The sequence below is a fragment of the Flavobacterium pygoscelis genome (genome assembly GCF_023162025.1).
GTDB lineage: Bacteria > Bacteroidota > Bacteroidia > Flavobacteriales > Flavobacteriaceae > Flavobacterium > Flavobacterium pygoscelis.
In genome coordinates, this window is record NZ_JALNUB010000006.1 from 57,672 (window position 1) to 115,342 (window position 57,671).

55 protein-coding genes (2 of these 55 cut by a window edge) are annotated in these 57,671 nt (G+C 30.9%); 36 read left to right on the forward strand and 19 right to left on the reverse strand.

Annotated features, from left to right (window positions below; genetic code table 11):
• Positions 1-754, reverse strand: the 5' portion of a protein-coding gene (locus tag MW871_RS10905) for a ketopantoate reductase family protein (RefSeq protein WP_248428532.1). It extends 170 nt beyond the left edge of the window; 754 of the gene's 924 nt are visible here — the first part of the coding sequence; its start codon is at positions 752-754; the stop codon falls past the left edge of the window.
• Positions 755-903: 149 nt separating this feature from the next.
• Between MW871_RS10905 and uvrA the strand changes: the two genes are divergently transcribed.
• Entirely contained in the window at positions 904-3,735 is a 2,832-nt protein-coding gene (gene uvrA / locus MW871_RS10910; protein WP_248428533.1) for an excinuclease ABC subunit UvrA, read from the forward strand.
• A 369-nt stretch (positions 3,736-4,104) separates the two neighbouring features.
• Here the strand turns inward: uvrA and MW871_RS10915 are convergent, their stop codons facing one another.
• On the reverse strand, positions 4,105-4,341 hold the full coding sequence (locus tag MW871_RS10915) for a hypothetical protein (RefSeq protein WP_248428534.1): 237 nt from the start codon (positions 4,339-4,341) through the stop codon (positions 4,105-4,107).
• Positions 4,342-4,584: 243 nt separating this feature from the next.
• On the reverse strand, positions 4,585-5,559 hold the full coding sequence (locus tag MW871_RS10920) for an NAD(P)H-quinone oxidoreductase (RefSeq protein WP_248428535.1): 975 nt from the start codon (positions 5,557-5,559) through the stop codon (positions 4,585-4,587).
• 306 nt (positions 5,560-5,865) lie between these two features.
• On the opposite strand from MW871_RS10920, the gene MW871_RS10925 reads away from it, so the two are divergent.
• From MW871_RS10925 to MW871_RS11025, 21 genes are all read left to right on the forward strand, one after another.
• Complete coding sequence (locus MW871_RS10925; protein ID WP_248428536.1) at positions 5,866-6,594, forward strand: LOG family protein; 729 nt, start codon at positions 5,866-5,868, stop codon at positions 6,592-6,594.
• A gap of 107 nt (positions 6,595-6,701) precedes the next feature.
• The gene (locus tag MW871_RS10930; RefSeq protein ID WP_345799457.1) at positions 6,702-9,530 is read left to right on the forward strand and encodes a gluzincin family metallopeptidase; all 2,829 of its coding nucleotides are present in this window, start codon (positions 6,702-6,704) and stop codon (positions 9,528-9,530) included.
• 186 nt (positions 9,531-9,716) lie between these two features.
• Positions 9,717-12,125, forward strand: coding sequence for an alpha-ketoacid dehydrogenase subunit alpha/beta (locus MW871_RS10935; RefSeq protein WP_248428537.1), 2,409 nt, complete (start codon positions 9,717-9,719; stop codon positions 12,123-12,125).
• Between the two features lie 192 nt (positions 12,126-12,317).
• Positions 12,318-12,995, forward strand: a complete 678-nt coding sequence (locus MW871_RS10940; protein ID WP_210646134.1) for a peptidoglycan DD-metalloendopeptidase family protein — start codon at positions 12,318-12,320, stop codon at positions 12,993-12,995.
• 3 nt (positions 12,996-12,998) lie between these two features.
• The gene (locus tag MW871_RS10945) at positions 12,999-13,475 is read left to right on the forward strand and encodes a hypothetical protein (protein WP_210646133.1); all 477 of its coding nucleotides are present in this window, start codon (positions 12,999-13,001) and stop codon (positions 13,473-13,475) included.
• A 585-nt stretch (positions 13,476-14,060) separates the two neighbouring features.
• On the forward strand, positions 14,061-14,255 hold the full coding sequence (locus MW871_RS10950) for a hypothetical protein (RefSeq protein ID WP_210646132.1): 195 nt from the start codon (positions 14,061-14,063) through the stop codon (positions 14,253-14,255).
• A gap of 77 nt (positions 14,256-14,332) precedes the next feature.
• Positions 14,333-14,806 carry a Dps family protein gene (locus MW871_RS10955; protein WP_188050648.1) on the forward strand — a complete coding sequence of 158 codons (474 nt, stop codon included), beginning with the start codon at positions 14,333-14,335 and terminating at the stop codon, positions 14,804-14,806.
• 248 nt (positions 14,807-15,054) lie between these two features.
• Complete coding sequence (locus MW871_RS10960; protein ID WP_248428538.1) at positions 15,055-15,276, forward strand: hypothetical protein; 222 nt, start codon at positions 15,055-15,057, stop codon at positions 15,274-15,276.
• A 219-nt stretch (positions 15,277-15,495) separates the two neighbouring features.
• Entirely contained in the window at positions 15,496-15,981 is a 486-nt protein-coding gene (locus MW871_RS10965; RefSeq protein ID WP_248428539.1) for a DUF2383 domain-containing protein, read from the forward strand.
• Positions 15,982-16,272: 291 nt separating this feature from the next.
• Entirely contained in the window at positions 16,273-17,064 is a 792-nt protein-coding gene (locus MW871_RS10970; protein WP_223151095.1) for an MlaE family ABC transporter permease, read from the forward strand.
• Position 17,065: 1 nt separating this feature from the next.
• Entirely contained in the window at positions 17,066-17,842 is a 777-nt protein-coding gene (locus MW871_RS10975) for an ABC transporter ATP-binding protein (RefSeq protein WP_188050651.1), read from the forward strand.
• Positions 17,843-17,859: 17 nt separating this feature from the next.
• Positions 17,860-18,744: an MlaD family protein gene (locus tag MW871_RS10980; RefSeq protein WP_210646129.1), complete on the forward strand. Its 885-nt coding sequence runs from the start codon at positions 17,860-17,862 to the stop codon at positions 18,742-18,744.
• A 137-nt stretch (positions 18,745-18,881) separates the two neighbouring features.
• Positions 18,882-19,094: a hypothetical protein gene (locus MW871_RS10985; protein WP_188050653.1), complete on the forward strand. Its 213-nt coding sequence runs from the start codon at positions 18,882-18,884 to the stop codon at positions 19,092-19,094.
• Between the two features lie 332 nt (positions 19,095-19,426).
• A complete protein-coding gene (locus tag MW871_RS10990) occupies positions 19,427-19,891 on the forward strand; it encodes a sll1863 family stress response protein (RefSeq protein ID WP_248428540.1) in 465 nt (154 codons plus the stop codon).
• Positions 19,892-20,083: 192 nt separating this feature from the next.
• Positions 20,084-20,722: a porin family protein gene (locus MW871_RS10995; RefSeq protein ID WP_236023930.1), complete on the forward strand. Its 639-nt coding sequence runs from the start codon at positions 20,084-20,086 to the stop codon at positions 20,720-20,722.
• Between the two features lie 40 nt (positions 20,723-20,762).
• Complete coding sequence (locus MW871_RS11000; protein ID WP_121926380.1) at positions 20,763-20,915, forward strand: lmo0937 family membrane protein; 153 nt, start codon at positions 20,763-20,765, stop codon at positions 20,913-20,915.
• A 38-nt stretch (positions 20,916-20,953) separates the two neighbouring features.
• The gene (locus MW871_RS11005) at positions 20,954-21,106 is read left to right on the forward strand and encodes a lmo0937 family membrane protein (protein WP_188050655.1); all 153 of its coding nucleotides are present in this window, start codon (positions 20,954-20,956) and stop codon (positions 21,104-21,106) included.
• Between the two features lie 47 nt (positions 21,107-21,153).
• The gene (locus tag MW871_RS11010; RefSeq protein ID WP_188050656.1) at positions 21,154-21,480 is read left to right on the forward strand and encodes a YtxH domain-containing protein; all 327 of its coding nucleotides are present in this window, start codon (positions 21,154-21,156) and stop codon (positions 21,478-21,480) included.
• A gap of 44 nt (positions 21,481-21,524) precedes the next feature.
• Complete coding sequence (locus tag MW871_RS11015; protein ID WP_248428541.1) at positions 21,525-21,872, forward strand: zinc ribbon domain-containing protein; 348 nt, start codon at positions 21,525-21,527, stop codon at positions 21,870-21,872.
• Position 21,873: 1 nt separating this feature from the next.
• Positions 21,874-22,227 (forward strand): hypothetical protein, encoded by a 354-nt coding sequence (locus MW871_RS11020; RefSeq protein WP_248428542.1) that lies wholly within the window; start codon positions 21,874-21,876, stop codon positions 22,225-22,227.
• Positions 22,228-22,517: 290 nt separating this feature from the next.
• The gene (locus MW871_RS11025; RefSeq protein ID WP_248428543.1) at positions 22,518-22,988 is read left to right on the forward strand and encodes a nuclear transport factor 2 family protein; all 471 of its coding nucleotides are present in this window, start codon (positions 22,518-22,520) and stop codon (positions 22,986-22,988) included.
• Positions 22,989-23,170: 182 nt separating this feature from the next.
• Here the strand turns inward: MW871_RS11025 and MW871_RS11030 are convergent, their stop codons facing one another.
• The 8 genes from MW871_RS11030 to MW871_RS11065 form a co-directional block, all read right to left on the reverse strand.
• Entirely contained in the window at positions 23,171-24,211 is a 1,041-nt protein-coding gene (locus MW871_RS11030; protein WP_248428544.1) for an o-succinylbenzoate synthase, read from the reverse strand.
• Positions 24,212-24,313: 102 nt separating this feature from the next.
• Positions 24,314-25,510: a tetratricopeptide repeat protein gene (locus tag MW871_RS11035; RefSeq protein ID WP_248428545.1), complete on the reverse strand. Its 1,197-nt coding sequence runs from the start codon at positions 25,508-25,510 to the stop codon at positions 24,314-24,316.
• A 76-nt stretch (positions 25,511-25,586) separates the two neighbouring features.
• On the reverse strand, positions 25,587-26,264 hold the full coding sequence (locus MW871_RS11040) for a metal-dependent hydrolase (protein WP_248428546.1): 678 nt from the start codon (positions 26,262-26,264) through the stop codon (positions 25,587-25,589).
• A 95-nt stretch (positions 26,265-26,359) separates the two neighbouring features.
• Positions 26,360-27,319, reverse strand: coding sequence for a 1,4-dihydroxy-2-naphthoate octaprenyltransferase (menA, locus tag MW871_RS11045; RefSeq protein WP_248428547.1), 960 nt, complete (start codon positions 27,317-27,319; stop codon positions 26,360-26,362).
• Positions 27,320-27,428: 109 nt separating this feature from the next.
• Positions 27,429-28,931, reverse strand: coding sequence for a PH domain-containing protein (locus tag MW871_RS11050; RefSeq protein WP_248428548.1), 1,503 nt, complete (start codon positions 28,929-28,931; stop codon positions 27,429-27,431).
• Positions 28,931-29,452, reverse strand: coding sequence for a PH domain-containing protein (locus tag MW871_RS11055; RefSeq protein ID WP_248428549.1), 522 nt, complete (start codon positions 29,450-29,452; stop codon positions 28,931-28,933). Before MW871_RS11055 ends, MW871_RS11050 begins: the two co-directional genes overlap by 1 nt.
• A 181-nt stretch (positions 29,453-29,633) precedes the next feature.
• The gene (locus tag MW871_RS11060) at positions 29,634-30,464 is read right to left on the reverse strand and encodes a 1,4-dihydroxy-2-naphthoyl-CoA synthase (RefSeq protein ID WP_210646120.1); all 831 of its coding nucleotides are present in this window, start codon (positions 30,462-30,464) and stop codon (positions 29,634-29,636) included.
• 730 nt (positions 30,465-31,194) lie between these two features.
• Positions 31,195-32,049, reverse strand: a complete 855-nt coding sequence (locus tag MW871_RS11065) for a CvfB family protein (protein ID WP_188050669.1) — start codon at positions 32,047-32,049, stop codon at positions 31,195-31,197.
• A 175-nt stretch (positions 32,050-32,224) separates the two neighbouring features.
• On the opposite strand from MW871_RS11065, the gene MW871_RS11070 reads away from it, so the two are divergent.
• The 3 genes from MW871_RS11070 (at position 32,225) to MW871_RS11080 (ending at position 34,608) form a co-directional block, all read left to right on the forward strand.
• On the forward strand, positions 32,225-32,695 hold the full coding sequence (locus tag MW871_RS11070; protein ID WP_248428550.1) for a hypothetical protein: 471 nt from the start codon (positions 32,225-32,227) through the stop codon (positions 32,693-32,695).
• Positions 32,695-33,033: a cupin domain-containing protein gene (locus tag MW871_RS11075; protein ID WP_248428551.1), complete on the forward strand. Its 339-nt coding sequence runs from the start codon at positions 32,695-32,697 to the stop codon at positions 33,031-33,033. Before MW871_RS11070 ends, MW871_RS11075 begins: the two co-directional genes overlap by 1 nt.
• A gap of 222 nt (positions 33,034-33,255) precedes the next feature.
• Complete coding sequence (locus tag MW871_RS11080) at positions 33,256-34,608, forward strand: M28 family metallopeptidase (protein ID WP_248428552.1); 1,353 nt, start codon at positions 33,256-33,258, stop codon at positions 34,606-34,608.
• A 121-nt stretch (positions 34,609-34,729) separates the two neighbouring features.
• Here MW871_RS11080 and MW871_RS11085 read toward each other — a convergent pair whose 3' ends face one another.
• Both MW871_RS11085 and menD read right to left on the reverse strand, forming a co-directional pair.
• The gene (locus tag MW871_RS11085) at positions 34,730-35,071 is read right to left on the reverse strand and encodes a DUF2853 family protein (protein ID WP_188050672.1); all 342 of its coding nucleotides are present in this window, start codon (positions 35,069-35,071) and stop codon (positions 34,730-34,732) included.
• 88 nt (positions 35,072-35,159) lie between these two features.
• Positions 35,160-36,821, reverse strand: a complete 1,662-nt coding sequence (gene menD / locus MW871_RS11090; RefSeq protein ID WP_248428553.1) for a 2-succinyl-5-enolpyruvyl-6-hydroxy-3-cyclohexene-1-carboxylic-acid synthase — start codon at positions 36,819-36,821, stop codon at positions 35,160-35,162.
• 112 nt (positions 36,822-36,933) lie between these two features.
• Between menD and MW871_RS11095 the strand changes: the two genes are divergently transcribed.
• The 3 genes from MW871_RS11095 to MW871_RS11105 all read left to right on the forward strand — a co-directional run bounded on the left by MW871_RS11095 (position 36,934) and on the right by MW871_RS11105 (position 39,631).
• Positions 36,934-38,109: a thioredoxin family protein gene (locus MW871_RS11095; RefSeq protein ID WP_248428554.1), complete on the forward strand. Its 1,176-nt coding sequence runs from the start codon at positions 36,934-36,936 to the stop codon at positions 38,107-38,109.
• 6 nt (positions 38,110-38,115) lie between these two features.
• Positions 38,116-38,613 (forward strand): GNAT family N-acetyltransferase, encoded by a 498-nt coding sequence (locus MW871_RS11100; protein WP_248428555.1) that lies wholly within the window; start codon positions 38,116-38,118, stop codon positions 38,611-38,613.
• Between the two features lie 67 nt (positions 38,614-38,680).
• The gene (locus tag MW871_RS11105; RefSeq protein ID WP_248428556.1) at positions 38,681-39,631 is read left to right on the forward strand and encodes a tRNA dihydrouridine synthase; all 951 of its coding nucleotides are present in this window, start codon (positions 38,681-38,683) and stop codon (positions 39,629-39,631) included.
• A gap of 81 nt (positions 39,632-39,712) precedes the next feature.
• Here the strand turns inward: MW871_RS11105 and MW871_RS11110 are convergent, their stop codons facing one another.
• Entirely contained in the window at positions 39,713-40,303 is a 591-nt protein-coding gene (locus tag MW871_RS11110; protein WP_188050677.1) for a glutathione peroxidase, read from the reverse strand.
• Between the two features lie 606 nt (positions 40,304-40,909).
• Between MW871_RS11110 and MW871_RS11115 the strand changes: the two genes are divergently transcribed.
• Together MW871_RS11115 and MW871_RS11120 are read left to right on the forward strand one after the other, a co-directional pair.
• A complete protein-coding gene (locus MW871_RS11115) occupies positions 40,910-41,440 on the forward strand; it encodes an RNA polymerase sigma factor (protein ID WP_188050678.1) in 531 nt (176 codons plus the stop codon).
• Positions 41,440-42,225: an anti-sigma factor gene (locus tag MW871_RS11120; protein ID WP_248428557.1), complete on the forward strand. Its 786-nt coding sequence runs from the start codon at positions 41,440-41,442 to the stop codon at positions 42,223-42,225. The genes MW871_RS11115 and MW871_RS11120 overlap by 1 nt, the downstream gene beginning before the upstream one ends.
• A gap of 136 nt (positions 42,226-42,361) precedes the next feature.
• Here MW871_RS11120 and MW871_RS11125 read toward each other — a convergent pair whose 3' ends face one another.
• From MW871_RS11125 to MW871_RS11140, 4 genes are read right to left on the reverse strand one after another with little or no spacing between them, the layout of a single operon-like run.
• On the reverse strand, positions 42,362-45,067 hold the full coding sequence (locus tag MW871_RS11125; RefSeq protein WP_248428558.1) for an NHL repeat-containing protein: 2,706 nt from the start codon (positions 45,065-45,067) through the stop codon (positions 42,362-42,364).
• Between the two features lie 37 nt (positions 45,068-45,104).
• A complete protein-coding gene (locus MW871_RS11130) occupies positions 45,105-48,584 on the reverse strand; it encodes a beta strand repeat-containing protein (RefSeq protein ID WP_248428559.1) in 3,480 nt (1,159 codons plus the stop codon).
• Between the two features lie 10 nt (positions 48,585-48,594).
• Positions 48,595-49,206 (reverse strand): outer membrane beta-barrel protein, encoded by a 612-nt coding sequence (locus tag MW871_RS11135; protein ID WP_248428560.1) that lies wholly within the window; start codon positions 49,204-49,206, stop codon positions 48,595-48,597.
• Positions 49,203-49,679 carry a T9SS type A sorting domain-containing protein gene (locus MW871_RS11140; protein WP_248428561.1) on the reverse strand — a complete coding sequence of 159 codons (477 nt, stop codon included), beginning with the start codon at positions 49,677-49,679 and terminating at the stop codon, positions 49,203-49,205. The genes MW871_RS11135 and MW871_RS11140 overlap by 4 nt, the downstream gene beginning before the upstream one ends.
• Before the next feature lie 267 nt (positions 49,680-49,946).
• Between MW871_RS11140 and MW871_RS11145 the strand changes: the two genes are divergently transcribed.
• On the forward strand, positions 49,947-51,119 hold the full coding sequence (locus tag MW871_RS11145) for a helix-turn-helix domain-containing protein (RefSeq protein WP_248428562.1): 1,173 nt from the start codon (positions 49,947-49,949) through the stop codon (positions 51,117-51,119).
• A 55-nt stretch (positions 51,120-51,174) separates the two neighbouring features.
• Here the strand turns inward: MW871_RS11145 and MW871_RS11150 are convergent, their stop codons facing one another.
• Complete coding sequence (locus MW871_RS11150) at positions 51,175-54,381, reverse strand: cytochrome c biogenesis protein CcsA (protein ID WP_248428563.1); 3,207 nt, start codon at positions 54,379-54,381, stop codon at positions 51,175-51,177.
• A gap of 199 nt (positions 54,382-54,580) precedes the next feature.
• Here MW871_RS11150 and MW871_RS11155 point away from each other — a divergent pair, with 199 nt between their 5' ends.
• The 5 genes from MW871_RS11155 to MW871_RS11175 form a co-directional block, all read left to right on the forward strand.
• Positions 54,581-55,345 carry a Rossmann-like and DUF2520 domain-containing protein gene (locus tag MW871_RS11155; RefSeq protein ID WP_210646105.1) on the forward strand — a complete coding sequence of 255 codons (765 nt, stop codon included), beginning with the start codon at positions 54,581-54,583 and terminating at the stop codon, positions 55,343-55,345.
• Positions 55,338-55,865, forward strand: a complete 528-nt coding sequence (locus tag MW871_RS11160; protein ID WP_248428564.1) for a KdsC family phosphatase — start codon at positions 55,338-55,340, stop codon at positions 55,863-55,865. The genes MW871_RS11155 and MW871_RS11160 overlap by 8 nt, the downstream gene beginning before the upstream one ends.
• Before the next feature lie 128 nt (positions 55,866-55,993).
• Complete coding sequence (locus MW871_RS11165) at positions 55,994-56,875, forward strand: geranylgeranylglycerol-phosphate geranylgeranyltransferase (protein WP_248428565.1); 882 nt, start codon at positions 55,994-55,996, stop codon at positions 56,873-56,875.
• The gene (locus tag MW871_RS11170) at positions 56,868-57,452 is read left to right on the forward strand and encodes a Maf-like protein (protein ID WP_248428566.1); all 585 of its coding nucleotides are present in this window, start codon (positions 56,868-56,870) and stop codon (positions 57,450-57,452) included. The genes MW871_RS11165 and MW871_RS11170 overlap by 8 nt, the downstream gene beginning before the upstream one ends.
• A 14-nt stretch (positions 57,453-57,466) precedes the next feature.
• On the forward strand, positions 57,467-57,671 hold the 5' portion of the coding sequence (locus MW871_RS11175; protein ID WP_188050690.1) for a mechanosensitive ion channel domain-containing protein. The gene runs 326 nt beyond the window's last position; the window shows 205 of its 531 coding nt (coding positions 1-205); it begins with the start codon at positions 57,467-57,469; its stop codon lies off the right edge, out of view.

Genomic DNA, 57,671 nt, shown 5'->3' on the forward strand with positions numbered 1-57,671 from the left:
TAAGAATACTTTGCATTACACTATCTTCAGGCAAATTCAACCCTTTTACAGCAGCAAGCATCGTAATTTCATTTAATAGAGAAACATAAAGTGCTCTACTAGTTTGATTTGCTAAAATTTCTCCAATATTCTGATTTAGATAAGAGGTTGCTGAAGCTAAAGCGGAAATGAAAATAAATTTTTCCCACACTGTTTCCTCGATATTATCTACTAGATAACTCTCGATACCCGCACTTTTAAAAATAGTTTGTAATTTATTTAAGGTTGCTATTGAGGCCATAGTAGAACCAAAAAACAACTTTTCATAAGTTCCTATTTTCTTTATAATTCCAGGCGAAACAATCATCGAAACGATGTAAACACAGCCTTGCAACACTTCATTATCAGGAAATAAAGTACTAATGCGTTCTGGAGCATCAACTCCATTATACAAAGGAAGAATAACCGTTTTTTTAGTAATACATTTACTGATAGATACAAGACTTTCCTCTATATCATAGGTTTTTGTAGCACAAATAAGAAAATCAAGTTTCCCTATAAACTGAGGGTCATTTGATACTAAAAATGGAAAAACAATAAATTCATCCGTATCCGTTATAATTTTTAATCCATTATTAGCGATTTCTTTTTGAGTTTCTCCCCTTGCGATAAACACTATTTCAACAGAATCTGACTGATAAAATTCTTTGGCTAACAATCCTCCAAAATAACCGCCTACTCCACCCATTCCTAAAATTCCGATTCTTGTTTTCATAATTGTATACTGCTTCTCTTTCTAAAAAATGATTATTAATCTGTTTTTCAAAAGTACACAATCTTTAACATAAACTTCTAAAGTGTTCTATTGAAAGAATAAATCAAAATGGTAACTTTGCTACCGACCATTCGGAATTTACAAAAAATATGTTAGACAAAGACAATACCATTGAAGTTCAAGGCGCTCGCGTTCACAATCTCAAAAATATAGATGTTTCCATTCCCCGTGAAAAACTAGTAGTTATCACTGGACTTTCAGGCTCTGGAAAATCCTCACTTGCTTTCGACACCATATATGCCGAAGGGCAGCGTCGTTATGTAGAAACTTTTTCTGCTTATGCAAGGCAATTTCTAGGCGGGTTAGAACGTCCTGATGTGGATAAAATTGACGGACTTTCCCCAGTAATTGCTATTGAGCAAAAAACGACTAGTAAAAGTCCTCGATCTACTGTGGGAACCATTACTGAAATATATGATTTCTTGCGTTTGCTTTATGCTCGTGGAGCTGATGCTTATAGTTATAACACTGGAGAAAAAATGGTTTCCTATTCTGATGAACAAATTAAAGATTTGATTATTCAGGACTTTGCTGGAAAACGAATCAATATTTTGGCGCCTGTTATTCGTGCTAGAAAAGGACATTACGCAGAACTTTTTCAACAAATAGCCAAACAAGGTTTCCTTAAAGTACGTGTCAATAATGATATTCTTGATATTACTTTAGGAATGAAATTAGACCGTTACAAAACACATGATATCGAAATTGTAGTAGATAGAATGGTTATTGATGAAAGCCCTGAGAATGAAAAAAGATTATCAGAAAGTATTAATACTGCCATGCATCATGGTGAAAATGTATTAATGGTTCTTGACCAAGATTCTAATGAAGTGCGCTATTTTAGTAGAAATTTAATGTGTCCTACTACTGGAATATCTTATCAAAACCCAGAACCTAATTTATTTTCTTTCAACTCACCTAAAGGCGCTTGCGATCATTGCAACGGATTGGGAACAGTGAATGAAATTAATAGTAAAAAGATTGTTCCAAATCCAAAATTGACTATTAAAGCCGGTGGATTTGCTCCTTTGGGAGAATATAAAAGTTCTTGGATTTTTAAGCAATTAGAAATCATTGGAGAAAAATATGGTTTTAAATTAACGGATGCCATCGAAAAAATTCCAGCGGAAGCAATGGAAATGATTTTGAATGGTGGAAAAGAAAAATTCACAGTTAATTCTAAAGATTTAGGAGTGGCTCGTGACTATAAAATTGATTTTGAAGGAATATCTAATTTCATTAAAAATCAATACGAAGAAAGTGGATCCACTACTATTAAAAGATGGGCTAAGGAATTTATGGACGAAGTTAACTGTCCTGTTTGTGATGGTTCTCGTTTGAAAAAAGAGGCATTATTCTTTAAAATAAACGAAAAAAACATAGCCGAATTGTGCGATATGGACATTTCGGATTTAACGGCTTGGTTTCATGATTTAAATACTCATTTATCTGATAAACAAAAGCGTATCGCTACTGAGGTAATTAAAGAGATTAAGGACCGATTGAACTTCTTGATGAATGTAGGCTTGGATTATTTGGCTTTAAGCCGAAGTTCAAAATCTCTTTCGGGTGGGGAAGCGCAACGTATTAGATTAGCAACTCAAATTGGTTCGCAGTTGGTTGGTGTTTTGTATATTCTTGACGAGCCTAGTATTGGTTTGCACCAGAGAGATAACGAAAAACTAATTCATTCTCTAGAACAATTGAGAGATATTGGTAACTCAGTTATTGTGGTAGAACACGATAAAGACATGATTGAACGTGCTGATTATGTCATAGATATTGGACCAAAAGCAGGAAAATATGGTGGTGAAATCATCAGCAAAGGAACACCTGCAGAAATCTTGAAACACCATACTATTACAGCAATGTACATGAATGGCGAAATGAAAATTGAGGTTCCTAAAAAGCGTCGGGAAGGAAACGGAAAGTTCCTAAAATTAACTGGTGCAACAGGAAATAACTTAAAAAATGTTTCGATAGAGTTGCCTTTAGGGAAAATGATTTGTGTTACTGGAGTTTCTGGAAGTGGAAAATCTACTCTGATTAATGAGACGCTTTATCCTATTTTGAACGCCTATTATTTTAATGGTGTCAAAAAACCAAAACCGTATAAAAAGATTGATGGATTAGAACATATCGATAAAGTAATTGATATTGATCAAAGCCCAATTGGTAGAACTCCACGCTCGAATCCTGCGACGTATACCGAAGTTTTTACAGAAATTAGAAATCTGTTTACTATGACTTCAGAAAGTATGATTCGGGGTTATAAAGCAGGTCGTTTTAGTTTTAATGTAAAAGGAGGACGTTGCGAAACCTGTGAAGGTTCTGGAGTTCGAACAATAGAAATGAACTTTTTACCAGATGTGTATGTTGAATGTGAAACTTGCCAAGGAAAACGTTTTAATAGAGAAACATTGGAGATTCGATACAAAGGAAAATCCATTTCTGATGTGTTGAATATGACGGTAGATGAAGCGGTTCCGTTTTTTGAATTGATTCCGAAGATTTACAGAAAAGTAAAAACGATTCAGGATGTTGGTTTAGGCTACATTACATTGGGACAACAAAGCACAACACTTTCTGGTGGAGAAGCGCAACGCATCAAACTAGCGGGAGAATTATCTAAAAAAGATACTGGAAATACATTTTATATTCTCGATGAACCCACAACAGGTTTGCATTTTGAAGATATCAGAGTATTAATGGAGGTGATTAATAAACTAGTCGATAAAGGAAATACCATTTTGATTATCGAACATAATATGGATGTGATAAAACTAGCAGATTACATCATCGACATTGGTCCTGAAGGTGGGAAAGGCGGAGGCCAACTTATCGCCAAAGGAACTCCAGAAGAAGTCGCAAAAAATAAAAAGAGTTATACAGCACAATTCTTAAAAAAGGAATTGGCTTAAATTTCCTCAACAATTTTGTTTAATAAGTAAACTATCAAGTAAATTAAACAAAATAAAAGTAATCCATAAGTACCAAATCGGTTTTAATTCCCCTCCATTGGAGGGGTGCCCGTAGGGCGGGGTGGTTTTTTATTGATTGCAATATCACTAATAACATTCTATCCTCAAACTTTTAATCAATACCAGAGATAAAAAAAACTACTGCATCATACAGTAGTTTTCATTTTTATAATGTTATAAATCAAAAAAAAGCCCTTATACTTTTTTGCAACAATCATCTAATTGTTCATAAGCTACAACGTCTGCTTTTACATCATCAGCATCATAACCCATTTTTGAAATACCTGATTTTATAGTTTCTAGATTTGTTTATTGACTATTGTAAAAAACGGTAATTGTGCTGTTTTTTTCATCTAGTTCGTACATTTTCACTCCTTTTATTTTCAACATATTGGATTGGAAATTTCCTCCACAAGTTTCACACTGTTTACAATGATCGCAAAAAAGAGTTGTTTTTATTACTGCTTTCTGGTTTTTCTTACCGTCTTGAGCGGAAATGGTAGCCGTAAAAAGCGTAAAGAAGAGAATCAAAAAAGTGTTTTTCATACTATTATTTTTATTCAAATATATCAATTATTAAGTAACATTGAGTAGTGTTTTATGAAACGGATCAATTGAAGCTTAAAGCAATTCTATTTTAAAAACATCAAATTTTAAATAGTACTTTTAAAATCTCAATATTCGAAATTATTTTTTTTTATTGTTCCAAAAGGTCATTTAAAAAAATAATAGGAAGTTAGTTTCAATACTATATTATCAAATTTGAGTTTGATTATTTTTTTAATAATATCAATCCATTGTCAATAGAATTTTACCAATGTGATCACTACTTTCCATAAGTTTATGCGCTTCTGCAGCTTGTTCTAGAGGAAAAGTTTTATAAATTATAGGATGAATTTGTTTAGAATGAAATAGTGGCCAAATGTTGGTTTCTACCTCTTTTGCAATCTGAGTTTTTACTTCATCAGATTGAGGTTTAAGAAAGCTCCCGGTCAAGGTTAGATTCTTACTCATAATAGTGCGCAAATTAATATTTACCTCCGAACTTTTCATTCCGTTGATATAAATTAAGCGGCCTTTCTCGTTTAATATTTCAAGATTCTTTTGCGTATAATCTCCTCCAACCATATCTAGAATAACATCAATTTTTTCCTCTTTTAGTACTTCTTCAAAGGCGTTTTTTTTATAATTGATTGCCATTCCTAAGTTCATTTTATTTAAAAAATCAATCTTTTTGTCACTTCCTGCAGTGGTGTAAACTTTACAACCATAAGCTTTTGCCATTTGTAGACCCATAGTGCCAATACCACTTGTTCCGCCGTGAATTAATAACTTTTCGTTAGGTTGCAGTTTTCCTAAATGAAAAACGTTAAACCAAACCGTAAAAACAGTCTCTGGAATGGCTGCTGCATCTATTAGACTGATTCCATTTGGAATGAAAAGACAATGCGAAGTGTTTACCACAACATATTCGGCATATCCTCCGCTTGCGATAAGTGCACATACTTTATCTCCAATTTTTTTGTCGGTTACATTTTCGCCAATTGCTGTTATTTCTCCTGAAACTTCTAAACCAGGAATTAAAGTCCCTGTAAATCCTTTGCCGTAGGCATCCCTATTTTGACGCGTAATTACATCACTGCGATTCACACCAGCTGCTTTGACTTTGATTAATACTTGATTTTTATCTGGTTTGGGTTTTGGAGTTTCTTGTAACTGCAATACTTCTGGTCCGCCAGATTTTGTAATATGAATAGCTTTCATGGTCTCATTATTTTGATATCCTTAAAGATAAGTTTTTTTGACCTTAACCACTTATTTCTTTTTTCTTTTAAATCAGTAAATAAATTTAATTTTAGAAGCTTTGTAAGGTAGAAAACAACAATATAATCTTAAAATTAAAGATTGATTTCACTTTATTGATAAAAAAGAATTACTTTAGTAAATTGGAGTCCTAGCCCAGATAGAAGTGGAAATCCTTTTTATTTTTTTTGAAAAAAAATAAAAAGATTGGAACAAATAGCTGGAAAAAGCTCCTAAAGAAATGAGTAATAAATTAGATATTAAAAAATGAGATTAGAAGATTTTGACAATGATGAGGATAAAGTAATCCAAGATCGATTAAAGCAAAAAAGTTGGAACGAAATTAGAACAAATGATAGTTGGGCCATTTTTAAAATCATGGCAGAGTTTGTAAACGGTTATGAAACAATGGGTCGCATAGGACCTTGTGTTACTATTTTTGGATCGGCGCGAACGAAAGCAGATTCACCAAATTATATACTAGCAGAAAAAATAGCATACAAAATTAGTAAAGCTGGTTATGGTGTAATTACGGGCGGTGGTCCAGGTATTATGGAAGCTGGTAATAAAGGCGCACATCTTGGTGGCGGAACTTCTGTGGGACTGAATATTGAATTGCCTTTTGAGCAACATTTTAATCCCTATATCGACGGTGATAAAAACTTGAATTTCGATTATTTCTTTGTTCGTAAAGTGATGTTCGTAAAGTATTCTCAAGGTTTTGTTGTGATGCCTGGAGGTTTTGGAACGATGGATGAATTGTTTGAAGCTATCACCTTGATTCAGACTAAAAAAGTGGCTAAGTTTCCTATAATATTAGTGGGAACAAGCTTCTGGTCTGGATTGCTCGATTGGATTAAAACAGTTTTAGTAGAAAAAGAACTTACTGTAAGTCCAGAGGATTTAAATTTATTTAAAATCGTTGATACTGCAGAGGAGGTCGTTGAAATACTTGATAAATTTTATAAAAAATATGATTTATCACCCAATTTTTAATTAAAAAGCTGTCTTAACCGACAGCTTTTTTTATTTTAAAGGAGAATTATACAATTTGTGTCTAATATTAATTATATTTATTTTTTACAAATCTTAATTCTCATTGCTTGAAATCAAATTATAAAATTGGCTTTTTAATTCTTATCGTATTAGTTTCTGCCAAATTATCTGCGCAACATCAGTCGAAGATGGTTGTAGCGTTGAATGTTGAGAAAAAGATTTTAGACATACAGCAACAAATTACTTTTTTTAATCAAACCAATGATACGCTAACTACTATCGTTCTGAATGATTGGAACAATGCCTTTTCTAATAAAAATACGCCTTTAGCAAAACGATTTTCAGATGAATTTTATAGAGGTTTTCATCTGGCTAAAGAAGAAGAGCGCGGAAGCACCAACAATCTATTAATCACCACTAATACTGAAGAGCCAATAATCTGGGAGCGAACAAAAAAAAATCCTGATTATATCGTATTACAATTAAATAAAAAATTATTACCCAACGAGAAAATTACGTTAATGCTTTCCTATGCTAGTAAAATACCTAATGATAAGTTTACAAAATTTGGTTACAATGACAATGGAATTTTAAATCTTAAAAATTGGTATCTAACTCCAGCTCGATACGAAAATCATAATTTTGTAAAAAATAGCAATAACAACTTAGACGATATTGCAAATGCAATTTCAGATTTTGAGATTGATTTTGTATTGCCTAATACATTAGAAATCACATCGGATTTAAACAGTCAAAAAACAGTCGCAAAAGATGGTTTTGTAAACTTTACATTATCAGGCGACAATAGAACAGATTTTAATTTAATTGTTGAACCCAAAAAGAGTTTTTTAAGTTATAAAAATAATGCAATAGAGGTAATTACCAATCTAAAAGACAGCAAACTGAATGAAATACAGAAAGCTATCTTAATTGATCGTATTACAGACTTTACAACCAACTTAATTGGAAATTATCCTCATCAAAAAATTATAGTTTCGCAAACCGCTTATGAGAGAAATCCGTTCTACGGTCTTAATCAGTTGCCATCGTTTTTAAGTCCTTTTCCGGATGAATTTATTTATGAAATTAAGTTTTTAAAAACCTATCTAAACGAATTTTTAAAAACAAGTCTGCATTTAGATCCAAGAAAAGACAGCTGGATTTATGATGGTATTCAGGTTTATGTAATGATGAAATATATTGACGAACATTATCCTGAGGCAAAAATGATGGGTAGTATCTCTAAAATTAAATTGCTGAAAAGTTTTAATCTTACCAAAATTGACTTTAACGGACAATACAGTTATTTCTATATGCTGATGGCTCGTAGAAACCTAGATCAACCATTAGGAAGTCCAAAAAATACCTTAATAAAATTTAATGAGCAAATAGCTAGTAAATACCGCGCGGGATTAAGCATTCGGTTCTTAGATGATTATTTGCAAAATAATAGTGTTGCCAATAGCATTGCTACATTTTACAAACAAAATAATTCGAAACAAGTAAGTAGAATTGATTTTGAAACAATACTAAAAGGAAATACAAACAAAAATATTAATTGGTTCTTTAATACCATTATCGATTCAAGAGCTATTATAGATTATAAATTTACGGACGTTTTAAAAACCAAAGATAGCATCACCTTTTCCGTTAGAAATAGAACAGGAACTCCTATTCCGATTCCCGTGTATGGTACAAAAAACGGTGAAATTGTATTTAAACAATGGCTAGATATCGAAGCTTGTGATAGCACTTTTACCATTCCTAGATCAAATATTGATAAAATCGTTTTAAACTTAAAAAATGAAGTTCCCGAATATAATTTGAGAAACAATTGGTACAAACTCGATGGATTTTTCCCTAACAATAGACCCATTAAATTTGCATTTATGAAGGATTTAGAAGATCCGTATTACAATCAAATTTTATATGTTCCCTCTATTAGCTACAATTTATATGATGGTTTGATTCCTGGATTGCGTTTGCATAACAAAACCATTTTAGAAAAACCATTTGTTTTTGATGTAAATCCCTCCTACTCTACTAAATCGAACAATTTATCGGGTTCTGCGTCATTTGCTATCAATCATAATTATAGAAATAGTACCCTTTATAATGCAAGATATTCTATGAGTAGTTCTTATTTTCATTATGCTGAAGATGCTACTTATTTAAGATTGAATCCAACAATTCAGTTGCGTATTCGCGAACCTAATTTTAGAGACAATAGAAAACAACTCTTTATGTTTAGACAAGTTCTTGTAAATAAAGAAAAAAGTGCAATTTTGATGGATAATTCACCTGAAAATTATTCCGTTTTTGAAGCCAGATATATTAATACGAAAACAGAAGTTACCAATCATTTTGGTCTATCTAGTAATGTGCAAATAGCCGGTAATTTTGGTAAATTGACTAGTGAGATTGGATATGGAAAATTATTTGAAAACAACCGTCAAATAAATATGCGCTTTTATGCTGGAGTCTTTCTTTACAATAAAACTCAATCTGATTTCTTTAGTTTTGCCTTAGACCGACCAACGGATTATATGTTTGATTACAACTATTTAGGCCGCTCTGAAAGTACCGGAATTTATAGCCAACAATACATCATTGCAGAGGGTGGTTTTAAATCAAAAATAGCCACACCTTATGCCAATCGTTGGATTACTAGTTTTAATGCGAGTTACAGTATTTGGAACTGGATTGAAATTTATGGAGATGTAGGATTAATAAAAAATAATTCTACTCCAGCTCAATTTGTTTATGATAGTGGCATACGTTTAAACTTGGTTACAGATTACTTTGAACTCTACTTTCCAGTCTATTCTAACAATGGATGGGAGATTGCTGAAAATAATTATAATGAAAAAGTACGATTTATTGTTACTTTTTCGCCTAAAACATTACTCAATCTTTTTAATCGAAAATGGTTTTAATCGAATATATTTATCACTATTACTTACATTATTGTTACAAAAACTAAATTTAAATTACATATAGTGAAAAAATACACTTCTTTTTACTAGAATAAAACAGAATAATTAAATTCAATTTTATGCAGTGTACTATGAAAATAGATAGTTTTTAGTTAAATTTGCATCATAAAGTTATACTTTCTAATTATGATAAAAGAAAAAACCAATTCTACATTGACATTTGCTGATTTCAAAATCGAAGTTTTGAAAGACTATACAACTGCTATTATAAGCCGAGAATGTAGTCTTTTAGGCCGTAAAGAAGTATTAACAGGAAAAGCCAAGTTTGGAATTTTTGGTGACGGAAAAGAAGTACCACAATTGGCAATGGCCAAAGCTTTTAAAAATGGCGATTTCCGCTCTGGATACTATCGTGATCAAACCTTTATGATGGCAATAGGACAATTAACTGTTCAACAATTTTTTGCTGGATTATACGGACATACTGATATAGAACAAGAACCAATGTCGGCAGGAAGACAAATGGGAGGCCATTTTGCCACTCATAGTTTAAACGAAGACGGATCTTGGAAAGACTTAACAAAACAAAAAAACTCAAGTTCCGATATTTCTCCTACTGCAGGACAAATGCCTCGATTATTAGGAATAGCGCAAGCTTCTAAAATCTATAGACAGGTTAAAGGAATGCCTAATGCAGCCAATTTTTCGAATGAAGGAAATGAAGTTGCTTGGGGAACAATAGGAAACGCAAGTACATCCGAAGGATTATTTTTCGAAACCATCAATGCTGCCGGTGTATTACAAGTACCAATGGTGATGAGCGTTTGGGATGATGAATACGGTATTTCAGTACACGCCAGACATCAAACAACCAAGGAAAATATATCTGAAATTTTAAAAGGATATCAGAAAGAAGAAGATACTAATGGTTTCGAAATTCTGAGAGTCAAAGGTTGGGATTATGCAGAACTTGTAGCTACTTATGAAAAAGCAGCGATAATTGCTAGAGAAAGCCATGTGCCTGTTTTAATTCATGTGAATGAGTTGACTCAACCACAAGGACATTCCAGCTCTGGATCTCATGAGCGTTATAAGGACGCCAATAGATTAGCTTGGGAAAGAGATTTTGATTGTATTAGACAAATGAAATTGTGGATGATTGCAATTAATATTGCTTCACCGGAAGAAATTGATGCAATTGATGCTGCAGCAAAAAAAGAAGTTTTAGAAGGTAAAAAAGCAGCCTGGAATGCTTTCTTACAGCCTATTATTGAAGAACAAAAGGAGTTAGTTACTTTACTTGAAAAAATAGCAACAACTAGTAAAAAACAAGAAGAAGTTTTAAAATATGCTTCTGAATTAAGTGCCATTAAATCTCCTATCAAAAAGGAAATTCTGGTTACCGCTCGTAAAGTATTGCGTTTGATTATTACCGAGAACCAGCGAGAAGAACTTTCTCAATGGATCACAAGATATACTGCTAAAACACAAAAGAATTTTAGCAGCAACTTATATTCAGAAACTGATTTAAATGTTTTTTCTGTAGACAAAGTACTTCCTACTTACGCTGATGATGCTGCCGAAGATACTGATGGACGCATGATTTTAAGAGATAATTTTGATGCTATTTTTACTAAATATCCTGAAACTTTAATCTTTGGTGAAGATGCCGGAACGATTGGTGACGTGAATCAAGGTTTAGAAGGAATGCAAGAGAAATACGGAGAATTGCGTGTTGCCGATGTTGGAATTCGTGAGGCTACTATTTTAGGTCAAGGAATAGGAATGGCATTAAGAGGTCTGCGTCCGATTGCTGAGATTCAATATTTAGATTATTTATTATATGCTATTCAAATCATGAGTGATGATTTGGCTACATTAAGATACCGAACCGTAGGAAAACAAAAAGCGCCTCTTATTATTCGTACACGAGGACATCGTTTAGAAGGAATTTGGCATTCAGGATCTCCTATGGGAATGATTATCAATGCTATTAGAGGAATTCATGTTTTAGTACCAAGAAACATGACTCAAGCTGCTGGTTTTTACAACAGTTTGTTAGAATGTGATGAACCTGCATTGGTTATCGAATGTTTAAATGGTTACCGTTTAAAAGAAAAAATGCCAACAAACTATGGAGAATTCAAAACACCAATTGGTGTAGTAGAAACCATGAAAGAAGGATCAGATATTACATTAGTATCGTATGGTTCTACCTTACGCTTGGTACAACAAGCTGCAAAAGAACTGCTAGAAGTTGGTATTGATTGCGAAGTTATCGACTTGCAATCGTTGTTACCTTTTGACATTAAGCATGATTTGGTTAAAAGTATTATGAAAACGAATCGTTTATTAGTTATTGATGAAGATGTTCCAGGAGGTGCTTCTGCTTATATCTTGCAACAAATTATCGAACAGCAAAATGGATATAATTATTTAGACAGTAAACCTCAAACCCTAACTGCTAAAGAACATAGACCTGCTTACGGAACAGATGGTGATTATTTTTCAAAACCTTCTACGGAAGATATTTATGAAAAAGTATATGAAATGATGAATGAAGTAAATCCGTCAAAATATCCAACTATGTTTTAAACTTAAAAATAGTGATTATTATTGTTTTCAATTAAATAGTAAGCGAATATCTAATATTGATACAATTCTTTTTTAATCCTCTTTATTATTTTTTTTGAAATTAAATTCAAAAATAAAAGTTATAATGCCAATGTAAATTTTTTACGTTGGCATTTTTTATTTAAATTTAAGGTTTTATAAAAATCAAACAAAATGAAATCTTTAGAATCAATTTTAAAAGAAATACAAAATGTTAAAGTAATCGATGGACAAATTGGCTACAAAGACTATATTGGTTTGGATTTATCTGTAGAAAATGAAAATTTAAAAAAACTACCAGTTGATAATGCCATACAATTTGAAGAATATATTGAAAACTATTTAAGTATCCATAATGCTAAAGTAGCTTTTGGAGGTTATAATGAAGTTCGAAATTTATATAAAAGAAGTGAAATCTTTAATGATACTGCTATAGAAGAAAGGAACATTCACATTGGTCTAGATTTATGGATTAAAGCAGGAACTCCAGTATTAGCAGCAGTTGACGGTCGAGTACATAGTTTTAATAACAATACCGGAATTGGCGATTATGGTCCCACAATAATCTTAGAACATCAAATAGAAGAACAAAAATTTTATACTTTATACGGACATTTATCGTTAGAAAGCATTGTAAACCTTAAGGAAGATTCCATTTTTAAAAAAGGAGAACAAATAGCAACCTTAGGAGACGCTTCGGTCAATGGAGATTACGCTCCACATTTACACTTTCAAATTATAAAAGATATTTCTAATTATAAAGGGGATTATCCCGGAGTATGTAGCAAAAACAATCAAAAATTTTATTTAGAAAATTGTCCAAATCCTAATATCTTATTAAAAATAGACTAAATCATGAGAAATTTTATTATAGTTCTAAGTATCTTAATACTTACTGGATGTAAATCTAAAAACGCCATTACTGCAGCAGAAGCGGAAGCAAATAAAACTGTAAAAATCAACACCTCTGAAATTTCAGAAAGCCAAAAAAGTAAAGCTTATGAATTAGGAACTAGAGTATTAATGACCTGCAATACCTCTAAATTTAAACCCTTTACAACAAGCGAAGCAACTGCCTCTGTAATAAAAAATACAACTGAAGAAAGATTAACGAAAACCTGCACTCGTTTCCGACAATATTATGGCAGTTTTATTGATCTTGAATTAATTGAAGCTTACAAGAACAACTTTGACCAATCTATCGTTTTTCGTTATAAAGCTTCTTATACAAAAAAGGTTGCCAATAAAGAATTACGATTGATTATGAATTCAGAAAACAAAGTCTCCTCTATAAAATCTATGGATTGGGTTGATGGCTTTTCAATGAATTAATTTGCTCAAATTAATATTCATATGAATTTTTAAAATTAAAAAAAAATAAAATAGCAACAGCTTTTTGACAAATATTAAGGAGTCGCAAAGCTGTTTTTTTTATGCCTTTTGTTTTTTAAATTTAAGAATTCAATACGCTTGAATAATCTTTTTTTTTATTAAAACATAAGTTTTAATAAAATCGACAATAGTCGTGATTAGATTAAAATTAACTTTTCAATTCTAGGTAACATTTATAGTAATCCTATCCGTAGTTTTTTCTTAATAATCTACTCGAAAGTTGCCCCATACTAAGTTAAAGATAAATTCTTCTAAAACAACCCAAAAAAAGAGTTCCAAGCAACATTCTTGCGCTTATCATTGTTTTTTAAAACAAAATATCACTTTAACTATCAACAACTTAAACCTTATAAAACATTACTTTTAATCTTTTGAATATCAATTTTGCTTTAAATATTATAACTTTTACAAACAATTGTGTAACTCATTTTGTTTGAAATGAAAATATCTTTGTGAAGTAATTATAAGAGTTTTAAAAAAGCACATTAATTTCTTAGAAATTATTAATTCTAAAAACAGAAAATCATGAATCTCAAAAGAATATTTGGCGCTTTATTAACAACTTTAGGTATTGCTGGACTTATTTACACAGCAGTTTTATTTGCACAAACGAGTGGCGAAATGAATGATATTAAAGGATTAGTTATTTACGGCATATTAGGAATTGTTTTCTTCTTGTCTGGAATAAGTTTGATCCGCACAACAAAAGACGAATCATAATTTTCAAACATTATTGTTACAATTAAGAAATCAAATTAGTTCGAATTTCACATAATAATCAAATTAAATATAATAATATGAAACTTAAAATCGGAATTACAGAAGCACACTTAAAAAACAGTATTTCATTACTAACTTCAATTTTAGCAAATGAGATGACATTTTATATTAAATTAAGAAAATTTCATTGGAACGTATCGGGACCAAGTTTTATGGAACTTCATAAATTATTTGAAGCTCAGTATTCAGAGGTTGAAGTATCTATCGATGAAACTGCAGAACGTATTAGCAAATTAGGCGGAAAAGCAATTGGAACTATGAAAGAATTTGCTGAATTGACTATAATCAAAGAATCTCCAAATAAATATCCAGAGCAAAAAGAAATGCTAAAAGAGTTGTTGGAAGATCATGAAACATTAATTGTACAATTACGTAAAGATGTTGATGCAAGTGAAGATGAGAATAAAGATTCAGGTACAGCAGACTTTTTAAATGGCTTAATGCAAGGTCACGAAACGATGGCTTGGATGTTAAGAAGATATTTAGAATAATATATTCTTTGGTAAAAAGCTGATAAAGCAATTGTACAAAGGAAATAGTAAGGTTAGGTTTTTATTTAGTTAAGAAGGGACTGTTGGCAACAGCAGTCCTTTTTTTTATACTTTTTAAAAAATATATAAACAGTATCAATCTGACTCATTTTATTATTTCTATCAATTAATACTAAATTTTATTCTTTAAATAATGAAGAATATTAAAATCAATTATACTTTAAAATAACAAACTTAAAACCAAAAATATGAACAATAAAACAGCCGGAATCGTATTAATTATCATCGGAATCTTAATGGTAGCCTACAACAGCTTCAATTTTAAAACAACCGAAAAAGTAATTGACTTAGGTCCTATTGAAGTCAATAAAGAAGTGAATCATCCTATGGCTTGGTCACCAATCATTGGAGTTGCACTTGTTGTTGGTGGTGTTATATTATTAGTAGTTGGTTCAAAAAAAAATAGCTAATTAATAAAGCTCTCCTTTTGTGAGTATATGAATTTTGTAACTATTCTCTGTATTCATGTAACATAACTTATCGTTTATTAAATGAAATTTGCTACAATAAATAATAAGTTAAAACAATGAAAAAAGTTTTTTTGTAAAATAACTAATTCATTGCAAATCAAATAAATCATTTTATAATTCTCTACAAAATAAACGAAGTTAGTTTAAATAATTAAAACGATGAGTACAGAAAAATCAGTTGCAGTATTAAATACTCTTATCAAAATAAATAATGATAGAATTAGAGTTTATGATTTAGCCCAAAAGGCGACACATGATATTGATTTACACCAATTATTTGACCATTTTCAATCTGATATTAATATGTTTATAACGGAGCTTGAAAGTGATTTGCAAAAGTTGAATAGTAACCCAGTGTCCTTTAAAAAGAAAAATATTTTTTTAGAAAAAATGTGGCTTAGTTTTAAATTATTTTTTGATGAAAGCAACAGAGAAGATTTGCTAAATACTTTAGAATACGATGAATTTGTTGCACTAAACAATTACAAAAGCACATTAGTAAATAACTTAATTGATTTAGATACTAGCACCAAAATGAGATTAAAATCACATTATAAAATGCTTGAAACACGTCACGATAAGTTAAAAGAATTAGGTGATTTAATGTTAATAGAACACAAATATGATAAAAGTTTTACTTTCTAAAAATAACTCTATTTTAAATATGAAACGAAAATTTTAGATTTATTTTCGCTAAAATTTACTACTCATACCAACATGAATTTATTGAAAAATTATAGAGATTAAGTCTTATAAAGGGTAATTAATTTTCTTACTTATTCTTTTATACTTGTATTTATTGGTTGAATATATAATATTTATTCAACCAATAAATCAAATCTATACAAATTAAAAAATTCAATATTCCTTTTTCAAAATTATATTTACCCATCACTTTGTCTAAATAAAGGTGTATAAAATCAAAAATATATCGAAATGAATACTACGCTAATTGCCAAAAAGGAAAGTATCACAACCTACTTAAAAGAAACCTTTAATGACATAGGGAAAGTGACTTTGTTTGCTTCTCGCTTTTTTAGAGAAGTGATTAAACCTCCTTATGAAATAAAAGAATTGATCAAACAGTGCTACATAATAGGCTATAAATCATTGCCTCTTGTCACCGTTACAGGATTCATTATGGGTTTAGTATTGACGTTACAATCAAGACCAACTTTAGCAAAATTTGGTGCAGAATCATGGCTTCCCAGTATGGTTGCTTTATCACTAATTAGAGAAATAGCACCCGTTATAACTGCTTTAATTTGTGCTGGTAAAGTTTCCTCTGGTATTGGTGCGGAACTTGGTTCGATGAAAGTTACAGAACAAATTGACGCCATGGAAGTTTCAGCAATTAATCCTTTTAAATACTTAGTCGTTACGCGCATTTTAGCAACTACTTTCATGATTCCTTTACTAGTAATCTTTGCAGACGGAATTGGTGTTATTGGCGGATATATAGGAATAAATATTCATGGCGACGTAAACTTATACCGTTATTTATCTCAGGTGCTAGAATCAATAACATTCTCTGATATTTTCCCTGCAACAATGAAAACATTTTTCTTTGGTTTCTTTATAGGAATGATAGGATGTTACAAGGGATTTAATGCTGCAAATGGAACTGAAAGTGTTGGTAAAGCAGCTAATTCAGCTGTTGTAACCGCATCACTAAGCATTTTTATTATTGACATGATTGCAGTACAATTAACCGATTTATTTTTATAAGATGGAAGATGAGATAAAAAAAAGGAATATTATCCAGAAATCAGAAGCTGATGTTCCAGTAATAGAAATAAAAAATCTTCATAAATCATTTGGTACAAATGAGGTCTTAAAAGGAGTAAACTTAACAGTAAATAAAGGTGAAAATCTAGTTATTTTAGGAAAGTCTGGATCAGGAAAATCAATCACTATAAAGTGTATTGTTGGTTTAATGCGGATAGATGAAGGAGAGATTAATGTTTTTGGGACAGACATTACCAAATTGCACATTGCTGAACTAAATGGAATTCGAGTTAGAATCGGTTTTTTATTTCAAAATGCAGCTTTATACGACTCTATGAGTGTTCGTGATAATTTGGGATTTACTTTAAAACGTCACGCTAAAGATTTGTCTGCAGAGGAAGTAGAAAGCCAGATAAAAGAAATTTTAGATAGTGTTGGTCTGAGCGAAGCCATAGACAAAATGCCTTCGGAACTTTCTGGCGGAATGAGAAAAAGAATTGGGTTAGCTAGAACTCTAATTTTAAAACCTGAAATTATTTTGTATGATGAACCAACAACAGGATTAGATACAATTACTTCGAGAGAAATTAGTGAACTAATTATTGAAATTCAAAAAAAATATAAAACTACTTCAATTATAATTACACACGATATGCCTTGTGCAAAATTAACGGGAAACCGATTAATGGTTTTAAAAGAAGGTGTAATGCATGCTGAAGGTACTTACGAAGAACTAGAAAAAAGTGAGGATGAATGGGTTCGCTCGTTTTTCCTATAACTAATAAAAAAAATAAAATGAAAAAAGAATCTGGATACCAGTGGAAATTAGGAATGTTTGTAATAATTGGATTGGTTCTATTTGTAGGAACTATTTACTTTGTTGGAAAACAAAAAAACTTGTTCGGTTCTACATTTGAATTGTATTCAAAATTTAATTCGGTAAGTGGACTTGAAATTGGTAATAATGTTCGTTTATCAGGTATTAATATTGGAACAGTTGATGATATAGATTTTCTAAATGACACTTTAGTTATTGTAAGACTAGTCATTAAAGATGAAGTGCGCCAATTTATAAAAAAAGATGCCATCGCAAGTATTAGTTCTGACGGATTAATGGGTGATAAGGTTTTGGTGATTTCTGCAGGAAAAAAGTCTAATGTTATAGTTGAAGATAAGGATCAAATCGCCTCAAAACGAGCCATAGAAATGGATGATCTAATGGTTAGCGTTAAAAAAAGTGTAGACAATGCCGCAGTAATTACTGCAGAATTAGCGCAGTTTAGTTACAACATGAATAATGGTAATGGTGCTTTATCAAAATTAATTTCGGATGAACAATTTGGGAACAGTATAAAAGGTACTATTTTGAATCTTGAAAAAAGTACAACCGAGTTTAAACGCTTTACTGTAAATATGAATAACGGCAAAGGAGCTTTATCTAAATTAGTGGGCGATGAAAGAATGGGAAAATCGGTTGATTCCTCTTTAACAAATGTAAAAACAGCTACTAAAGGACTTAACGAAGTTATTGAAGCTGCAAAACATAATTTTCTTTTAAGAGGATTCTTTAAGAAAAAGAAAAAAGAAGAAGAAAAAAAGCAAGAAGAACTAGATAATCTTGAAGAAGAACAAATGAAAAAAGAATTACAAATGGATGTTAAAAATGACTCGATAAAATAACTCATTTTCAAAGGAATAACAATTATAAAATGGTAAATTCACAGTTCAGTTAATTAAACAAAACTGCACTTTGAATTTACCATTTTTTTTATGGCTTTTACTAAACAATATTGCCGTTTCTAATACATAACTTATTTATGAAAACAGAAAATCAACTTACTATTGCTATTCTTGAAATTACAATGAAAATTCGTAATGAATATCCTGAGTTAATAAAATACTTAGCAGAATTACCTGTCACAATACCAGACATCAGCAATCCTGAAATAAATACAAAAGTATTAATGGATTACTACCAATCTTTAGAAAACATAATAAAAAAATACAGTTCTACTCATACACTATCTTAAGGCTAGTTTTTTTTATAAAATATTAAACTACTCCTTTTATATTATAAAAATTTCAACTCCTTTTCATTTACTATTTTCTTAAGCGTTCAAATATTAAATTTTAATTTTTGAAACTACAATCAGTAAATAAGATAAGTTTTAATAAAAGTTATGTAATTATTTTTTAGTTAAAATGATTCAACTTTGTATTACAAATTCAACCTAATTGTTTCAAAAATAATTTTTAGAATTATTATAATTTTTCAATTATTTTCTTTTGATCCAACAGGTTTAATTTTAAACAAAAAAATAAATTAAAACAAAACTATTTAAATAACTTAAAATAATTTATCATGAAAAAGACAATTTTAAATTTAGCCTTAACAACATTTATTGTTGCGACTGTATTAGTGGGATGTCAAGACAAATCTAAACAAGAAGCTGAAGCAAAAGAAAACGTAGAAAATGCAAAAGAAAATCTAGATGATGCAAAAGCTGAATTATCAGATGCAAGAAGAGCAGCAACAGAGCAAGAATGGCAAGCATTTAAAGACAGTACAAATGCAACCATCAAACAAAACGAAATTAGAATTGGTGAAATGAAGGCAGAATTAAAGAAAACAGGAAAAACAATTGATTCCGAGTATTCTAAAAACATTCAAGAATTAGAAGAAAAAAACAAAGAGATTAAAAATAAATTAGAGGTGTATAAAAATAACACTAATAGTGATTGGCAATCCTTCAAAAAAGAGTTCAGACATGACATGGATGATTTAGGACAATCCCTAAAAAACTTCACAGTAAAAGACAAAAAATAAATCTAAAAGGCGAGTTAATACTCGCCTTTTTTATTACAACTAACTGATTAGTATATTATTAAATATACTTTTTATTGCATTTTAAATTATCTAAGTGTGAATTTTATAAATTTAAGAAAAAGTATTGTAACAATAACCTTATATAAGATGCGGATATTTGTAATATAATAATTCAAACAAAAAACTAATAAAATGAAAAAGTCAAAAAATTTAATTTTCGCATCACTAGCATTAGGACTAATGTCTATTACAGGTATTCACGCACAAGACAAAACAGCGTCTTACGGTTTTAAAGGAGGAGTAAACTTCTCAAATCTTTATGCAGATAATGTAGACGATAACAATGTATTGACTGGTTTTAACGCAGGTGTTTATGCTAAATTTCCAATTACAAATAACATCGCTATTCAACCAGAGATTAGTTATACTACTAAAGGAGCTGAATTAGTTTATAACACACTTGGTGTAAAAGGAACAGCAAAATTTAATACTAATTATATTGAAGTTCCAGTATTGTTAGTAATGAATATTACAGACAATTTTAATGTACACGTTGGACCTTACGCAGCTTATATGGTTAGCGGAAAAACAACAAACGATTCTAACCTTTTTAATTCTCAAAGCGAATTAGATACTAATGATTTCAACAAGTTTGATGCGGGTATTGCTGGAGGTGTTGGAGTTGATTTAGATGTAGTAAACTTTGGTGTTCGTTACAACTACGGTTTGACTAACGTAGGAAAAGAAAGAAACTACGGTGGAACAAATTATACTTTTCCAGATGCAAAAAACAGTGTTTTGAGCGTTTATGTTGGATTGAGATTAAACTAATAAAAAATTAACTATTAACTAACCACAAAAACTAGAAATCATGGGAAATTTACTTTACACTATTGCAGTAATATTAGTAATATTCTGGGCAATTGGATTCTTTGCATACAGTGCGGGATCAATCATTCATATTCTACTAGTCATTGCAGTAATCGCAATACTTTTTAGACTTATCTCTGGTAGAAAAGTTTAAACCAAAAATAATAAATAATCAATTTAAAAAATAAAAAAATGGGGAATCTTCTTTATACAATAGCAGTAATATTAGTGATCTTTTGGGCAATCGGTTTTTTCGCCTTCAGTGTAGGATCAATTATTCACATACTTCTTGTAATTGCAGTAATAGCAATACTTTTCAGACTTATTTCTGGTAGAAGTGTATAACTAAAAATTTTAAAAAGAAAAAAAATTAATAATAAAAATCAATAATTATGAAAGCAGATAAAGTAATATTAGGAGTTTTAGGTGGAGTTGCAGTAGGAGCATTATTAGGAGTATTGTTTGCACCAGAAAAGGGAGACAAAACTAGAAGAAAAATAATGGATAAAAGCAATGATTATGCAGAAGAATTAAAAGATAAACTAGACAGTTTATTAGGTTCTATTAGTAACAAATACGAAAAAATCTGGAAAGAAGGTGAATCTTTACTTGCTGATGGTAAATCAAAATTGAACGATGCAAAAAAAGAAGGTGAAGATTTGTTAGCAGAAGGAAAATCAAAATATTACGAAGCAAAAAGCGAAATTAAAAACAGCTAATCGCATAGTAAAATTTCAATAATAAGTATGTTAAAAATTATATCATGGAAAACAACACATCAACAATAGAAATGCTTTTCGAAAAAGCGGAGGATTACACTAGAACTACGGTAGAATTAATGAAGTTGCAAGCAGTTGATAAAACGGCTGATGTATTGTCGTCAATGATTTCTCGAATAGCCGTTTCTATTGTTTTTGGAATGTTTGCCTTTTTAGTAAACATTGGTCTTTCTATATGGATTGGTGAATTGCTTGGAAAAGTATATTATGGCTTTTTTGCAGTTTCTAGTTTTTATCTACTAATATCGATCTTGATTTATCTTTTTAGAGATGCGCTGATTAAAGTACGAGTGAGTAACTTTATTATTGTAAGAATGCTTAAAAAAAGTTAATATGAAAAATAATCACACAACAACGCTTAAAGAAGCCATACAGTTATTAAAATTAAAGCAAGATCAAGAATTACTAGAACTTAAAGATCAATACTATTATACGTATGAAAGTTTAAAACCTGTGAACATAATAAAAAAAGCCTTTGGACAAATGACTCAGTCATCAGAATTTAGAGGAAATGTTCTCAGTAACGTAATAGGTATTGCTTCCGGATATTTAACAAAAAAAGTGCTAGTTGGATCGACACATAATCCAGTAAAAAGGATATTAGGAACACTTTTGCAATTTGTAATTACAAATGTGGTAACTAAGAAAACCGAGAAAACTATAGATAATGAAATGCTTCGTGACTAATTTAAAAATTAAACACAAGCAATGAAATTCTCTTAAACAAAAAAACTTTCCATATTATTATGGAAAGTTTTTTTGTTTTAATACGTCATCCATATAACACACCAGAAACTAAGCAATCCTTTTTTATTTTATTAAGTAGCATTATTATTTTTAAAGATTAAAGTACTTTAATTGTTGATGTTATTTCTAAAATTAAATTTTGCATCAGTTTATTTCTACAAATTTTTAAATCTATTCAAATTTATATTTGAAAAAATAGAGTATTTTTACTTTCAATTATATTTATAAAAATGAGAACAACCAAAGATATACTTATTGAATTTTACACCGCTTTTTCAAATGGTGATGCTACAACTATGTGCAAAAACTATGATGTAAACATTCAATTTAGGGATCCTGCTTTTGGCTTATTAAAGGGGAATGAGGTTTGTGAAATGTGGAAAATGCTAACTGAGAAGAGTAAAGGAAACATGAAAATTGAATTTTCTGTTATCAAAGCAGACGAATATACAGGATCTGTAAGATGGATTGCTACCTATAAATTTGTTAAAAACCAACGAACTGTAGTCAATACAGTTTTATCTGAGTTTCAATTTAAAGAGGGATTAATTATTAAACAAACGGATCAATTTGACATTTGGAAATGGTCAAAACAAGCATTTGGAATTACAGGATATCTATTAGGTTGGACAGGATTTTTCCAGAAAAAAGTAGAAAAACAAGCTGTAGCATCCTTAAAAAAATACAGCGAATCTCATTAGATTTTTCCAAATTTTAAAGACAAAAAAAATAATGACCGTATTTAACAACAAAAAACCATTACAAATAGTACTATTTGTAATGGTTTTTTGCTGTTAAAATTATAGGATTAGTAATTCATGTTCTTTAAAATCAGACTAATTTTAAGGAATAAATTAGTTATAAAAAAACATTTGACATTTCATTATCCGTTTAAATCGAATTTCCAATCCACTTCTTTTTCGTACCATAATTGTCCTTGCTTTACTTGTAACGGACAGTCAAAATTATTGGTATAAAGTGCGCCAGTTCCTAATCCTTGCGGCATTAAATTATGCTGCAAAAAAGTCCATTGTGCGATTGCATTTAATCCAATATTACTCTCTAAAGCTGAGGTAATCCACCACCCTATTTTGTATTTTTCAGCTAAAGTAATCCACTCTTGTGTCCCTCGAAAACCACCAATAAAACTAGGCTTCAAAATGATATATTGTGGTTTTATTTTGAGTATTAAAGCTTCTTTCTCTGCTAATGTAAACACACCTATTAGCTCTTCATCTAAAGCAATAGGAAAAGGAGTGTTTTCACACAAATCTGCCATACTGTCAGTGTGGTTTTTCGATATTGGTTGCTCAATGCTATGTAGTTCAAATTCAGATAATTGATTTAACTTATGTAAAGCTAAATCTAAACTAAATGCGCCGTTAGCATCAACTCGAATTTCTATTTGTTCTGAAGAAAAATGCTGCCTTATAAAGCGTAATAATTGTAGTTCTTTATCAAAATCTATTGCACCGACCTTGAGCTTGATACACTTGAACCCATCGGCTAATTTTTCTTGAATTTGCTCCTTCATAAAAGCCTCTGTTCCCATCCAAACCAATCCGTTTATTGGAATTGATTTTATACCACTTGTAAAGTCTGAAGGAAAGAGTAAAAAAGGGTTTTCACTGACTAAAGATTCAAAGGCCATTTCAACTCCAAATTGTATGGAAGGAAACTCCAAAAGTGCTTCCCAAAGCAGATCTTTTCCCAGGTGTATATGATCACAAGTCCATTTTAATTTTACTTCATAATCAGGTAGATCATCAATGCTTAATCCTCTGAGAATTCCGCATTCGCCTATTCCTTTTTTTCCTTCTTTTTCAAGTACAATAAACCAAGTTTCTTTTTCATTCATGACACCACGAGAGGTACCAGAAGGACGTTTGAAATTTAGAATATATTTATGATATGTTGCTTTCATATTTTCTTAGCTGCAAAGCTGATTATGTTTTTATAAGTTTCAAAAGAGCATTTATAAAAATTTTCGGTTATGCTTTAAGAGTGAAGTTCATTTTATAAAAAATCAATTGAACAACTTTAAAACTCTTTTAAAATCGTCGTTTTCTATCCCAACCTTTTTAAATGTCTCAAAGTCTTGTTTTATCTTTTCAGTCCAACTCAAGCTATCTGTAACATTTTGATATTGGTATTCCTTATAAATAGATTTGGCTGTTGAATAATTATCATTTAATAAATAAGCGTGTGCTAAATTTAATTTTATTAATAATTCTGATTCATCGAGCTTCTCGCCTTCTTTAAGAAATTTAATTGCTTTTCCGTATTGTTTGGTCAAAATATAATTGTTTCCAATAGCGTTATAATCTAGTGCATTGGCTTTATTATCATTAATTATCGTTGCTAATTTAGTAATTGCTTCACCAGGTTTCCCTTGTTTTGATAATGAGGCTGCTTGTTTGCGTAAATCTTCATAAACATCTGAAGAAAGAGTACTTTCGCCAAAACAACTGTTGCCAAAATCCTTAAATGCTTTAGCGCGCTCTACAGCCAATAATTTTTGAAATTCCTTATACTTATACTTCGATTGTATTTTATCTAAAATGCAGACACAAAAATCATCTGAATTACTCATTTTTTGAGCCAGATTTGATGTTTTACACTGATCGATAATAGATTTTCTATTTTCTGCTGTCCAGCCACGACTCAACTTATTATCAACCCAAGGAACTACTTCTAGAACTACTTTCTGATTCATGATCCAATTTTTGCTTTCAAATCCAAACCATAAATTACTTGAATTTGATTTCATGCAGGCCGATTTATCAGTTGAAAGAAGTTTAGCATCCTTACTAACAGGTATATCTTGTACTAAGCACGCGTTTTCTGTTTTACCGTTTTCTTTGTATTTTGTAGCTAAATCTGCAGAGGAGAAAATGGCATATTTGCATTTGTCGTCTCCTGAAATTTTAGAAAGAATAAAAACTGCTCCAGCAGAACCTTGGGAAATTCCGGTGGGATCAGGAATGGCTTTAAGAACAGAAACCAAACTACTCGCCATTTCTTGATTTTTATCCAAAAGGGTAATTCTAAAAACAATTTCAGTTGTTCCTTCAGGGAAATCCTGCGTTTTTATAATTATTCGGTCCCGCGCTGAGACTGTAATTTCTTCGCTAGTGGCTCGAGTTTTATCCCAATAACCATCTTTCTGTGCAAAATTAACTTGGAAAGCAAATGCTGTTAGCAACAAAAAAAATCCTCTCATAGTATTCTATTTTTCATTAAGGTAATTTTTTAATAAAACTTTTAGCCTTTTGAAGGGTGGAAGTTTTATTAAAAAATTACAATTCAATTGCAGCGCCTATTTCTAATAACATCAAATCTTTTCCTTTATCGAAAAATTTTCGAATAGCTGCTTCGTGATCAATTTCTATATAACTGAATGTGTCGTAGTGATAGCCTACTATTTTATCACATTGGAGAAAATCAGATGCGATAATGGCATCATCGACATCGATGGTGAAATTATCACCAATAGGCAAAATAGCCAAGTCAAGTTTGGTGCGCATCGGAATCAGTTTCATATCCATGGTAAGTGCTGTATCACCCGCGATATATATATTTTTGTGTTCGCCCTCAATTACAAAACCTCCCGGATTCCCTCCATAAGTTCCATCAGGAAACGAACTAGAATGAACAGCATTTACAAATTTTAGCTTGCCGAAATCAAAATTCCAACTTCCGCCATGATTCATAGGATGCGATTGAAATCCTTTTGCGGCATAATATCCCGCGATCTCAGCATTGGAAACAATAACTGAATTATTTGCAGTAGCAATTGACTCAACATCCAGAATATGGTCCCCATGCGCATGCGTTAATAAAATAAAATCAGCTTTCAAAGTATTAATATCAATATGTGCCGCTTTTGGATTTTCAGAAATATAAGGATCCACTAGAATATGCTTGCCACTAATTTCAATCCCTACGGAAGCGTGACCATAAAATGTTATTTTCATTTGAATGACTTTTTAAAATACTTTCTTACCCCTATTATTTCGAGGAATGCGAAAATGGATTATCTTAATTTATTTTGTAAGCATACTGCAGCTACTTATCTTCCTCCTAAAAAGAGGTTGACAAATAAATCTGGAATTAGCGATACCATACAAAGTGCCAACAATACTGCAAGTGCAAACGTACTTAATGCTAATTTTTTCAGTTCAGGATCTAAAGCTCTAGGATCTTGATTTTTATAAACTGTGTTTAAGTGTGTAATTAACGGAATGAAAGCTAACAAAAATAAATATTGATCCAAACGATAGTCGCTTAAAATCGCAAAAAGTATAACCAAAATCATTGCGGTTACAATCAAAAAAAAGTGGTATTTTTTTGCTTTTTCTCCGCCAATTTGAACAACTATAGTGTTTTTATTGGATTTTCTGTCTGATGCCTCATCGCGCATATTGTTTAAATTTAGAACACCTGTACTTAATAAGCCAATTGCTGCCGCTGGTAAAAAAAGATCAAAATCTAATTGCTCTGAATATAAAAAATTCACACCTATGGTACTCACTAAGCCAAAGAATACAAAAACGAAAATATCTCCAAATCCTCTATATCCGTAGGCAGTATTACCAACAGTGTACCGAATTGCAGATACAATAGCTAAAATACCTAAAACTAAGAAAAATAAAGAATACCAAATGTTAGTATCGCTAAAAGCAAAATAGATTAACGTAATAGCTGATAATAATGTTAAAAAAGAAGTAATCGCAATTCCTATTTTCATTGCGCCAGGCGAAATCGCACCACTTTGAATGGCGCGTAATGGTCCTACTCGATCGGCATTATCTGTACCTTTTACACCATCTCCGTAATCATTAGCAAAATTTGACAACACTTGCAATCCTAAAGTCGTTAATATGGCTAAACCAAAAATAGTCCAGCTAAAAACATCTGTAGGCGTCTCTATATTATCCGTAGGGCGCAAGGCATACATGCTACCTACAATTATTCCAGATACCGATAATGGTAATGTTCGCAAACGCGCTGCTTCAATCCAATGTTTCATTTTACTCAATTTATTTTACCACGAAGGTATGCTATTTTTTAAAAATTTTCCCGCTTAGGCGATGGGACAGTTTTAGTGTCTTTTCGAAAACAGAACCGTACTCTCGCAATTACATCCAATTACTATCCGAAGTTTCAATTTCGTACAGCCATTGATTGGCATATTGTTTTATAAGTGTAAAATTACCTAATTGAAAAGCTAAATCTCCTCCTGCTGTATGAATAATTACAGAACCAATGTCTGCTCTTTTATGCCAAAATAATTGTGAAGTGGTTACTCCTTGAATTTTTGAAGTCTCAATAATTGCGTTATCAATATCCCAAGCGCCACTTTGTTTTATAATAAAGTTGTCATTAATATAAAGTCTATTATTTAAAAATCCAAAACACAAAACGAGTCCAATAAACACAATATAAAATAGCACTACATAACTATAACTTAGTAAGGTTGAATCTAAATAGAAAGCAAAAATAAAAAAAAGCCCAACCGGAAGTATAATAAACAAGAAAAGTACAAAAACCAATTTGCGATAGTTTGGTTTCAATACTATTCCTTTTTCAGGCAGGATATGAAATAAAAGCTTAAAAATAGCTATTTTCTCTTTTTCGTTACAACCAGGAATTTCAATAATAGATTTTTTAATATCAGTATCACTGCTCGTTGCTTGCTTTATTTTTATCTCTAAAACATCAAATTTTTTCTGGAAATAATTTCGAGTTACCGTAACAATTTGTACTTTTTCTGGCTTGACTATCGTGCTTTTAGTGCTTAGTAATCCAAATGATAATAGCAAAGAATCATTATGCTTGGTTACTTTATAGTCAAAATATTTAAAAACAACGCGAATTAAGTTGATAATCAATATCAACAATATCAGTATTAAAAAAACAAATCCAACATATTGAATAGTCGATTGGCTTTCAACAAAGTTTTCTAATTGTTCATCATCAACTTCATATTCTGGAATTATTCTTTTTACATTATCAAAAATTGTCATTATAAAGGCTAAAACTAAACCGAATGTTTTTACATAATTGGTTGTAATTCCAACTTTTAACAAACTTAGAAAGCTAATCTTTACAAAAGGTTGATTTTGATTAATTGGGGTATGTACTGTTGCTTCTTCACTTATTTCTTTTTCTTTTACAGCATCATCCTCCAGCAATCTTGCTTTTAAAGTCAAGGCAAGTGCATGTGAAATAGCGCGAATTCTACCTTCTTTTTTGGCACTTCCTGCAGTGTCAACATTAAGTTCATAAACGCCTATAATTCGTTGAATTAGGGACTGATTAATATCGACTTGTTGAATTCTGTCCAATTGAATAATGGTACTCTTTTTATTTAAAATTCCTTCATTTATGACAAACTCCTCATTTTTATCATCTAAATAAAATTTAAAATTCAAGTATTTTAAATAAGCAACAAAAGCAATTATTAGTAAAAACGAAACGATTCCAAGACCAAGGTAAATCGTATTTAGATCCTTAAATTTTACAATGTAAACCAGTAAAACAGGCCATAAACCACGAGCCCATAATTGTAGGGTATCAACAAACATAACCAAAACGCCAATTGGAGATTGCCGTTGCGGTTGATTAAAGTCGTGTTTCATTACAGTTGTTTTTGTATTTTACCCATTAGCAGCTGTTTTATGTTTTCTGCTTCCTCTTTGGCTATTCCGGGAATTGCAATATCACTAGAACTTCCTCCTGCTGTAAAGATTTCAATTTTGGCTAAACCAAACAATCGTGACATAAACCCTTCATGTAATGCAACATGTTGTACTCTATTATAAGGAATTACAATTGTATTTGTTGCTAACACACCATATCTATACAATACATCATGCTCTCTAAAGGCAAATCCTTTTTTTCTAAATCCACTAATGGAAAAGGATACAATAAAAATCAAAAGTATTGGAATTAACATTCCTAAAATTAACCAAACTCTTCCAGAGAATAGTTCTGGATTAATAACTGATAGAACCATTGGAGCCAATATAAATAAAGCAATCACTATCCCTAAATTAATCAAAACCACTCTAAAATATTTGGGATGCAAAGCCGTAAAAACAACTTCCTCAAATTTAGGAAGTTGTTTAATATCAATTGTTTTATTTGTAAAATTTTCCATTTAATTTTATTTGTTTTTAACAAGAAGCTATTCTTTCAATAATGCAAAAACTCCAATTTGATCTCACAGTTCAGTATACAATTATTGAATCTTAATTTAGAATTTTTTACAACAATACTATTGCTTTCACAATACATTTAAAATGGAATACTCCTAAGAAATCTAAAATTAGCTGAATATATTAAGGAAGCCATTTTTTTTCGAAATTTGGTTTTCTTTTCTCTAAAAATGCATTTCTACCTTCTTTGGCTTCTTCGGTCATGTAGGCAAGTCGCGTAGCTTCGCCAGCAAAAACTTGTTGGCCAACCATTCCGTCATCCGTAAGATTCATTGCAAATTTTAACATTTTAATAGCCATAGGCGATTTATGTAAAATTTCCTGAGCCCATTCATACGCCGTATCTTCTAATTCATCGTGCGGAATAACCGCATTTACCATTCCCATATCCATAGCCTCTTGAGCAGAATAGTTACGTCCTAAAAAGAAAATTTCACGGGCTTTTTTCTGTCCAACCATTTTGGCTAAATAGGCAGATCCGTAACCTCCATCAAAACTGGTTACATCAGCATCCGTTTGTTTAAAAATAGCATGCTCTTTACTCGCTAAAGTAAGATCGCAAACTACATGTAAACTATGACCGCCACCAACAGCCCAACCAGGAACCACAGCAATAACCACTTTTGGCATAAAACGAATGAGACGTTGCACTTCTAATATATTCAAACGATGTTGTCCATCCTCTCCTACATACCCTTGGTGTCCACGTGCGTTTTGATCGCCACCACTACAGAAAGAGTAAATTCCGTCCTTTGATGACGGTCCTTCAGCAGACAATAAAACTACTCCTATTGAAGTGTCTTCTTGTGCATCATAAAAAGCATTGTATAACTCTGCAGTCGTTTTTGGGCGAAAAGCATTGCGCACATCCGGTCTATTAAAGGCTATTCTGGCAACACCATTGCATTTTTTATAAGTGATATCTTCGTATTCTTTGGCAGTAATCCAATCCATGATTATTGATTTAAATTATTTTAGCGTAAAAATAAATCATTTTTCGCAGTATATCTATTCTATTAGGAGAAGCTTGTAGTAATCCTTATCTGATTAAAGAGGCTAAAATGTTAAAAATCAACCGATAAAGTAATTTTTAACGCTTACTAATTGAAATTATTTTTAAATTTATAACAAGCTAATCTAATAAATACCAATTATTTATCGATTTAATTATTGATTCTACACTGATTTATTAACTTAAAAAAAGAATGTATTGCAAACACTAATAAATGTTGTCGCTCCTTTTTCTATGTTTATAAAAAATTATAGTATTTTAAAAACAGGAAGAAATGAGCATATGATACCATCATTTGTTATCTTAGGAAATTCTAAAAAGTAACACCTACGGTTAAATAAAAGATTTATTTTCTTGCGCTTGCATGAGTGAGGCATTACTAAAAATAATCTAGAAAATATTCTTTCAATATATAAAAACAACCACTGGATGACTGTGAACTTAGATAAGCACTATTAAGCAACCGATTGGTTTTATAAAGACAAAAAAACTTTAAAGTAATTTAAATTTACGTTATTGCTTTTTCAAATAGTAATAGATAATACTATTATTTTATAATCGGATAATATTACTTTAAACCTCTATTATTTTACTGCTCCGTCGAATTTAAAATTCTGAAAAAGCATTAAAAAGAGAAAGACTAATCATTTTTGGATTAGTCTTTCTCTTTTATTATTCTTTTACCAAATAAATTCCATCTTCCTTGATTTCGATTAATTTTTCTCTGTAGAGTGCACCAATCGCTTTTTTGAAGGTTTTTTTACTCATCTTCAAAACTGTTTTGATATCTTCTGGATGAGAGTTGTCTGTTAATCGTAGAAAACCTCTACTGGCTCTGAGTTCGTCTAGAATTTTTTCGGCATTAGGCTCTATACTTTCATATCCTTGAACTTGTAGTGCTACATCTATTTTATTATCGGGACGAATCGTCTTTATATATCCTCGCATGCGATCACCAGTACGAATGGCATCATCATACACTTCATCTTTGTATAAAAGTCCTTTGTACTTTTCGTTGATAATTACGTTAATTCCAATTTCTGTAATGTGCGAGACAATTAAATCTACTTCTTCGCCTTTTTCAACGGTAAGATTTTCATTTTTTAGAAATTGATTGGTTTTACTAGAAGCTACTAAACGATTTGTTTTTTCATCCATGTAAAGGTAAACCAAATAACGTTTTCCTTTTTCCATAGGACGCGCTTGCTCTTTATAAGGAACTAAAATATCTTTTTCCATTCCCCAATCCATAAAAGCACCAATTTGATTGACATAATTCACTCTCAAAAGGGCAAATTCATTCAGTAAAATATAAGGTTCTAATGTTGTAGCAACGGGACGCTCTTCATGATCTAAATACACAAAAACAATCAGCTCCTCTCCTATTTCAAATTCATTTGGAACATATTTGTTTGGCAAAAGTATATCGTGTATTCCTTCTGGATCCGTATCGGGTGTTCCAAGAAATAAACCTACTTTGGTATCTCTTAAAATGGTAAGCGTATTGTATTTTCCTATTTCAATCATTTTCTTAAAATTCTTAGTCTTTATCGACTATATAAGGTACAAAGGTACAAAGATTTAATTAAGAAATAATTTTGATTTAAACTTATAAACTGCTATTTTTAAGATTAATTAAATCGCTAGTATTTACTAGTAAATCAGTTCTATTTTACAATTAAAAATCAACTTAAATACTATTATGAAAAAGATTACACTTTCTATAATTCTAATTGTAGCACTTTCCACTGCTTATTCTTGTAAAAGACAGAATAAGGAAATTCAGTCCGCGAGCCCAACCACCGAAAATAAAGAAATAGAAGAAGAACATCATTCCGAAGATCATTCCCTTGTATTGGACAATGGTGAACGTTGGATTGCGAATCCAGAAACAACTTTAGGAGTAGAAAAAATGCAACAAACCATGAATTCATTTACTGAAAAGGATAATGTTGCTGCTTATAAAAAACTTACGGAGAATCTAGAATTAGATTTTAAAATGATTTTTCAAAAATGCACAATGACTGGTGCAGCACATGATCAGTTGCATAATTTTTTAATTCCAATTAAAGATTTATTAAAAACCTTACCTTCTTCTGATTTGAAAGAATGTCAAGAAAGTTTTGACCAAATAAACAAACACTTATTAATTTATAAAACGTATTTCAAATAATGAAAACTGCCTCTTTAAGAAAAGATCTTCAATACAATGAAGACAAAGTTGCTATCAAAGTAATGATGGAAACAGATACAGCAAAGGAAATTAGAATTTTATTTAAAAAAGGACAAGCCATGAAAGAGCATAAAGCAGGCTTTCCTATTACAGTAGAAATTCATCAAGGGACAATTACTTTTGGTGTTAACGATGAAAAAATGATTTTACAAGCAGGAGATTTAATATCATTAGATGCCAATGTACCTCATGATTTACATGCTGAAGAAGATAGCATTGTACGATTGACTTTATCAAAGTTAGATACCGTTGAAAGAGTAAAAAAAGTGCTTGAATAAGTGCATATAAAGCTAGACAACATTTTTTACACTTTATATTTACAATATCCCATTCTGAAAAGGTGGGATATTTTATTGTAATATAAAGTCCTATTTTAACTCATCCAACTTCTTTAGAATTTTTCCTAAGAATGATTTGCGTTCAACAAATACTAAAAACTAATTTCGGTTCCCTATTATTTTACTTTTTTATTAACTTTGAGAAAACTAAAAATACCACTTATGAAATTAACCTCAATTTGCTACTTATTACTACTTACAATTGTATCTCACACCACTTACGCTCAGACAACAGTTGATGATCCTGAAATTAAAAAAATGGTTGCCGAAGTAAAATCGGAAAATATGGAAGCAACGGTTCGAAAGCTCGTTTCTTTTGGAACGCGACATACCTTGAGCGATACCAAAAGTAATACGCGCGGCATTGGAGCAGCACAACGTTGGGTTAAATCAGAGTTTGATGAATATGCTTTATCCTCTAACGGAAGATTAACTTCGAAAATAGACTTTTTTACGATTAAAGCGGATGGAAAACGGATTGCCGCCGACAGTGAACTAGGAAATGTGATGGCTACCTTAAAAGGTACCGATCCTAATGATGATCGCGTATTAATTATCAGTGGACATCTAGATTCTCGTGCATCTGATGTGATGAATGCAAAAATTGATGCGCCAGGCGCTAACGATGACGCTTCGGGAGTTGCTGCTATGATGGAACTTTCTAGAGTAATGAGCAAAAGAGAATTTCCTTTTACATTGATTTTTGTTGCAGTTGTTGGAGAAGAACAAGGATTGTATGGAGCAAAACATTTAGCTGATGCAGCAAAGGAAAGAAAATGGAATGTAGTTGCTATGATTAATAATGATATGATTGGAAACAGTTTGTCAAGCGGTACTTTATTAAGAGACAATACACAAGTTCGCGTTTTTAGCGAAACAATTCCGTATTTAGAGACAGAAGCAGAATCTAAAATGCGCAAATCAACTAATCGCGACAATGACAGTCCATCAAGACAATTAGCACGCTATATTAAAACGGTTACCAATCAATATGTAGATCAATTAGATATTAAATTAGTTTATCGCAACGACCGTTTTCTTCGTGGTGGCGATCACACTCCGTTCAGTCAAAATGGATTTACGGCGATTCGTTTTTGTGAAATGAACGAAAACTTTGATCACCAACACCAAGATGTAAGAAAAGAAAATAATATTCAATATGGTGATCTTCCTGAATTTATGGATTTTGAATACCTAAAAAAAGTGACTTGCTCCAACTTGGCTACCTTTAGCAATTTAGCATGGTCACCAAAAGCGCCAACAAACGTAGGAATTGAGGTAAAAGAATTAACTAACTTTTCGACTTTGGTTTGGAAAGCTCCAGAAGGCAAAGAAGTTTTCGGTTACAATATTCTTATTAGAGAAACCTCCTCATCACAGTGGGAAAAAACAATTTTTACAAAAGACACCAAAATAGAAATTCCTTATTCAAAAGATAATTTTTTCTTTGCTGTTCAAACAGTTGATGCTTTGGGACATTCTAGCTTACCTGTTTTTCCTGTACCAGTTCGTTAAAAACAATTATCAAAAACGAAAAAATATTTCTTTGAAATCTATAAATAAGAGTAAAAGTTAGAGATAAAAAAAAGCGTTCGACTAAAGAGTCGAACGCTTTTTAAATTTAAAAATGTCTTAATTAATTGTAAACGCTTTCTTTTTTAAAGTGAACAGTCAATAAATAATATACTACTGCTCTATATTTGTTTCTGTTAGAACGACCGTATTTTTCCATAACGGCATCGATTCCGGCATCCAAATTGGGTCCGTCCGCAAGTCCTAATTTTTTAATCAGGAAATTTTTCTTCACCGTATCCAATTCTGCTTGTTGACTTCCTGCAACCGTTGCAGCATCGGCATTATAAATCGATGGTCCGCAACCAATGGTTACTTTCGTTAATAAATCCATATCTGGAGTAACGCCACATTTGTCTTTCAAATCGGCTGCATACTTTACAATTAATTCTTCTCTTGCACTCATAATAAAATTTTAAGGTTAGTTTTAGTAATTAGTTTATATTCTCAAATTTAAACAATTAAATATCTATTTTAAGAGAAAAATAAAATAATTAAACCAACTCCTTAAAATAATCTAACAAAATTTTATCGTTCGCCAATGTGGGTGTAAAAATCTCTAAAATACATGGTTTCAGATTTTGATTATACAAAGCATTCAGACTAGTTTCTAAAGTTTTTTGATCGCTCGCTAAACTATATTCCAAACCAAACATTTTGGCTAAGTGTTCCGCAGTTAAACAATGAGAAGTTTCAAAGAAAGTATTAAAAACGGGACTTTCCTCGTGTCCTGGCAATATTCTAAATATTCCACCACCACCATTATTTACTACTATGATTTTGAAATTCTTTGGGATATATTGGTTCCAAAGTGCATTGCTATCATACAAGAAACTAATATCTCCGGTAATAAAAACAGTTGGTTTATCATTGACAACAGCCGCACCAATAGCCGTAGAAGTGCTTCCATCAATACCGCTTGTCCCTCGATTGCAATACACTTCGATAGTTGGGTCAATATCAATTAGCTGCGCGTATCGAATGGCAGAACTATTGCTTATTTGTAACTGAGAATTTTTTGGCAAACTTTTAATAACTGTATCAAAAACTACAAAATCAGAAAAAGGAATTTTATCTAAATAAAGTTCATGCTTTACTTCCCGTAATTTTTTTACTTTATCCATTTTGATAAAATAATCGCTTTTTACTGCGGTTACCAATGGAAAAAAAGCTTCAAAAAAATAATTGGGATCAACTTCAAAATGCTTTGTTAAGGCTCCAAAAGTATCATAAGCTCTCAAAGTGTCAATATGCCAGTGGTGTTTAGGTTTGTATTTTCGTAAAAAAGCCTTAATCCGTTTAGAAACAATCATTCCGCCAAAAGTCACTAAAATCTCTGGACGAAAATCCTCGAAATCAGCATCTGTAAAAGGCGTAATTATGGTATCGATGTTGTTTATAAAAGTAGGATGATGCAAATTAGAAGTCGTTTCAGTCATAACGACAACCGACTCGTCTGCTGCAAGAACGTTAATAGCAGTTTCAGCAATAGCATTTGGATCATTTACACCCACCAAAATCATTTTTCGTGTGGATTGGTTCCAAATTTTGCCATATTCTGACAAATCTTCTACAACAGAAATTGGAAGAAAATCCTCCGATACGTCTAAAACTACATTTACAGAAAGTTCAGAAACCGTCTGATACAAAGGTTCTTCAAAAGGAGCATTAATGTGAACGGGACCTTTTTTTAATAATGCTGTATTTATGGCGAAATTTATTTTAGCGTCATTTTCTTCAGAAACATTTTCTTGCAAATTAGCATTGTACAACGAATGATTTTCGAAAACATTTTCTTGACGAATAGTTTGCCCATCACCAATATCTATCTTACTTTGCGGACGATCTGCAGAAATAACAATCAATGGTATTTGACTGTAAAATGCTTCTGCAAAAGCCGGATAATAATTCAGTAATGCAGATCCTGAAGTACATACTAAAGCCACAGCCTGCTTGGTTTGTTGTGCCATTCCTAATGCGAAAAATGCTGCAGCGCGTTCATCCGTAATACTGTAACACTGAAATGAGGGATTGTTTACAAAACCTATTGTTAGAGGAGCGTTTCTAGAACCGGGAGAAATTACTATAGTCGTGATTCCTTTAGCCAAACAAAGTTCGATAATGCTTTGCGCTAAAGGTATTTTGGGGTAAATCATGAATTCATTTTTTAAAAACGTAAAGATACAAAGTTAGCCAGCTTATTCCTTATTGTAGATTAGTTTTCTTATTTTTGAGATTCATTTTAAATAACCGATAATTCTATTCATTATGCGTTTTATTTTCACTTTTTCACTATACTTTTTGTTTCAATTTAGTTGGTCACAAGCAAACTTAAATCCAACCGAAATAAGTTATAAGGAAGCCCTTGTGCAATCTAAAAAGGAAAATAAACCTATTTTTATTATGCTTTATGCTACTTGGTGCCCCCACTGTAACACGATGAAAGCAACAGTTTTTAGCGATCCTAAAGTCAAACTTTTTATGAATACCAATTACATCTCTATTTGGAAAGACATCGAAAAAGAAGAGGGAAAACAAATTAAAGAGCAATATAATACCAATGGATTACCTACTTTTTTATTTATAGATTCTAATGAAACTCTTTTGTATGGTATAAAGGGAGAGATGAAAATAGAAACTTTTATGAATGAAGTTACGAATGCTTTAAACCCTAAATTGCAATTGCCTTATTTAGAAAAACAGTTTTTGAATGATCCAAGTAACGTAACTACTTGTTTGGCCTATATTCAAACCCTTAGAAAAGGAGCAGATCGTACCGAGTTATCCAAACCAACACATCTTTATCTAGAGACTCAAACGGATCAGCAATTGCTTTCAGAAACCAATTGGCGCGTTATTTCGAATGGTGTTACGGATATTCAGTCTCGTGAATTTCAATATGTATTAAATCATAAAAAAGAATTTGAAAAAATAACTTCACCACAACGAGTGGATGCAAAAATCACTAATATTGTTTCAGAATTATTGCAACCTTACACTATAAATCTTGATAGTACTGCTTACTTTCAAAAAAGACAAGTTGCAAAAACCATTCAATTACAAAAAATAGATTCGCTTATTTTTTCATATGATTTATTAGTAGCAGAACGCACTAAAAACTGGGGATTATATCAAAAAACTACATTGGAAGGAACCGAAAAATACGTTTGGAATACAGCCAGTAAACTGCTAGAAATTATTCAAATATATCAAACTGAAATAAAAGATATTACCGCCTTAAAAAAGGTAATTGAATGGGGAAAAAGAGCAATTGAATTAAACAATTCTGCTGAAGCAAATTTGGTATTGGCTCGCTTATATGCTAAAATTAAAGATAAAAAATCAGCACAACTTTACGCTAAAAATGCACTTGCAATTACAAAAGAAATGGGTTGGAATACAAAAGACGCCGATACCTTGCTAAAAGAATTAAATACTAAATAAAATACTATGTCTGTTACTATTAGACCCTATATTAATAATGATACCCAAGCGATTTTAACGATCATTAATTACAACATTCTTCATTCTACTGCACTTTATGATTATAACATACGAACCTTAGAACAGCAAAAGGCAATTCTAGAAGAAAAAATCGCAAAAAAATTCCCTGTCATTGTAGCTGAATTAGACGGAGAAGTAGTTGGTTTTGGTATGTATAGTGAGTTCCGCTTTCGGGAAGCTTATAAATTTACCGTCGAACATTCAGTTTATGTAGATCAAAATCAACACGGAAAAGGAATTGGAAAAATACTCCTTAAAGAATTAATTAATCTTGCTAAAAATCAAAATATTCACACCATGATTGCAGTAATTGATGCTGAGAATCAAAGCAGTGTGCATTTTCATGAAAAATTTGGTTTTACAACCGCAGGAATCATCAAGGAATCAGGTTATAAATTTGATCGTTGGTTGGACTCTGTATTTATGCAATTGATATTGGAATAAAAAGTTATTACTCCCAGAAAAAACAGAAGTGTAGAAAGAATAGTATATTTGCACAATTAAATTTTTCATGGACTATACCCTACTTTCTTCTCCTTTACAAGGATTTACCGACTTTCGTTTTAGAAATGCCCAAAATAAACTTTTTGGTGGCATTGATACTTTTTACTCTCCTTACATCCGGTTAAATGGTAAAATGGTGATCAAACCTTCTTACGAAAGAGACTTACTTCCTGAGAATAATCTCGATTTAGAAGTTATTCCGCAAGTGATCACAAATGATGCTGACGAATTTTTATTCGTAGCCAAATATGTTCGGGAATTAGGTTATAAAGAATTAAATTGGAATTTAGGTTGTCCTTATCCAATGGTTACTAAATCCGGAATGGGTTCTGGCTTGATTAGTAATCCAGAAAAAATTAATCACGTTCTACAAAGAGCGCATTCTGAATCTGATATTATTGTATCTATGAAAATGCGTTTGGGATATGAAAACAGTGAAGAAATCCTTGATGTATTACCTATTTTAGACACCTATCCTATAAAAAATATTGCGATTCATGCCCGCATTGGCAAACAACTGTACAAAGGTGGTGTTCATTTGGACGCTTTTCAACAATGCATAGACAACACCAAGCACAAACTCTATTACAATGGCGATATTACATCTGTCACTAAATTTCATGAAATGCAACAGCGTTTTCCTAGCATTGATCATTGGATGATTGGTAGAGGGTTGATTTCTGATCCCTTTTTGCCAAGCATGATAAAAAATAATACCATCGAATATCCTGAAAATAAGATTGAATTATTCAATGCTTTTCATGATACTTTATATGCCATATACAGCGAATCCCTATCTGGTTCGACTCACATTTTATTAAAAATGTATCATTTATGGGAATATTTCTCTGCTACTTTTTCTAATCCTCATAAAGTGCTAAAGAAAATAAAAAAAGCACAAAGTATTCGAAACTACGAAGCGGCTGTAGCTGAAATTTTTAGAAACGAAAAGTTTTAATTTATTAAAATATCCTAATCAAAAAAAAAGCGATTTACATAAAAGTGTAAATCGCTTTTTTTTAAAATCTATATTTTGTAATTATGCTTTTATCCAGTCTATAACTTCTGGAGAAGTAACTAAAGTACGAGGAGCAATTACTTTTTCTAACTCTCCTTTTTCATTAATTAAGTATTTTTGAAAATTCCACTCTACGTTCGAATCTTGCAAACCGTTTTTAGATTTTTGAGTCAAAAACTGATAGATTGCCGCCATATCATCTCCTTTTACAGAAATCTTGTCCATCATAGGAAAAGATACACCATAATTTTGCTGACAAAAAGCAGCAATTTCTTTATTAGATCCTGGCTCTTGTGAGGCAAAATTATTAGCAGGAAATCCTACTATTACAAAACCTTTGTCTTTGTATTCTTTATAAGTTGCTTCTAAATCTTTGTATTGTGGTGTTAAACCACATTTTGAAGCTGTATTTACAATCAATACTTTTTTACCTTTCAGCGTAGCAAAATCAAACATATCTCCTGATAAATCTTGCACTTTAAACTGATAAATATTTTCTTTGGCAACTACTGCTGATTCATTCATGTTAGCTTTTGTTTTTTTTGATTGTGCTTGATTTTGACAACTAAACATAAACAAAGCACAGCTCGCTATTAATACTAGATTTTTCATAATTTAATTTTTTATAAAATTAAACAATTAATTGTCTCATTAAAACTTATTTTAGTTAAACAGAAGTTAAAAAAAAGTAAGATTAAATCAGTCGATTCAGCTTCATAATACAGATTGATAACTCTTTAAGAATTCACATTAATTTTTACTTAATATAAAAAAAGTACTAACTATAAATTCTATATGCTATAAAAATTCTATTTCATATTTTGCACAAAATAAATATTTGTTATTAATATTAATATCCATAAAAACAGAAAATTACCTTTTTAAATATAAATATATCTTAAAGAAAATTATTCTATTTTGAAATAGCAAAATTTATTTTTTAGTATATTTATAGTTTACAATTTACAAAAATCTATTTCTTTATTATTAAATTAATGTGTTTGCATAATTGAATATTTTTATCAAAAATAAAAGTAAAATAACATTTTATAGTTAAATCAAATATTTTGATACTTTTATGATAACAATAATGTTATGTTTTTTTTAGTTTGTTTATCAATCGCATAAAAACGAAATTATTAAATTACAATAATCAATATTAATTTCTTTAATTGTAGGCAAGATTGCATAAGTTTGCATTAGTAAAATTATAAGTATATGAGTCAGGAAGAGTTATTGGTATTAATTTACAAAAAGGATGAAAGAGCTTTTACACATCTTTATGATATGTATCACAAAAGCTTATTTTCTGTCATTAATGTTTTGATAAAAAATAGAGAAGAGGCAGAAGATGTACTACAAGAAGTATTCGTAAAAATTTGGAAAAACATGGATAGTTACCATGAAAGTAAAGGAAGATTTTATACTTGGATTTTGAATATTGCTAGAAATTCATCTATAGATAAACTTCGTTCTAAAAACTTTAATAACAGTCAAAAAAACCTTTCTACTGATAATTTCGTAAATCACTTTGAAGACAGTTCTAAATTGTCTGACAAAGTGGATACAATAGGTTTACAGGAATTTGTAAAAAGACTAAAACCAAAATGTATTCAAATAATAGATTTACTGTTTTTTAAAGGTTACACCCAACAAGAGGCGTCGGATGAGTTGGCAATTCCTTTAGGAACAGTTAAAACGCAAAATAGAAATTGTATTAACGATCTACGAAATTATTTGAAAGTATAATGGAAACAAAAGAATATATAGAATCAGGTGTCTTGGAACTCTATGTTTACGGTTTGCTTAATGAAACTGAAAACGAAGAAGTTGCTTTAATGGCAAAAAATAATGCAGAGATTGATGCCGAAATCATTGCTATAGAGAAAGCAATTGTAGCATTATCATCTAGTTTTTCACCATTTCACTCTTTAGCGAATTACGAGAAAATAAAAGAAAAATTAGAATTAAAGCATTCTAAGGTTATTGAGTTAGAACCTACCAGAAATTGGTCTCAATATATAGGTTGGGCGGCAGCAGTTTTATTATTAGTTGGAATTGGATATCAATACAACCAAATGGAAATGTCTACCAATCAAGTTGCTAATGCCAATGTAGAAAAAGTAAAATTAGAAAAAGACCTCAAAAATTTAGAACTTAAAAATAAGGCAAGCGAAACCAGTTTGGCAGTAGTAAGAGATGTAAAAAATATTGTAGTTGCTCTTGGAGGACAAAGCGTTGCTCCAGAATCTTCGGCAAAAGTATATTGGAATAAGGACACAAAAGTGGTTTATATTGACGCAGCGGGATTACCAGAACCTCCAGAAGGAATGGTTTATCAAGTTTGGGCTTTGAAATTAAATCCGCTTACGCCAACTAGTATTGGTTTGTTAGATAATTTTGATTCGAATGATCAAAAACTGTTTGCAGTAAACAATACGGATCAAGCAGAAGCTTTTGGAATTACATTAGAACCTGCTGGTGGAAGCTTAACTCCTACAATGGAAAAATTATATACTTTAGGAAAGGTATAAATAAAATCTAGTTTAATAAAAAAGGTTCAACCATCAAGTTGAACCTTTTTTTTATGTTGTAAAATAAAATTAGCATAGTTTATTAGATACTTTATAAAATAAGACTATATCGTATTTCTTCAATTCAATTGTTTATTTATAATTGAGTTTTCACTTTTACTTCTTTTCCATTAGCATCAACAGCATTTACGGTTCCTATGCTCCCATTTTTATTAACATAATTAGTATCATTCTCAGAAATAACGCCATATTTAGATACCACTTTTGAACCCTTTACCGTTAGTAAAGTAGAAATAGAACCGCTTTCATAATTTGCATCTGCATCTTGATTTGCAGTAATATTTGCCGTTCCAATACCAGTAAAAGTAATGGTATTGCCCGCTATCGTAGCTACGTTTGTATTATCACTGGTAAAAGTAAATGCACCACTACTAGAACTGTCTGGATTAATTATAGTAAATGATTGGTCGAAATAATATTTATTAATAGCAGCAAAATTTGATAAATCGGCAGCAAGAGTTGTCATTTTTGTAGCTATTATTTTTTTGTTTTGATTATCAGAAAAATAGATATTACCAAATGAATCATTATATAATTCTTGTCCTAAAAAATCAGAATAAGAAACTATAATTCCGTCATCACTCCTTATGTTAATCGCTCTCTCATTTGTAATAAAGTTATAAGTAGAAAAATACAAACTACCCATTGTGTTTATTGCAATATTTTGGATATAACCATCATTTAATGTAAATAAATCTGTAGCAATTCCCGTATTAGAAATCTTTTTTATTTGATAAAAATTAGACATATTATTGTTGCTAACAATATACATATTTCCTAAACTATCAAATTTAAAATTTTGAATATATGTATTGTTATCGGTGTAGAAATCAGAAATATTTCCATCACTTGTCATTTTTCTTATTGTACTAAAATTATTGTCATTGTACACAAAATATAGATTCCCTAATCCATCAATAGTCAAATATTGGTAATATCCAATTGAATTATTTTCTAAAGTTATTAAGGTTCCGTCTGAATTAATTTTTTTTAAAGATCTAGAATTTGTACTATTATTATATAAAAACAAATAAACAACACCCAATTTATCGACTGTAAAATCTTGAATATAGTATTCATTGTTGAAACTATAAATAGTTTCTACTGCAGCTTCCTGATTAATTTTCTTTATTTGATAATTTCCACTAGTATTATTATAACATGAAATAAAGATATTATTTGAACCATCAGTAGTTAATTTTTCTAAATTTAATTCTGTTGATGAAAATATATCCGATAAAACCTTTTGAGGGGTCAATTTTTTTAGAGAACTATTCCAATTATTATCATAACTTAAAAAATACAAATTGTGATTTGTTGTAGAAGTAAAATTATTAAGGTAATTAATAGAGTAAGAGTTATAATCAAAATAAGTTATAAAAGGATATGTGGTATCCTCACAACCATTATTTGGATAAACTCTTACGCCGGCTTGCGTATTAGGACATAGGTCTAGAAAATTAGAAACGCCATCAGAATCATCGTCTAAAAAATTTAATTTTACCGAATTGTTAATTTGAATATTGCTTGCAATATTAAAACTACCATCAAAAATAGAATTGGTTACAGGAGAAACAGTAAGCACTTCTTCCCCAGAAATTTCTCCTAAAAGTGCAATTCCTAATGTATATGTATTTCCGCTTGAACTAATATTAGAAGGTGATTGAGAAGCTAAAATTGCATTACCGCCAACTATTGAAAGCTCAAAATCTGTAGTTTCTAAATCTCCAATTCCAGAATTTGTATTAAAAACAGGACGATTCATGGTAATACTCACCGTACTTTGAGATACATAATGTACAATTGAATTGAAGAAGTTATCTAAGCTATTATTAATAATTACTGCTGGAGTTCCTGAATAAGTAGTTCCGTTATTGATGAAAATATTGTTTTTAATTGTGGTTAAACTTTGTTCATTAACGCTTCCTGTATTTATGATTGTACCCGAGTTATCTTTAAATGTATTGCCTTCAAATAAGTGCTGATTTGTGCCTAATGTAGCCAAAAAAGTACCATAAACTATATCTGAATAAAAAGAAAATAAAGATCCTGCAGAATTATTAATAAAAGTAGAGTTTAAAACTTGGTATCTATTTAGACCTCGAAAATTTCCTATTTGACCTGTATTATTGTAAAAATTGCAATTATCTATTTTTACGTAACGTTCTGTGTTAAATATTGTTCCAGAATTTGCAGTAAATGTGCATCCTAAAACAGTTATTCTATTGGAATAATCCGTTTCAATATCTGATGTAGTATTAGGTGTACTTCCATAATTACTTCCAAATAAAACACTAGAGTTAGAGATAAATGTGCTATTAGAAATAGTTATTGTAGATGAATCATTGGTATAAAAAGCATAAGTATTGACATTATCTATTATGTTTATATTGCTCGCCATTACAGCCGAATTATTATTCTGGGCTCTAAAAATCGAACCCATTCCCGCTGCATTTTTTGTAAAAGTAATGTTAGAAATTGTCAATAATGCACCATTAGTAACCTGAAACATTTTATAAGAATTATTACCAGATAAGATCAAATTACTAGTTCCATTTCCTGTTATTGTCAAATCTCGAGAAATATTTGGTAAATTACCTGTTAATGTCAAAGTTCCCATAAGATTTAAATCAAAATCAATGGTAGTGGCTGTAGTATTTTCAATAGCATATCTCAAACTTCCAATAGCACCATCATCATTTAAATTAGTAATGGTATAATTCCCTTGAGCATAACTCATTAGCGAGAAAAATAAACCTATTATTAAATAATATTTTTTCATTTTTTTCTGATTTTTGTTTTGATATCTCTACCCCTGTTTAATAAAAATAATCAAACTGAATTCTATCAGTATCACTCAATATAGCATTTCCATTATTTGCTGGAATGTAGGTCAAAACGTCATTAGTAACACTATAGGCCGTATTGCTGATCCTTATACCATTCACATACATTTTTACTTTGCTTTTTGTAGATGGAATTTGTGAAAGCGTAAAAGTTGTTTGAGATAAGGTTGATAAAATTTCTTCGGATGCATCAGTAATTTCATGTGCAGCATTAACCCATACAGTTGTACCAGCTCCATTAGTAGACAAAACTTGTCCGGTTGTTCCATCTGTATTGGTATAAGTGATGGCTCCAGAAGTTAAGGTTCCTGTCGTTTTTACATTTTCTATATTACTATTCCCTAGTTGGATGGTATTCGAAGTAGTAACAATTGCCTCAAACCCAATCGCAATAGAATTAGAAATTCCATCTACGGATACATCAGCATTGTGACCAATTACAGTATTCTCTGAACCATTAGTATTTAATAATAATGCTTGAGAACCTATAGCAACATTATTGTTTCCAGAAACATTATTTCCAAGGGATAAATAACCATAAGCTGTATTACCATTACCATCCGCATTGGCTGGTAAAGCAGCCCTTCCCACAGCAGTATTTGCATAACCAGCATTATTTTGTAAAGCACCTAAGCCTATTGCTGTATTAGAATTTTCATTAAAATTTCCCCTCCCTATTGTAATGCCATTTACAACCATATCTTTATCAAAAGATTTTACTCCAAGAATAGTTTGTGCAGTTGTTAGATCTACAAAATCGTTATTTGTAGGTACTGTTGGCGTCATCCAATAAGTAATTCCAGAACCATCTGTAGCTAATACTTGACCAATTGTTCCATCAATATTTGTATAGGTAACTTCTCCAGCAACTATTTGATTTGTTGCTTCAATTCTCCCATTTGCTCCTAATGTAATTACAGTAGCACCTCCTTTATTTGCATCAGTAACTTTTACACCAGAGGAGAACCTTAAAGTTCCGTATCCATCATTCATATCTACAAAATCACCATCATCAGATAAAATAAGACCTTTTCCGGTAACTCCAGACTCGTTGACAGTCATACTTCCTCTAGAGGAAACTTCCCCATTAGATTTTACCATAAATTGATTAAAATCAACACCAGATTGCGAAAATGAAATGTCATCTCCAGAGGAATACAATTCCCATTTTACCGCTCCAGAAGAATTTAAAAAGCGTAATTGATCCTGTATTTGAATAGAATTAGAAAACGTTTTTGTACCTGCAATAGTTTGATCAGATATTATATCAACAAAATTTCCGTTAATGGCAGTATTTAGGGCATCTCCAACAAAAGCAGTTGTGGCAATTGCTGTAGAATTATTTCCTGCAGACTGTGTTGCAGCTATTGTAGTTGCTGGTAAGTTGGGAGTTCCGGTAAAAGAGGGAGAATCGATATTCGCTTTTAAATTTAATGCCGTTTGCGTAGCCGTTGAAACCGATTTATCCGCATCAGCCGTATTTTCTACATTAGATAAACCCACCATTGCTTTATCAATTCCCGTAACCGTTCCGGTAAAAGAAGGAGAATCGATATTCGCTTTTAAATTTAATACTGTTTGCGTAGCCGTTGAAACCGATTTATCGGCATCAGCCGTATTTTCTACATTAGATAAACCCACCATTGCTTTATCAATTCCTGTAACTGTTCCCGTAAAAGTGGGAGAATCGATATTCGCTTTTAAATTTAATACTGTTTGCGTAGCCGTTGAAACCGATTTATCTGCATCAGCCGTATTTTCAACATTGGATAATCCTACCATCGCTTTATCAATTCCGGTAACCGTTCCGGTAAAAGCAGGAGAATCGATATTCGCTTTTAAATTTAATGCTGTTTGTGTAGCGTTTGAAACCGATTTATCTGCATCAGCCGTATTTTCTACATTGGTTAAACCCACCATTGCTTTATCAATTCCCGTAACCGTTCCCGTAAAAGCGGGAGAATTGATATTCGCTTTTAAATTTAATGCCGTTTGTGTAGGTAATGAAACCAACTTATCTACATCAGCCGTATTTTCTACATTAGATAAACCCACCATCGCTTTATTAATTCCGGTAACTGTTCCCGTAAAAGTGGGAGAATCGATATTTGCTTTTAAATTTAAAGCTGTTTGAGTAGCTGTTGAAACCGATTTATCTGCATCAGCCGTATTTTCTACATTTGATAATCCTACCATTGCTTTATTAATTCCGGTAACCGTTCCGGTAAAAGTGGGAGAATTGATATTCGCTTTTAAATTTAATGCTGTTTGAGTAGCTGTTGAAATCAATTTATCTGCATCAGCCGTATTTTCTACATTGGATAAACCCACCATTACCTTATCAATTCCGGTAACAGTTCCCGTAAAAGTGGGAGAATCGATATTCGCTTTTAAATTTAATGCTGTTTGCGTAGCTGTAGAAACCGATTTATCGGCATCAGCAGTATTTTCTACATTAGATAAACCCACCATTGCTTTATCAATTCCCGTAATTGTTCCGGTAAAAGCGGGAGAATCGATATTCGCTTTAAGATTTAAAGCTGTTTGTGTAGCTGTTGAAATCAATTTATCTGCATCAGCCGTGTTTTCTACATTTGATAATCCTACCATCGCTTTATTAATTCCGGTAACCGTTCCGGTAAAAGCAGGAGAATTGATATTTGCTTTTAATAACAATCCGGGCACTTTAGGAAGTGATGCAGTACCAGCTAAATCACCAGATAATTGTATTTTACCTTTGTTTGTAGCATCTGCATCAACCACAACACCATTTGAAAATTGATTGTCTACATAGGTTTTTAATGCCTTAACAGTTGGATATTTAACATCTGAAGAACCATCAACAATAACATTGGTTGATTTATTAAGTAGCACTTCTTTTAAATCTAAAACACTTTGAGTAGCATTACTTATGGGTTTATCAAAATCACGGGTGTTATCAACATTATTTAGAATTAAATTTATTTTGGCATCCACAATATTAGATGCGTTAGTTCCTCCGTTCTCAATACCCACAATTCCACTAACCGTTTGAGCTGAAAAAGCAAAAGGAACAGCATTGAAAACTTGATCACTAACTTCCATAAAAGAAGAACAATTACCTGTGATATTTACACCAACTTTTAATTTTTTTAAACCCGAAATCCAATTTACAGCTTTAAAATTAATAGCATAACCACCCGTTTGATTTCCTAAGCCAATTACTAAATTAACCATACCCATTTCATCTGTAACGGCGCTAATAGTCTCTTTATATTCTAATTGTTGCGTTTCATCTTCAATACTAAATTGCAAACAAACTGACTGATTTATTAATGCTGTATTAGGAGGATTTATACCTGGCATTTTTTGAGCATTTGGATTCAAAATTAAGGCTTGATAGCTGATTCCATTTGTTTGCGAATGCGCAATGGTACTAACTATAAAAACTAATATTAAGTAGATTTTTTTCATAATAAGTTTTTTATAAAGGGAAATGAAGTCCAAATTGAATTTGATTTGTAATAAAGGCTAACTTTTCATCGGTAGGATGTGAAAATTTAAAGGCATTCGAAAAATTATAACCTAAATTAACTATACAATTATCATTTATAGGATATTTTAAATCTAAACCAATACTGGGTTGAAAAAATAAACCTTTAAATTCTGGAAGTTTTTTTATATCATAAATAACACCGTTAATCTCCTCCTTACCATCTATTATTGTTGCAAGATTTACTGCTCCTTTAAGTTCAACTGAAAGATTTTTTTGATTTTTAAAAAGAACATATTCAATACCATTTTTTAAGCCTATATAAGTAGTATTCCAAGAATAGGTTTTTACTTCATTTGTACTAAAACTATTAAATTGGTTTAAGGTAACACTGGCTTGATAACTGAACTTTTCTTTGAAATTTTCTTGATATCCAATTTCATAATTAGCTCCAATTTTACTTTTTAATTTCAAAATTTGATTTTCAGCGGAACTACTATAACTATAGGAAGTTAGGTTTATTCCAGCTTTAAAAAATATTTCTTGAGCAGATACCAACTGACTAAAAATAAGTAAATTAAATAAAAGTAGTTTTGTTTTCATAATGATTTTTTAATGATTTTAACGTATTGATTAATTTCACTATTGGTAATTTTAACTAAATAAAGAGAGTTTGGTAAGCCCGATAAATCTAATGTTAACATACCTTCCCTAACTTCTTTAAGTTGATTGAATAATAAACGACCACCAATATCAAATACAGTTATAGAAATTTCTTTAATAGGTTTAGAAAATTCAAAATTTATGCTAGTAATAAATGGATTAGGATAAGTAGTAACAACTAAATTTCCTTTTATGGAAACATCTGTCAACAATTTTGCCCAATAATTCTGTTGAAAGCCTTGTATGACAATAAAATCACCCTTCGAATTTCCAATTACACTTTGTTGACCAACGGTTTGTTTGACAAGCATACCATTAGATAAAGTTGCAGATTTACTTTGTGAAGAAATCATTTGATGATGCAATATTTGACCATAAAATGTAGAACAAAAAAAGAGTAATAAATATTTCATAGAAATTAATTTAAGTCAATATTATAATAAAATTAACACCTTTTATCGATAAAAAATGCTTTTAAACGAATATTTGATTAATTAGTAAAAACTTTTCAGTTATTAGTAACTCTTAAATTAATTTTTAATGGTCAAAAAAAAGGATTAAGGAAAAATGATCTCCATAGAATCAATTTCTATTTGAAAGAAATATAGTATTATTAAATACATTACATTTATTGTTTTCTGTTACGGCACATTTACTTTATAAATTAATAAAACAAGAAAATGTTAACAAGCTTACTTTTTATTGTAACGGGAATAATTGGTGTTACAACAGCCTTTCTAATTTTTAGAAACTACACTGTAAATAGAATGATGAATCCATATATCATTATTCTAATTCTTATTATTTCACTTCGCTTTTTATTCTCGGGATTGACCTATTTTATTTTTGATCCTTCTTTTAAAACTACTTTTTCAAAATACTCTAATGCTTCGATTATAGTGATACCAATATGTTATCTCTATTTTAAAAATTTAGCAGAAAATAAAAATAAAATTTATCCTAAAGATCTTTTGCATTTTATCTTTCCAATTGCTTTGTTATTGGTAATAAATAGTCAAGATCAAATTAATCTCGGAAGTCATTCCTTAGAAATAGTATTATATATTTTGTTTTTTATTTTTGCGATAACATATATATTTTTATGTTTTGACGTTCTAAAAACAAAAATTTGGAGTAGAAGAGGAGAAATCAAAGTACTTCAAAAGCAAAATAAATTAATAAATAATTGGACCTTATTCCTATTTGTTGGGCTAATCTTAACGCTCATAAGACTTTTTATATCCGTTTGCGTAGAAATATATTCAAATGAAAGTATTAAGGGATTTTTGTATCAGTGGATCTCTGCATTAATTTGGGCTGTAATACTATTCAAAATTCTAATTTCTCCCGAAATTCTTTTCGGATACAATTTATTACATCAAAAGTTTAATGAGAATAAAAATAATAACTTAGCACTAAAAGATATTTGGAAAATCAATTCAGATATCGAACTTAAAAACTGCCAACATTCAATTCTTAAAAAAAAAATAGATTTAAATATAATGGTTTATATTTCTCAGATTGAAACTGTAGCACTACAATTTGAGTTGTTTAGAAATGCCGATTTAAGTATTACAGATTTGTCTACAAACTTAAAAATACCAAAAAGCCACATTTCATATCTTTTTAAGTACCACTCTTTTCTCTCTTTTTCTGAATTTAAAAAATTAATCCGAATTCACGATGCCATTCATCTTATTGAATTAAATTTCCTTAGTAACAATACCTTAGAATCATTGTCGAAAAAAGTTGGTTTTACATCCTATAATCCCTTTTTTACTAGTTTTAAGGAAATAGCAGGAATGCCACCTTTAGAATATTATAAGCTCTATAAAAAAGAATTAGAAGCATAAAAAAAGGTTCAACCATACAGTTGAACCTTTTTTTTTATAGAAAAGAATACTAATCTTATTTCTTGTAATACTTTTTATATTTTGGATACGTCAATATTCCGATTAGAGAAATAGTTCCCATTGAATACCAAATCCAACTTAAAGAATGTGCTTCTCCACTAGCATAAGAGTGCAAACCAACTAGATGGAAATTGACACCATAATACGTGAACAAAATCGATACAAAGGCAAACATACTCATCAAGTTAAAAAACCATTTACCGCGTAATGAAGGTACAAATCGAGCATGAATAACAAAGGCATAAACCATAATACTAATTAAGGCCCAAGTCTCTTTTGGATCCCAACCCCAATAACGTCCCCAACTTTCATTAGCCCATTGTCCTCCCAAAAAGTTACCAATAGTCAACATAATCAAACCTATAGTTAAAGCTAACTCATTGATATAAGTGATTTCTTGAATGTTTAAATCCATTTTAGCTTTATTCTTTTCATTGGTAAAAAAGATCAATAATAAAGAAACAAAACCTAAAATCATTCCCAATGCAAAAGGACCATAACTTGCCACAATTACGGCAACGTGAATCATTAACCAATAGGAATTAAGAACGGGTTGTAAATTAGCAATTTCAGGATCGATCCAGTTCATATAAGCTGCTCCTAATATCATTGCCGTTACAAAGGCAGAGGAAGCAACTGTTAGTTTCGATTTACTATCAAAAGCTAGTCCAAAAAACATAGTAGCCCATGCCACATATATTATAGACTCATACGCATTACTCCAAGGTGCGTGACCCGAAATATACCATCTTGCAATTAATCCAAAAGTGTGAATTAAAAATAATAAAAGAACGGTGACATGCATGAAATTCACCAAGTAGTTCAAAGATTTTCTTTCTTTAAATATTTTTAAAATAGTAAAAAACAACATTAAAATAGATGCAATAATGTAACCAACAGGTAGTTTTTGAAAAACATCATATTTATTATACAATATTTCAGAAGTGATTTTTTCTTCGCTTGGCATTACTGTACTACCAAAACGTTTTTGAAAACCGTGAATACTTTCCAATAGTTCGTCAGCAGTTTTATAATCTTTGGAATTTGCAGCGTTAGACAATGAACCAAAATAAAGAGGCAATACACTCTTGGTGTAAGTTGCTTCCATTCCTTTTAAGCCTGCTTCGTTGAGTTCTAAGAAAGAAATCCATTTGTTATTTTTATCATTTGGAATAGGGAAAATTTTTAATATTCTTCCACTTAAAGCAGATTCCATTAAATTTACTTTCTTATCTGTCTCAATAAAATCTTTTTCAAATTGATTCGGATTTCCGGATTTAAACGCTTCTTCTAGATATTTAGATAATTTATAATTCCCTTTGTCATCGAAAAAAGATACAAAAGGAGCAAATTCTGCTGCCTTATCAACACCAATAATTTTACGAATACTATCATTCCCAGTTCTAAGGTAAATAATTGGAATTTCGATCCAATAACCGGCATATTGTGTCATTGACATAAATACCTGATCGGAATTCATTCCTTTATAACTATTGCTGTGGCTTACTTTTCGCAACAATTCAGAAGAGAATGTATTAATAGGCTTCATTCTCCCACCACCATCTTGAATAACCAATCGTCCAAATTTAGAAGCGTGTGCTTCAGGGACTTTAAATTTTAAAATTAAACCTTCTAATTCCTCTTGACTTAAAGCCTTCTTAGTATGATTGGTGTGACTTTCGGGAACTGCTTCAGCTTCGGTATGAGCATGACCCGCATGGTCTGCGTGATCGTGTTCTTTTTCTTGAGCAAAACTACTAAAGCTAAATAATAGCATCAGAATGGTTAATAATTTTGCTTTCTTCATTTTTACAATTTCTAGTTTTCGTTTAATATCAGCAAAACGAGAATGTTTGGTAAACATTATCGCCATCATAGCAAAATACAATAAGAAGTAACCAATGTAAGTAAGTCCTGTTCCCCAGAAATCGTGATTTACTGATAAAATAGTTCCTTTCTCATCTGGATCAAATCCCGATTGAAAGAAACGGTATCCTTTATAATCTAAAACGTTATTCATAAATATTCTGGCGTCAAATGGTTTTTCATCTTCAACGGTTACTTTACTTTCAAAGGAAGAGTAACTTTTTTCTGTACCAGGATATTTTTGTGCAATAAATTTATTTAATTTTATTTTAAAAGGTAAAATATAAGCCTTACTTCCGTAGAAAAAGGTATAATCAATTTTTCCTATTTTAACTGTCTTAGGATCTCCTATTTTACCTTTAGATCCAATAACGGTAACCACTTTTTCTTGTCCTTCAGCTTGTAATTTAATTACTAATGCATCTTCGTGGGTTTTCGCTTTATAATCGTTATCCGATTCGTAATCAATTATTCCTTTTACGGCTTGATCTGGAAATACAAATCGCATATCACCGATACTGTAAAGCGAACGCATCATTAATGGCTGAACATTATCCTTTGCCACTTTTCCTTCTAACTTATCTGCCATTCGCATAAAATTACCTTCAAAAGGAGTTTGTATCGTGTACTCTTTTCCTGTTGTAGTAATATTTATGGCTCCATCAGTATATTTATTCAATGAAAACAAAACATTATGAATGTTTTGCACTTCCCCTTCTTTCAAAAAATGTTCATGACGTCCGCCATCACCAGCTTCAACAATTTTTAAATACTGTATTCCTTTCGGATCAGGTTTTACATATTCCTTGGCGCCCATGATAAAATTTTGATACTCTACTTCAAATTTTGTGTCTGCAAAATTTTCTGACATACTAAAATTGTTATTCGTAGCGGGAGAAAGTAGCAATTGTTTTTCAAAAACCCTACGTTTCATTTCACCTTTGTACTCACCATCTGCAAATACCGTTAAAAAAGTTTTATCTGAAAAAATTTGATTTTCAGAAGCACCTTCTCGAATAGGCATCATTCCTTCGTAACTAATGTAGCGCGTTACAAAAGCACCACAAATTATAAATATAAAGGACAAATGCAGGATTAATGTAGCCCATTTTTCTTTCTTTAAAAGCTGGTAACGTTTAATATTACCAATAAAGTTGATTAGAAAAAAAACATGAATGGCTTCAAACCACCACGAATTATAAATTAGAATTTTTGAGGTGTCGGTATTGTATTTACTTTCGATAAAAGTTCCGGTAGCCATGGCTACTGCGTATGCGATAAATAAAAAAGCCATTAATCGAGTAGAAAACAAAAAAGAAAATATTTTTTTATCCATTTTTATGGGATTACGTTATGTAAATTGCCACAAAAGTACTTAAAATTGTTGACTTTCATATTGACACATTTGTTAATTTAAACCAAAAAATCAGCTTCTTTTTTAGCAATAAATTGAACGTTTTTTTTTGAAAATATCATTTTTTGATTCCCACTGAAATCTGATGAAATGAAACCGTTTTTTTTGTTAATTTTGCCAAATGACTAAAGTAATTATTATTGGTTCTGGAAATGTAGCACAGCATTTAATTTTTGCCTTTGAAAAAGCTCAAAAAGCGAGTAATGAAGTACAACTTATTCAGGTTTTTACGAGAAAGAGAGAAAGCCTAGTACATTTGCTCGATTACGATCGAATTACAACTGAATACAATGAATTATTAGAAGCAGATTTATATATTATTGCTGTTAATGATGATGCCATTCAAGAGGTGGTTTCAAATCTTCCTTTCAAAAATCGCTTAGTAGTTCACACCTCAGGAAGTGTGCCTTTAAGTAGTTTAAACAATGAAAATCGAAAAGGTGTTTTTTATCCGCTTCAAACCTTCACTAAAAATAAAGAAGTTGATTTTCGAACTATTCCTATTTGTTTAGAAAGTGAAAACGCAACTGATTTTCAATTATTAAATACAATCGCAAAGTCTATTTCAGAAAGTATTTATGCGATAAATTCAGAACAACGCAAAGCTTTACACGTTGCGGCTGTTTTTGTTAATAATTTTACAAATCATTTATACCAAATCGGGAATGAAATTTGTCAAGAAAATCAAGTACCATTTGATATATTAAAACCTTTAATTGTGGAAACTGCTCATAAAATATTGGCACTTTCTCCTAACGAAGCTCAAACTGGTCCAGCAAAACGCAATGATATTGAAACTATTAAAGTACAGGAAACTTTTATAACCAATACAAATCACCTTACAATTTATAAAATACTAACCCAATCAATACAAAATAATGGCTAAAAGTTATAAAGAAATAATGAACGACATCACTACTTTTATTTTTGATGTCGATGGAGTACTTACAGACAGTTCTGTTTTTGTGACTAATGAAGGAGAAATCCTTAGAACGATGAATATCCGTGATGGTTATGCAATGAAAGCAGCTGTAGAAAGTGGTTATAACGTTTGTATTATTTCTGGAGGAAGCAATGAAGGTGTTCGAGTTCGACTTAGAAATCTTGGCATAACAGATATTTATTTAGGAACTCCTGACAAAGTAGAAACTTTTGATGAGTATACTGATGTTTATCAAATAAAACCAGAACAGGTTTTATATATGGGTGATGACATTCCTGATTATCATGTCATGAAACTAGTAGGATTAGCGACTTGTCCGCAAGACGCAAGTCCCGAAATAAAGAAAATCTCTAAATACATTTCGCATAAAAACGGTGGTAAAGGTGCGGCAAGAGATGTTATCGAACAAGTTATGAAAGCACAAGGAAAATGGATGGCTCATTTTGATGGAAAACACGATTAATTATTGATTGTTAACTAGAAAAAATCAAAAAAAGAGTAGTTCCTTTTCCTAATACGTTTTATATATTAATATTAATTTACAGCAAAAAAGTGCATTTTCTTAAACTTATTCGGTACCAAAACCTCTTAATGCTTGCTATAATGCAGCTTATTTTTAGATTTGGTTTTTTTAAATTACAAAATATTCCTTTGGCATTAGCCAATTGGCAATACGGTTTGTTAATAGCAGCAACTATTTTAATAGCTGCTGGTGGTTATGTAATTAATGATATTTTTGATCAAAATACTGATAATGAAAACAAACCAAATAAAGTAATCGTTGGTAGAAGCATCTCAGAAACACAAGCCTATAATATCTATTTTGCTCTTACTGTAACTGGCGTTTGTATTGGTTTTTATCTTTCAAATGTTATTCAAAAACCAGGATTTGCTTCTATTTTCATTTTAATAGCCGCTACGCTCTATTTGTATGCAACGAGTTTAAAACAAATGATGATCATAGGAAATATTGTTGTGGCGTTATTGTTATCGTTTAGTGTTATAATTATTGGAATATTTGATCTTTTCCCTGCTACAGGTTTAGACAATCAACAACAGATGAAAATCTTTTTTTCAATATTATTAGATTACGCCATTTTTGCCTTTATGATTAATTTTATAAGAGAAATTGTTAAGGATTTAGAAGATTTCGACGGCGATTATGCTGAAGGAATGAACACCCTACCAATTGTAGCAGGCAAAAAAAACACAACTATAATAGTGTTTATATTAAGCCTTATCCCCTTGTTTTCGCTTCTTTATTACATTAACAAGTACTTATTAGATTTACTTTTGGTTAGCGTTTACTTGTTGCTTTTTGTCTGCAGTCCTTTAGTTTTTTTTTCTATAAAAATTTGGACCGCAAAATCCAAGAAAGAGTTTCATACTTTAAGTTCCCTCTTAAAATGGATTCTGTTTTTTGGTATAATATCCGTAGTAGTTATCAGTTTAAATATGAAATACAATGCTTAGAAATCAATTAAAAAAATATCATTTAATACTCGCTTCAAGTTCACCAAGACGGCAACAATTTTTAAAGGATTTAGACTTAGATTTTGAAATACGCTTAAAAGATATTGAAGAAATCTATCCGCCAGAATTAAATGCACACGAAATTACCGACTACTTATCTCAATTAAAAGCATGTGCTTTTGAAGGAGAGTTACTGGAGAATGAAATTCTGATAACTAGCGACACCATCGTGTGGCACAATAACCAAGCTTTGGGTAAACCAAAGGACAAACAAAATGCATTTGAAATTTTAAAATCATTATCAAATGCAACACATGAAGTTATTACTTCGGTTTGTTTTAAAACCAAAGAAAAAACAGCAGTTTTACATGAAATAACAAAAGTAACCTTTAACACATTGAGTGACGAAGCCATTTTGTATTACATTGATAATTTTGAGCCTTACGATAAAGCTGGTGCTTACGGTATCCAGGAGTGGATTGGTTTTGTAGGAGTTTCTAAAATTGAAGGCTCGTATGCGAATGTCATGGGAATGCCTACTGATAAAGTGTACGGATATTTGAGTAAATTAGCTTAATTTAAATTAAAGACATGTTAACATTACAAGAGTATTCAAAAGAATTAATAGCAAGTGGAGTTTTACTTCTTTTGCTAATTTTATTGCGTACTGCCACTACAAAATTAGTGTTGCGTTATGCTAAAACAAACCACACCTTAGAACATAGAACAAATCTAGTGGTCAAATACATGCATTTATTCCTTTACGTTTTAGCAATTATTGCTTTAATACTGATAT

Coding starts and splice junctions, on each gene's coding strand:
- MW871_RS11160 (WP_248428564.1), top strand. CDS start 55,338: ATGGCTAAAAGTTATAAAGAAATAATGAACGACATCACTACTTTTATT.
- MW871_RS10935 (WP_248428537.1), top strand. CDS start 9,717: ATGATAAAAGAAAAAACCAATTCTACATTGACATTTGCTGATTTCAAA.
- MW871_RS10915 (WP_248428534.1), bottom strand. CDS start 4,341: ATGAAAAACACTTTTTTGATTCTCTTCTTTACGCTTTTTACGGCTACC.
- MW871_RS11120 (WP_248428557.1), top strand. CDS start 41,440: ATGGAAACAAAAGAATATATAGAATCAGGTGTCTTGGAACTCTATGTT.
- MW871_RS10950 (WP_210646132.1), top strand. CDS start 14,061: ATGAATCTCAAAAGAATATTTGGCGCTTTATTAACAACTTTAGGTATT.
- MW871_RS11125 (WP_248428558.1), bottom strand. CDS start 45,067: ATGAAAAAATATTATTTAATAATAGGTTTATTTTTCTCGCTAATGAGT.
- MW871_RS11065 (WP_188050669.1), bottom strand. CDS start 32,049: ATGATTGAAATAGGAAAATACAATACGCTTACCATTTTAAGAGATACC.
- MW871_RS10955 (WP_188050648.1), top strand. CDS start 14,333: ATGAAACTTAAAATCGGAATTACAGAAGCACACTTAAAAAACAGTATT.
- MW871_RS11115 (WP_188050678.1), top strand. CDS start 40,910: ATGAGTCAGGAAGAGTTATTGGTATTAATTTACAAAAAGGATGAAAGA.
- MW871_RS10940 (WP_210646134.1), top strand. CDS start 12,318: ATGAAATCTTTAGAATCAATTTTAAAAGAAATACAAAATGTTAAAGTA.
- MW871_RS11005 (WP_188050655.1), top strand. CDS start 20,954: ATGGGGAATCTTCTTTATACAATAGCAGTAATATTAGTGATCTTTTGG.
- MW871_RS10985 (WP_188050653.1), top strand. CDS start 18,882: ATGAAAACAGAAAATCAACTTACTATTGCTATTCTTGAAATTACAATG.
- MW871_RS10965 (WP_248428539.1), top strand. CDS start 15,496: ATGAGTACAGAAAAATCAGTTGCAGTATTAAATACTCTTATCAAAATA.
- MW871_RS11080 (WP_248428552.1), top strand. CDS start 33,256: ATGAAATTAACCTCAATTTGCTACTTATTACTACTTACAATTGTATCT.
- MW871_RS11095 (WP_248428554.1), top strand. CDS start 36,934: ATGCGTTTTATTTTCACTTTTTCACTATACTTTTTGTTTCAATTTAGT.
- MW871_RS11100 (WP_248428555.1), top strand. CDS start 38,116: ATGTCTGTTACTATTAGACCCTATATTAATAATGATACCCAAGCGATT.
- MW871_RS10995 (WP_236023930.1), top strand. CDS start 20,084: ATGAAAAAGTCAAAAAATTTAATTTTCGCATCACTAGCATTAGGACTA.
- MW871_RS11030 (WP_248428544.1), bottom strand. CDS start 24,211: ATGAAAGCAACATATCATAAATATATTCTAAATTTCAAACGTCCTTCT.
- MW871_RS11170 (WP_248428566.1), top strand. CDS start 56,868: ATGCTTAGAAATCAATTAAAAAAATATCATTTAATACTCGCTTCAAGT.
- MW871_RS11040 (WP_248428546.1), bottom strand. CDS start 26,264: ATGAAAATAACATTTTATGGTCACGCTTCCGTAGGGATTGAAATTAGT.
- MW871_RS11015 (WP_248428541.1), top strand. CDS start 21,525: ATGGAAAACAACACATCAACAATAGAAATGCTTTTCGAAAAAGCGGAG.
- MW871_RS10920 (WP_248428535.1), bottom strand. CDS start 5,559: ATGAAAGCTATTCATATTACAAAATCTGGCGGACCAGAAGTATTGCAG.
- MW871_RS11145 (WP_248428562.1), top strand. CDS start 49,947: ATGTTAACAAGCTTACTTTTTATTGTAACGGGAATAATTGGTGTTACA.
- MW871_RS11110 (WP_188050677.1), bottom strand. CDS start 40,303: ATGAAAAATCTAGTATTAATAGCGAGCTGTGCTTTGTTTATGTTTAGT.
- MW871_RS10980 (WP_210646129.1), top strand. CDS start 17,860: ATGAAAAAAGAATCTGGATACCAGTGGAAATTAGGAATGTTTGTAATA.
- MW871_RS11055 (WP_248428549.1), bottom strand. CDS start 29,452: ATGGAAAATTTTACAAATAAAACAATTGATATTAAACAACTTCCTAAA.
- MW871_RS11060 (WP_210646120.1), bottom strand. CDS start 30,464: ATGGATTGGATTACTGCCAAAGAATACGAAGATATCACTTATAAAAAA.
- MW871_RS10970 (WP_223151095.1), top strand. CDS start 16,273: ATGAATACTACGCTAATTGCCAAAAAGGAAAGTATCACAACCTACTTA.
- MW871_RS11025 (WP_248428543.1), top strand. CDS start 22,518: ATGAGAACAACCAAAGATATACTTATTGAATTTTACACCGCTTTTTCA.
- MW871_RS11135 (WP_248428560.1), bottom strand. CDS start 49,206: ATGAAAACAAAACTACTTTTATTTAATTTACTTATTTTTAGTCAGTTG.
- MW871_RS10925 (WP_248428536.1), top strand. CDS start 5,866: ATGAGATTAGAAGATTTTGACAATGATGAGGATAAAGTAATCCAAGAT.
- MW871_RS11075 (WP_248428551.1), top strand. CDS start 32,695: ATGAAAACTGCCTCTTTAAGAAAAGATCTTCAATACAATGAAGACAAA.
- MW871_RS10990 (WP_248428540.1), top strand. CDS start 19,427: ATGAAAAAGACAATTTTAAATTTAGCCTTAACAACATTTATTGTTGCG.
- MW871_RS11070 (WP_248428550.1), top strand. CDS start 32,225: ATGAAAAAGATTACACTTTCTATAATTCTAATTGTAGCACTTTCCACT.
- menD (WP_248428553.1), bottom strand. CDS start 36,821: ATGATTTACCCCAAAATACCTTTAGCGCAAAGCATTATCGAACTTTGT.
- MW871_RS11105 (WP_248428556.1), top strand. CDS start 38,681: ATGGACTATACCCTACTTTCTTCTCCTTTACAAGGATTTACCGACTTT.
- MW871_RS10945 (WP_210646133.1), top strand. CDS start 12,999: ATGAGAAATTTTATTATAGTTCTAAGTATCTTAATACTTACTGGATGT.
- MW871_RS11010 (WP_188050656.1), top strand. CDS start 21,154: ATGAAAGCAGATAAAGTAATATTAGGAGTTTTAGGTGGAGTTGCAGTA.
- MW871_RS11035 (WP_248428545.1), bottom strand. CDS start 25,510: ATGAGAGGATTTTTTTTGTTGCTAACAGCATTTGCTTTCCAAGTTAAT.
- menA (WP_248428547.1), bottom strand. CDS start 27,319: ATGAAACATTGGATTGAAGCAGCGCGTTTGCGAACATTACCATTATCG.
- MW871_RS11085 (WP_188050672.1), bottom strand. CDS start 35,071: ATGAGTGCAAGAGAAGAATTAATTGTAAAGTATGCAGCCGATTTGAAA.
- MW871_RS11165 (WP_248428565.1), top strand. CDS start 55,994: ATGCTTGCTATAATGCAGCTTATTTTTAGATTTGGTTTTTTTAAATTA.
- MW871_RS11140 (WP_248428561.1), bottom strand. CDS start 49,679: ATGAAATATTTATTACTCTTTTTTTGTTCTACATTTTATGGTCAAATA.
- MW871_RS11155 (WP_210646105.1), top strand. CDS start 54,581: ATGACTAAAGTAATTATTATTGGTTCTGGAAATGTAGCACAGCATTTA.
- uvrA (WP_248428533.1), top strand. CDS start 904: ATGTTAGACAAAGACAATACCATTGAAGTTCAAGGCGCTCGCGTTCAC.
- MW871_RS11020 (WP_248428542.1), top strand. CDS start 21,874: ATGAAAAATAATCACACAACAACGCTTAAAGAAGCCATACAGTTATTA.
- MW871_RS10960 (WP_248428538.1), top strand. CDS start 15,055: ATGAACAATAAAACAGCCGGAATCGTATTAATTATCATCGGAATCTTA.
- MW871_RS11000 (WP_121926380.1), top strand. CDS start 20,763: ATGGGAAATTTACTTTACACTATTGCAGTAATATTAGTAATATTCTGG.
- MW871_RS10975 (WP_188050651.1), top strand. CDS start 17,066: ATGGAAGATGAGATAAAAAAAAGGAATATTATCCAGAAATCAGAAGCT.
- MW871_RS11050 (WP_248428548.1), bottom strand. CDS start 28,931: ATGAAACACGACTTTAATCAACCGCAACGGCAATCTCCAATTGGCGTT.
- MW871_RS11150 (WP_248428563.1), bottom strand. CDS start 54,381: ATGGATAAAAAAATATTTTCTTTTTTGTTTTCTACTCGATTAATGGCT.
- MW871_RS11130 (WP_248428559.1), bottom strand. CDS start 48,584: ATGAAAAAAATCTACTTAATATTAGTTTTTATAGTTAGTACCATTGCG.